The organism is Streptomyces sp. NPDC059166, assembly GCF_042755185.1.
Classification (GTDB): domain Bacteria; phylum Actinomycetota; class Actinomycetes; order Streptomycetales; family Streptomycetaceae; genus Streptomyces.
The window spans coordinates 56418-112569 of sequence record NZ_JBHZCI010000005.1 but is presented as its reverse complement, the minus strand read 5'-3'; the positions used below and the strand labels follow the sequence as shown (position 1 = coordinate 112569).

54 protein-coding genes and 1 pseudogene (2 of these 55 only partly in view) are annotated in these 56152 nt (G+C 71.4%); 31 read left to right on the top strand and 24 right to left on the bottom strand.

Going from position 1 to position 56152, the window contains the following annotated elements:
- The 5 genes from ACFXOA_RS05665 to ACFXOA_RS05645 form a co-directional block, all read right to left on the bottom strand.
- A protein-coding gene (locus tag ACFXOA_RS05665; RefSeq protein WP_385022955.1) for a succinate dehydrogenase iron-sulfur subunit crosses the window boundary here: on the bottom strand, positions 1 to 19 show its 5' portion. Its footprint begins 749 nt before the window's first position; the window shows 19 of its 768 coding nt (coding positions 1–19); the start codon lies at positions 17 to 19; the stop codon falls past the left edge of the window.
- Complete coding sequence (sdhA, locus tag ACFXOA_RS05660) at positions 19 to 1773, bottom strand: succinate dehydrogenase flavoprotein subunit (protein ID WP_385022953.1); 1755 nt, start codon at positions 1771 to 1773, stop codon at positions 19 to 21. Before sdhA ends, ACFXOA_RS05665 begins: the two co-directional genes overlap by 1 nt.
- A 29-nt stretch (positions 1774 to 1802) precedes the next feature.
- Entirely contained in the window at positions 1803 to 2285 is a 483-nt protein-coding gene (locus tag ACFXOA_RS05655) for a succinate dehydrogenase hydrophobic membrane anchor subunit (RefSeq protein WP_385022951.1), read from the bottom strand.
- 5 nt (positions 2286 to 2290) lie between these two features.
- Positions 2291 to 2671 (bottom strand): succinate dehydrogenase, cytochrome b556 subunit, encoded by a 381-nt coding sequence (gene sdhC / locus ACFXOA_RS05650; protein ID WP_385022949.1) that lies wholly within the window; start codon positions 2669 to 2671, stop codon positions 2291 to 2293.
- Positions 2672 to 2837: 166 nt separating this feature from the next.
- Positions 2838 to 3368 carry a 2-oxo-4-hydroxy-4-carboxy-5-ureidoimidazoline decarboxylase gene (locus ACFXOA_RS05645; RefSeq protein ID WP_385022947.1) on the bottom strand — a complete coding sequence of 177 codons (531 nt, stop codon included), beginning with the start codon at positions 3366 to 3368 and terminating at the stop codon, positions 2838 to 2840.
- Positions 3369 to 3766: 398 nt separating this feature from the next.
- Here ACFXOA_RS05645 and ACFXOA_RS05640 point away from each other — a divergent pair, with 398 nt between their 5' ends.
- The 3 genes from ACFXOA_RS05640 (at position 3767) to ACFXOA_RS05630 (ending at position 6992) form a co-directional block, all read left to right on the top strand.
- A complete protein-coding gene (locus ACFXOA_RS05640) occupies positions 3767 to 5344 on the top strand; it encodes a family 20 glycosylhydrolase (protein ID WP_385022945.1) in 1578 nt (525 codons plus the stop codon).
- A gap of 383 nt (positions 5345 to 5727) precedes the next feature.
- A complete protein-coding gene (locus ACFXOA_RS05635; RefSeq protein WP_385022943.1) occupies positions 5728 to 6219 on the top strand; it encodes a hypothetical protein in 492 nt (163 codons plus the stop codon).
- A 143-nt stretch (positions 6220 to 6362) separates the two neighbouring features.
- Positions 6363 to 6992: a hypothetical protein gene (locus ACFXOA_RS05630; protein WP_385022941.1), complete on the top strand. Its 630-nt coding sequence runs from the start codon at positions 6363 to 6365 to the stop codon at positions 6990 to 6992.
- Positions 6993 to 7049: 57 nt separating this feature from the next.
- On the opposite strand, the gene ACFXOA_RS05625 is transcribed toward ACFXOA_RS05630, so the two are convergent.
- Both ACFXOA_RS05625 and ACFXOA_RS05620 read right to left on the bottom strand, forming a co-directional pair.
- Positions 7050 to 8054 (bottom strand): peptidoglycan-binding protein, encoded by a 1005-nt coding sequence (locus ACFXOA_RS05625; RefSeq protein WP_385022939.1) that lies wholly within the window; start codon positions 8052 to 8054, stop codon positions 7050 to 7052.
- A 304-nt stretch (positions 8055 to 8358) separates the two neighbouring features.
- Complete coding sequence (locus ACFXOA_RS05620; protein WP_385022937.1) at positions 8359 to 9369, bottom strand: Lrp/AsnC family transcriptional regulator; 1011 nt, start codon at positions 9367 to 9369, stop codon at positions 8359 to 8361.
- A 598-nt stretch (positions 9370 to 9967) separates the two neighbouring features.
- Here ACFXOA_RS05620 and ACFXOA_RS05615 point away from each other — a divergent pair.
- The 3 genes from ACFXOA_RS05615 to ACFXOA_RS05605 all read left to right on the top strand — a co-directional run bounded on the left by ACFXOA_RS05615 (position 9968) and on the right by ACFXOA_RS05605 (position 13643).
- A complete protein-coding gene (locus ACFXOA_RS05615; protein ID WP_385023140.1) occupies positions 9968 to 11518 on the top strand; it encodes an MFS transporter in 1551 nt (516 codons plus the stop codon).
- A 374-nt stretch (positions 11519 to 11892) separates the two neighbouring features.
- Positions 11893 to 12573, top strand: coding sequence for an RNA polymerase sigma factor (locus ACFXOA_RS05610; RefSeq protein ID WP_385022936.1), 681 nt, complete (start codon positions 11893 to 11895; stop codon positions 12571 to 12573).
- On the top strand, positions 12573 to 13643 hold the full coding sequence (locus ACFXOA_RS05605; RefSeq protein ID WP_385022934.1) for a hypothetical protein: 1071 nt from the start codon (positions 12573 to 12575) through the stop codon (positions 13641 to 13643). Before ACFXOA_RS05610 ends, ACFXOA_RS05605 begins: the two co-directional genes overlap by 1 nt.
- A 326-nt stretch (positions 13644 to 13969) precedes the next feature.
- Here ACFXOA_RS05605 and ACFXOA_RS05600 read toward each other — a convergent pair whose 3' ends face one another.
- Positions 13970 to 14857 carry a L,D-transpeptidase family protein gene (locus ACFXOA_RS05600; RefSeq protein ID WP_385022932.1) on the bottom strand — a complete coding sequence of 296 codons (888 nt, stop codon included), beginning with the start codon at positions 14855 to 14857 and terminating at the stop codon, positions 13970 to 13972.
- 263 nt (positions 14858 to 15120) lie between these two features.
- Here ACFXOA_RS05600 and ACFXOA_RS05595 point away from each other — a divergent pair, with 263 nt between their 5' ends.
- From ACFXOA_RS05595 to leuE, 3 genes and pseudogenes are all read left to right on the top strand, one after another.
- Positions 15121 to 16701: a methylmalonyl-CoA mutase gene (locus ACFXOA_RS05595; RefSeq protein WP_385022930.1), complete on the top strand. Its 1581-nt coding sequence runs from the start codon at positions 15121 to 15123 to the stop codon at positions 16699 to 16701.
- Positions 16680 to 16901: pseudogene (locus ACFXOA_RS05590) on the top strand (sortase domain-bontaining protein); the annotation flags it as partial. The gene ACFXOA_RS05595 and the pseudogene ACFXOA_RS05590, both read left to right, overlap by 22 nt.
- Before the next feature lie 57 nt (positions 16902 to 16958).
- Positions 16959 to 17627 (top strand): leucine efflux protein LeuE, encoded by a 669-nt coding sequence (gene leuE / locus ACFXOA_RS05585; RefSeq protein WP_385022928.1) that lies wholly within the window; start codon positions 16959 to 16961, stop codon positions 17625 to 17627.
- Between the two features lie 18 nt (positions 17628 to 17645).
- On the opposite strand, the gene ACFXOA_RS05580 is transcribed toward leuE, so the two are convergent.
- Both ACFXOA_RS05580 and ACFXOA_RS05575 read right to left on the bottom strand, forming a co-directional pair.
- Complete coding sequence (locus ACFXOA_RS05580; protein ID WP_385022926.1) at positions 17646 to 18104, bottom strand: MarR family winged helix-turn-helix transcriptional regulator; 459 nt, start codon at positions 18102 to 18104, stop codon at positions 17646 to 17648.
- A gap of 18 nt (positions 18105 to 18122) precedes the next feature.
- Complete coding sequence (locus tag ACFXOA_RS05575; RefSeq protein ID WP_385022924.1) at positions 18123 to 19550, bottom strand: FAD-dependent monooxygenase; 1428 nt, start codon at positions 19548 to 19550, stop codon at positions 18123 to 18125.
- A 38-nt stretch (positions 19551 to 19588) separates the two neighbouring features.
- On the opposite strand from ACFXOA_RS05575, the gene ACFXOA_RS05570 reads away from it, so the two are divergent.
- Complete coding sequence (locus tag ACFXOA_RS05570; protein ID WP_385022922.1) at positions 19589 to 20233, top strand: TetR/AcrR family transcriptional regulator C-terminal domain-containing protein; 645 nt, start codon at positions 19589 to 19591, stop codon at positions 20231 to 20233.
- Positions 20234 to 20291: 58 nt separating this feature from the next.
- Here the strand turns inward: ACFXOA_RS05570 and ACFXOA_RS05565 are convergent, their stop codons facing one another.
- From ACFXOA_RS05565 to ACFXOA_RS05550, 4 genes are all read right to left on the bottom strand, one after another.
- The gene (locus ACFXOA_RS05565; RefSeq protein ID WP_385022920.1) at positions 20292 to 20438 is read right to left on the bottom strand and encodes a hypothetical protein; all 147 of its coding nucleotides are present in this window, start codon (positions 20436 to 20438) and stop codon (positions 20292 to 20294) included.
- Between the two features lie 328 nt (positions 20439 to 20766).
- Positions 20767 to 21963 (bottom strand): acyltransferase family protein, encoded by a 1197-nt coding sequence (locus ACFXOA_RS05560; protein WP_385022918.1) that lies wholly within the window; start codon positions 21961 to 21963, stop codon positions 20767 to 20769.
- Between the two features lie 66 nt (positions 21964 to 22029).
- The gene (locus ACFXOA_RS05555; RefSeq protein ID WP_385022916.1) at positions 22030 to 23433 is read right to left on the bottom strand and encodes a polysialyltransferase family glycosyltransferase; all 1404 of its coding nucleotides are present in this window, start codon (positions 23431 to 23433) and stop codon (positions 22030 to 22032) included.
- Positions 23433 to 24434 carry a glycosyltransferase family 2 protein gene (locus ACFXOA_RS05550; protein WP_385022914.1) on the bottom strand — a complete coding sequence of 334 codons (1002 nt, stop codon included), beginning with the start codon at positions 24432 to 24434 and terminating at the stop codon, positions 23433 to 23435. Before ACFXOA_RS05550 ends, ACFXOA_RS05555 begins: the two co-directional genes overlap by 1 nt.
- A gap of 220 nt (positions 24435 to 24654) precedes the next feature.
- Here ACFXOA_RS05550 and ACFXOA_RS05545 point away from each other — a divergent pair, with 220 nt between their 5' ends.
- The 4 genes from ACFXOA_RS05545 to ACFXOA_RS05530 are packed head-to-tail and all read left to right on the top strand — an operon-like array spanning position 24655 to position 29287.
- Positions 24655 to 26028: a DUF6716 putative glycosyltransferase gene (locus tag ACFXOA_RS05545; RefSeq protein ID WP_385022912.1), complete on the top strand. Its 1374-nt coding sequence runs from the start codon at positions 24655 to 24657 to the stop codon at positions 26026 to 26028.
- Positions 26029 to 26048: 20 nt separating this feature from the next.
- Complete coding sequence (locus ACFXOA_RS05540) at positions 26049 to 27287, top strand: cytidylyltransferase domain-containing protein (protein WP_385022910.1); 1239 nt, start codon at positions 26049 to 26051, stop codon at positions 27285 to 27287.
- A gap of 12 nt (positions 27288 to 27299) precedes the next feature.
- Positions 27300 to 28235, top strand: a complete 936-nt coding sequence (locus tag ACFXOA_RS05535) for an N-acetylneuraminate synthase family protein (protein ID WP_385022908.1) — start codon at positions 27300 to 27302, stop codon at positions 28233 to 28235.
- Positions 28236 to 28246: 11 nt separating this feature from the next.
- Positions 28247 to 29287: a hypothetical protein gene (locus tag ACFXOA_RS05530; protein ID WP_385022906.1), complete on the top strand. Its 1041-nt coding sequence runs from the start codon at positions 28247 to 28249 to the stop codon at positions 29285 to 29287.
- Between the two features lie 335 nt (positions 29288 to 29622).
- Here the strand turns inward: ACFXOA_RS05530 and ACFXOA_RS05525 are convergent, their stop codons facing one another.
- On the bottom strand, positions 29623 to 30198 hold the full coding sequence (locus ACFXOA_RS05525) for a TetR/AcrR family transcriptional regulator (RefSeq protein ID WP_385022904.1): 576 nt from the start codon (positions 30196 to 30198) through the stop codon (positions 29623 to 29625).
- Positions 30199 to 30259: 61 nt separating this feature from the next.
- On the opposite strand from ACFXOA_RS05525, the gene ACFXOA_RS05520 reads away from it, so the two are divergent.
- Positions 30260 to 31117: an alpha/beta fold hydrolase gene (locus tag ACFXOA_RS05520; protein ID WP_385023138.1), complete on the top strand. Its 858-nt coding sequence runs from the start codon at positions 30260 to 30262 to the stop codon at positions 31115 to 31117.
- 234 nt (positions 31118 to 31351) lie between these two features.
- Here the strand turns inward: ACFXOA_RS05520 and ACFXOA_RS05515 are convergent, their stop codons facing one another.
- A complete protein-coding gene (locus tag ACFXOA_RS05515) occupies positions 31352 to 32032 on the bottom strand; it encodes a macro domain-containing protein (RefSeq protein ID WP_385022902.1) in 681 nt (226 codons plus the stop codon).
- A gap of 184 nt (positions 32033 to 32216) precedes the next feature.
- Here ACFXOA_RS05515 and ACFXOA_RS05510 point away from each other — a divergent pair, with 184 nt between their 5' ends.
- The 3 genes from ACFXOA_RS05510 (at position 32217) to ACFXOA_RS05500 (ending at position 35970) form a co-directional block, all read left to right on the top strand.
- On the top strand, positions 32217 to 32726 hold the full coding sequence (locus tag ACFXOA_RS05510) for a SigE family RNA polymerase sigma factor (protein ID WP_385022900.1): 510 nt from the start codon (positions 32217 to 32219) through the stop codon (positions 32724 to 32726).
- An 87-nt stretch (positions 32727 to 32813) separates the two neighbouring features.
- The gene (locus tag ACFXOA_RS05505; protein WP_385022898.1) at positions 32814 to 34067 is read left to right on the top strand and encodes a hypothetical protein; all 1254 of its coding nucleotides are present in this window, start codon (positions 32814 to 32816) and stop codon (positions 34065 to 34067) included.
- Positions 34068 to 34338: 271 nt separating this feature from the next.
- Positions 34339 to 35970, top strand: a complete 1632-nt coding sequence (locus ACFXOA_RS05500) for an ADP-ribosyltransferase domain-containing protein (protein WP_385022896.1) — start codon at positions 34339 to 34341, stop codon at positions 35968 to 35970.
- A 121-nt stretch (positions 35971 to 36091) separates the two neighbouring features.
- Here the strand turns inward: ACFXOA_RS05500 and ACFXOA_RS05495 are convergent, their stop codons facing one another.
- Positions 36092 to 36586 (bottom strand): hypothetical protein, encoded by a 495-nt coding sequence (locus ACFXOA_RS05495; RefSeq protein WP_385022894.1) that lies wholly within the window; start codon positions 36584 to 36586, stop codon positions 36092 to 36094.
- Here ACFXOA_RS05495 and ACFXOA_RS05490 point away from each other — a divergent pair.
- On the top strand, positions 36576 to 36833 hold the full coding sequence (locus ACFXOA_RS05490; protein WP_385022892.1) for a hypothetical protein: 258 nt from the start codon (positions 36576 to 36578) through the stop codon (positions 36831 to 36833). The genes ACFXOA_RS05495 and ACFXOA_RS05490 overlap by 11 nt on opposite strands.
- 429 nt (positions 36834 to 37262) lie before the next feature.
- Here ACFXOA_RS05490 and ACFXOA_RS05485 read toward each other — a convergent pair whose 3' ends face one another.
- On the bottom strand, positions 37263 to 37733 hold the full coding sequence (locus ACFXOA_RS05485) for a hypothetical protein (protein WP_385022890.1): 471 nt from the start codon (positions 37731 to 37733) through the stop codon (positions 37263 to 37265).
- Positions 37734 to 38012: 279 nt separating this feature from the next.
- Entirely contained in the window at positions 38013 to 38297 is a 285-nt protein-coding gene (locus tag ACFXOA_RS05480) for a cupin domain-containing protein (RefSeq protein ID WP_362665893.1), read from the bottom strand.
- Between the two features lie 539 nt (positions 38298 to 38836).
- Between ACFXOA_RS05480 and ACFXOA_RS05475 the strand changes: the two genes are divergently transcribed.
- The 10 genes from ACFXOA_RS05475 to ACFXOA_RS05430 all read left to right on the top strand — a co-directional run bounded on the left by ACFXOA_RS05475 (position 38837) and on the right by ACFXOA_RS05430 (position 49728).
- A complete protein-coding gene (locus tag ACFXOA_RS05475) occupies positions 38837 to 40045 on the top strand; it encodes a MarR family transcriptional regulator (RefSeq protein ID WP_385022888.1) in 1209 nt (402 codons plus the stop codon).
- Positions 40046 to 40205: 160 nt separating this feature from the next.
- Positions 40206 to 41429 (top strand): amidohydrolase, encoded by a 1224-nt coding sequence (locus tag ACFXOA_RS05470; protein ID WP_385022886.1) that lies wholly within the window; start codon positions 40206 to 40208, stop codon positions 41427 to 41429.
- Positions 41430 to 41567: 138 nt separating this feature from the next.
- A complete protein-coding gene (locus tag ACFXOA_RS05465) occupies positions 41568 to 42620 on the top strand; it encodes a BMP family ABC transporter substrate-binding protein (protein WP_362538780.1) in 1053 nt (350 codons plus the stop codon).
- A gap of 235 nt (positions 42621 to 42855) precedes the next feature.
- A complete protein-coding gene (locus ACFXOA_RS05460; protein WP_362539224.1) occupies positions 42856 to 44442 on the top strand; it encodes an ABC transporter ATP-binding protein in 1587 nt (528 codons plus the stop codon).
- Positions 44439 to 45557: an ABC transporter permease gene (locus ACFXOA_RS05455; RefSeq protein WP_385022884.1), complete on the top strand. Its 1119-nt coding sequence runs from the start codon at positions 44439 to 44441 to the stop codon at positions 45555 to 45557. Before ACFXOA_RS05460 ends, ACFXOA_RS05455 begins: the two co-directional genes overlap by 4 nt.
- Entirely contained in the window at positions 45554 to 46816 is a 1263-nt protein-coding gene (locus ACFXOA_RS05450; RefSeq protein ID WP_385022882.1) for an ABC transporter permease, read from the top strand. The genes ACFXOA_RS05455 and ACFXOA_RS05450 overlap by 4 nt, the downstream gene beginning before the upstream one ends.
- Positions 46813 to 47229, top strand: coding sequence for a cytidine deaminase (locus ACFXOA_RS05445; RefSeq protein ID WP_385022880.1), 417 nt, complete (start codon positions 46813 to 46815; stop codon positions 47227 to 47229). The genes ACFXOA_RS05450 and ACFXOA_RS05445 overlap by 4 nt, the downstream gene beginning before the upstream one ends.
- 135 nt (positions 47230 to 47364) lie before the next feature.
- The gene (locus ACFXOA_RS05440; protein WP_385022878.1) at positions 47365 to 48642 is read left to right on the top strand and encodes a thymidine phosphorylase; all 1278 of its coding nucleotides are present in this window, start codon (positions 47365 to 47367) and stop codon (positions 48640 to 48642) included.
- 102 nt (positions 48643 to 48744) lie between these two features.
- Complete coding sequence (locus ACFXOA_RS05435; protein ID WP_385022876.1) at positions 48745 to 49335, top strand: Uma2 family endonuclease; 591 nt, start codon at positions 48745 to 48747, stop codon at positions 49333 to 49335.
- 33 nt (positions 49336 to 49368) lie between these two features.
- On the top strand, positions 49369 to 49728 hold the full coding sequence (locus tag ACFXOA_RS05430) for an STAS domain-containing protein (RefSeq protein WP_385022874.1): 360 nt from the start codon (positions 49369 to 49371) through the stop codon (positions 49726 to 49728).
- 56 nt (positions 49729 to 49784) lie between these two features.
- On the opposite strand, the gene ACFXOA_RS05425 is transcribed toward ACFXOA_RS05430, so the two are convergent.
- The 4 genes from ACFXOA_RS05425 to ACFXOA_RS05410 all read right to left on the bottom strand — a co-directional run bounded on the left by ACFXOA_RS05425 (position 49785) and on the right by ACFXOA_RS05410 (position 53295).
- On the bottom strand, positions 49785 to 50099 hold the full coding sequence (locus ACFXOA_RS05425) for a hypothetical protein (RefSeq protein ID WP_385022872.1): 315 nt from the start codon (positions 50097 to 50099) through the stop codon (positions 49785 to 49787).
- Complete coding sequence (locus ACFXOA_RS05420; RefSeq protein WP_385022870.1) at positions 50096 to 51085, bottom strand: sigma-70 family RNA polymerase sigma factor; 990 nt, start codon at positions 51083 to 51085, stop codon at positions 50096 to 50098. Before ACFXOA_RS05420 ends, ACFXOA_RS05425 begins: the two co-directional genes overlap by 4 nt.
- Before the next feature lie 96 nt (positions 51086 to 51181).
- Positions 51182 to 51898 (bottom strand): L,D-transpeptidase family protein, encoded by a 717-nt coding sequence (locus ACFXOA_RS05415; protein WP_385022868.1) that lies wholly within the window; start codon positions 51896 to 51898, stop codon positions 51182 to 51184.
- Positions 51899 to 51987: 89 nt separating this feature from the next.
- Positions 51988 to 53295, bottom strand: a complete 1308-nt coding sequence (locus ACFXOA_RS05410; RefSeq protein WP_385022866.1) for an MFS transporter — start codon at positions 53293 to 53295, stop codon at positions 51988 to 51990.
- Positions 53296 to 53357: 62 nt separating this feature from the next.
- On the opposite strand from ACFXOA_RS05410, the gene ACFXOA_RS05405 reads away from it, so the two are divergent.
- Positions 53358 to 54311: a LysR family transcriptional regulator gene (locus ACFXOA_RS05405; RefSeq protein ID WP_385022864.1), complete on the top strand. Its 954-nt coding sequence runs from the start codon at positions 53358 to 53360 to the stop codon at positions 54309 to 54311.
- Positions 54312 to 54364: 53 nt separating this feature from the next.
- Here the strand turns inward: ACFXOA_RS05405 and ACFXOA_RS05400 are convergent, their stop codons facing one another.
- Positions 54365 to 55123: an alpha/beta hydrolase gene (locus ACFXOA_RS05400; RefSeq protein ID WP_385022862.1), complete on the bottom strand. Its 759-nt coding sequence runs from the start codon at positions 55121 to 55123 to the stop codon at positions 54365 to 54367.
- A 102-nt stretch (positions 55124 to 55225) separates the two neighbouring features.
- Between ACFXOA_RS05400 and ACFXOA_RS05395 the strand changes: the two genes are divergently transcribed.
- Positions 55226 to 56152: the 5' portion of an adenosine deaminase gene (locus ACFXOA_RS05395; protein ID WP_385022860.1), read on the top strand. 261 nt of this gene lie beyond the right edge of the window; 927 of the gene's 1188 nt are visible here — the first part of the coding sequence; the start codon lies at positions 55226 to 55228; the stop codon falls past the right edge of the window.

Genomic DNA, 56152 nt, shown 5'->3' with positions numbered 1-56152 from the left:
CCAGGGTCGGGGTAGCCATCAGTACTTACGCTCCATCGGCTGGTAGCGGGTCGTGACGACCGGCTTGTAGTCGAGCCGGATCGACTCGGTGCCGTCGTCCGCGACCTCGCGGTACGCCATGGTGTGGCGCATGAAGTTGACGTCGTCGCGGTTGGGGTAGTCCTCGCGGTAGTGACCGCCGCGGGACTCCTTGCGGGCCAGCGCGGAGGTCGCCATGACCTCGGCCAGGTCGAGCAGGTTGCCCAGCTCGATGGCCTCCAGCAGGTCGGTGTTGAACCGCTTGCCCTTGTCCTGGATGGACACGTTGAGGTAGCGGCCCCGCAGCTCGGCGATCTTCTCGACCGCCGTCTTGATGGTCTGCTCGGTGCGGAACACCATCACGTTGGCGTCCATGCACTCCTGCAGCTCCAGGCGCAGCGCGGCGACGCGCTCGGTGCCGGTCGAGTTGCGGAGCCGCTCGACCTGGTCCTGGACCAGCTGGGCCGGGTTCTCGGGAAGCTCGACGAAGTCGTGCTTCGCGGCATACTCGGCGGCGGCGATGCCCGAGCGGCGTCCGAAGACGTTGATGTCGAGCAGCGAGTTGGTGCCCAGGCGGTTGGCGCCGTGCACGGAGACACAGGCGACCTCGCCGGCGGCGTACAGGCCCGGGACGACGGTGGTGTTGTCGGCCAGCACCTCGCCCTCGACGTTGGTCGGGATGCCGCCCATGGCGTAGTGCGCGGTCGGCTGGATCGGGATCGGGTCCGTGTAGGGCTCGATGCCGAGGTACGTACGCGCGAACTCCGTGATGTCCGGGAGCTTGGCGTCCAGCTGCTCCGGCGGGAGGTGCGTGAGGTCGAGGTAGACGTGGTCGCCCTCGGGACCGCAGCCGCGGCCCTCACGGATCTCCGTGTAGATGGAGCGGGACACGACGTCACGGGACGCGAGGTCCTTCATGACCGGCGCGTACTTCTCCATGAAGCGCTCGCCGTCCTTGTTGCGGAGGATGCCGCCCTCACCGCGGGCGCCCTCCGTCAGCAGGATGCCCATGCGCCAGATGCCCGTCGGGTGGAACTGGAAGAACTCCATGTCCTCCAGCGGCAGGCCCCGGCGGTAGCAGGCGGCCTGGCCGTCACCGGTCAGGGTGTGCGCGTTCGACGTCACCTTGAAGAACTTGCCGGTGCCGCCCGAGGCGTAGATGACCGACTTCGCCTGGAAGACGTGGATCTCGCCGGTGGCCAGCTCGTAGGCGACGACGCCTGCGGACTTCTTGACGCCGTCCACCTCGACGACCAGCTGGTCCAGGACGTAGAACTCGTTGAAGAACTCCACGCCCTCCTTGACGCAGTTCTGGTACAGCGTCTGGAGGATCATGTGGCCGGTGCGGTCGCCCGAGTAGCAGGCGCGGCGCACGGGGGCCTCACCGTGGTTGCGGGAGTGACCGCCGAAACGGCGCTGGTCGATCTTGCCCTCGGGCGTGCGGCCGAACGGCAGGCCCATCTTCTCGAGGTCGAGGACGGCGTCGATGGCCTCCTTCGCGAGGATCTCGGCGGCGTCCTGGTCGACCAGGTAGTCGCCGCCCTTGATCGTGTCGAAGGTGTGCCACTCCCAGTTGTCCTCCTCCACGTTGGCCAGCGCGGCGGCCATGCCGCCCTGCGCGGCGCCCGTGTGGGAGCGGGTGGGGTAGAGCTTCGTCAGCACGGCGGTGCGGCTGCGCTTGGTCGACTCGATGGCCGCGCGCATGCCGGCGCCGCCGGCGCCGACGATGACGGTGTCGTACTTGTGGATCTGCATGGTTTCCTCTGGTCCCTCTGTCCCGGCGCCTAGCGGATGTTCGGGTCGAAGGTGAAGATCACCAGCGTGCCCAGCAGGACGGTGAACACCGTGGCGGTGTACAGGAGCATCTTCAGCCAGAAGCGGGTGTTGTCCCGTTCGGCGTAGTCGTTGATGACCGTACGGAGGCCGTTGGCGCCGTGGAGCATGGCCAGCCACAGCATCGCCAGGTCCCAGACCTGCCAGAACGGCGAGGCCCAGCGGCCGGCGACGAAGGCGAAGCCGATCTTGGACACGCCGCCGTCGAGCACCAGCTGGATGAGCAGGTGGCCGATGACCAGGACGACCAGCACGATGCCCGACAGGCGCATGAAGAGCCAGGCGTACATCTCGAAGTTGGTGCGCGAGCCCTTGGGGGTCTTGGCCGTGCGCTGACGCGGGGGCTCGATGACGGGCGCCGGGTTGTCGGCGTCGAAGAGGCTCACGGCCTCGACGTCACCGATGGCCGACGACGAAGGAGTCTCGGTGGACATTGGCCTCAGCTCCCGAAGACTTCACGTACGGCGTGGCCGAGGACGGGGTACAGCGCCCCGGCCATCAGCACGATCCAGATGCCGAGGACGGTCCACAGCATCTGCTTCTGATAGCGCGCGCCCTTGGCCCAGAAGTCCACGGCGACGATACGGAGACCGTTCAGCGCGTGGAAGAGGATCGCGGCCACCAGGCCGTACTCGAGCAGAGCGACGATCGGGGTCTTGTAGGTGGCCACGACGTCGTCGTACGCCTCGGGGGAGACACGCACGAGAGCGGTGTCCAGGACGTGTACGAACAGGAAGAAGAAAATGAGGACACCGGTGACTCGATGAGCCACCCAGGACCACATGCCTTCCCGGCCGCGGTACAGCGTTCCAGCCGGCACGGAAGAACCCTCCGGGAGCGGGGATTGGGGTCGGCCGGCTTGACTGTCGGTCTGACCCGGCCGGGTACGGTCCACCGGCCCTGGCCATCGTAGCGACGCTTTGTCGGTTCCATCGCGGCGGGGCCTGCGGTGTGATCAAAGCGGCAGTCAAACAGGCACGGACGGGCTACCGGGGGTCATATGCCGCAGAGCGGCGCTGCCCGGCGACCCGGCCCGCCCGGGCGACCAGGTCGACGATGCGGCCGCGGGCGAGGCGTCGCATCTCCTCCGCGGTCAGTGAACGCTCCTCGTCCGGCTCGTGCGCCAGCCGGGTGCGGATGGCGGCCAGCACCTGGTCCACGTGCTGCGAGGGGCGCAGGCCGTCCAGGCAGATCACGAAGGCGTGACCGAAACGGCTCTCGTACGCGGCGTGCGCGGCGCGAAGCGCGAGGTGGGCGGCGCGGGGCGCGTCGTGGTGAAGGCAGGGCGCACTCTCCGCGGCGAGAGCCTCGGAGAGATCGGCGTGCCCGAGGTCGTACCCCGCCTCGTCGGCGGCCGCGAGCAGGGTCTCCAGGTCGGGAAAGGGGCGGTGTGCCGCCATCCGCTGCGCCCAGCGCACGCTGCCGCAGCACTCCAGGAGGGCGGCCTCCGCCGCCTCCCGCGGCCAGCCGTTGAAGGCGCCGAGGCCGTTCGAGTGGGCACCGGGGCCGGTCCTCACGGAGACTGGTTCCGGAACGGGGCCCTCCGCGAGGGCCTCCCGGAGGGCCGGGGCGGTGCTCCGGTTCTGGACGGGAACGGTCGTCGGGCCGACCTGCTGCGGTTTCGGCAGGCCGGCACGGGATTCGCTGGACCTGGACAGCGGGACTCCTCGGACGAATGACTTCTGTGCCCCTGGAGAGGGGTCTGGGAGCGGCGAGGTTGCCTGTGCGGCTGAGGAGGACGTTTCCTCCGTGCCGCCACGGTAACGAGACCCGGCGTCCAGCAGTCGACGGATGCGAGAAGTTCACCCGGACGAGAGGATTTCGGAACGGTTGCTGGACGAATTCGGCGGGGGAATTGCCCGACTTTCCCATCTTCTCTGAACTGTTTCACCCCCGATCCGGAGGTTTCTGACCGATGTCGTCCTCACGTGCGCCTCTGATGGCAGGCTCGGCCCTGGTGGCCGCGGCGGTCACCCTCACCGTCGCCTGCTCCGGACCCGACACCGGGAACGGCGCGTCGGCCTCCCGCGCGACCGCCGCACCCTCACCCTCCCGGAGCTACCCGCTCTCCTCGGACCCGCGGACCATACCCGCGGTGCGCGAACACACCCCGGCGCGCGGACCGGGCTGGAAGCCGGGCGAGGACAGCGGGGTCGTCGCGGCGGACCCGGAGCTCGCCGACGAGGCGAAGCTGCTCGCGAAGGAACTCGGGATCGACTACCGGGGTGAGACGTCACCGCGGTCCGGCGACGTCCAGCTGGCGATGGCGGACTCGGACAAGGGCGGTCAGGAGTCCTACACCCTGAGGACCACGGGGAACCGGGTCACGATCAGCGGCCCGGGCGAGGCCGGCGTCTTCTACGGGACCCGGACGCTCAAGCAGTCGCTCGCCGCGGACGGCACCATGCCCGAGGGCGTCGTACGCGACACCCCGGACCGGCCGCAGCGCGGGTTCAACCTCGACATCGCCCGCAAGTTCTACAGCGTGGAGTGGATCGAGGACAGGCTCCGTGAGATGGCCGACCTCAAGCTCAACCAGCTGGGTCTGCACTTCTCCGACGACCAGGCCTTCCGGATCGAGTCCGACACCCATCCCGAGGTGGTGTCCGAGCAGCACCTCACCAAGGCGGAGGTCCGCCGGATCCTGAAGCTCGCCCGGAGCCTGCACATCACGGTCGTCGGCGAGATCGACTCCCCGGGACACCTGGGCGCCGTGCTGAAGGCCCATCCCGACCTCCAGCTGCGCGACACGCAGGGCGTGGCGCGGCAGGGCGCGGTCGACATCTCGAAGGCGGAGTCCGCGAAGATCGTCGACGATCTGCTCGGCGAGTACGCCGAACTCTTCCCCGGCAAGTGGTTCCACGTGGGCGCGGACGAGTACCAGGCGCTCACCGTGAGCGACCCGGCGGCCTCGTTTCCGCAGCTGGCCTCCGCAGCCCGCGAGAAGTACGGCGACGACGCCACCATCGAGGACCTGTCGGAGGGCTGGCTGAACGACCGCGCCGCGGTGATCCGGAAGGCGGAGAAGACCCCCAAGGCGTGGAACGACGGCTTCTTCAGCGGCGGCCAGGTCACCGCGCACAAGGGCATCGAGGTCGAGTACTGGACGGGCAAGGAGATCGGCGCCCGGCCGCCCCAGGAGTACCTGGCCGAGGGCCGCAAGGTGATCAACCTCAACGACGAGTTCCTCTACTACGTGCTCGGCGAGCCCAACGACTTCACCTACCCGACCGGGGAGCGGATCTACGAGCAGTGGACCCCGTTCGTGCTGCGTGGCACCGAGCCGGTCCCCGAGCGCTACTCGAAGCAGATCCTCGGCGGGCGCTTCGCCGTCTGGGGCGACCTGCCGAACGCGCAGACCCAGGCACAGGTGGCCGAGGGCATCCGGATGCCGCTCAACGCGGTCTCCCAGAAGCTGTGGGACCCGGGTGAGCCGGAACTGAGCTGGACCGAGTTCAAGTCGCTGGCCGACAAGATCGACTCCTCCGGCTGACCGTTGCCCCGGTGAGCCGGAGCGGGTCCCGGCGACCAGGAGGACGTGCCCGTTGCGGTGACTCCCGATCCGCCGGACCGGGTTGCCGGCGCTGACCCGCGCGTGCCTCGTCCGACGGCGGCACGCCGCGGACCGTGCCGCTCACGAGGTCGCGGACGCGGAAGAGGGATTGGCCCGGTGGGCGACGAGCCCGGCGCGCGGCGGAGGCCGACCGGGCCGGAGTGGCCGTAGTGCTGCGCCGGGCAGCTCAGCGGCCCGGAGCCGCCCGTCGAGAGGCCGGACGCGGCCCGGCCGCCGTATCCGGCGCGGGTGCGGAAGTTCGCGCCCCGCTTCCCGCCGTGTCACGGGCAGAATGGTGGACCGGACCGCGGGGGGAGCAGGGCGTGGGTTTCTGGGGGCTTTACGTGGTGGGCCGCAGCGATGAGCCGCTCAAGGAGCATCCGGCGCTGCGTGACGCGCGGGAGCGGCTGACGCTGCGGGAGCACCGCGCAGGCGGCTGGCAGGTCTGGTCCCACCCCGTCGAGCCACCGCCCGGGAGCATGACCGCGCTCGCCGACGCGGCAGGTTCCCCTTTTCTCCTAGGCTCCGTCATGGACGGCTCCTGCGTCGCGGTCGAGGCGGCCGCGCCCCATGGCGGAACCTGGTACGCCTGCCTCGGCCGGGAGCCGATGTCTGAGCTGCTCGGCAGGGACGGCGCGACGCCGGAGGACCTCTTCCTGCCCCCCGAGGACGCGGCGGCGAGGGCGGTCGGCTGGGCGGCGGAATCCGGCCATGGAGTCCTCGAAGGGCCACTGCTCGAACTGCTCCGGGTCGAGCGGCCCGAGCAGTCCGCGGAGGAGCTTTTCTTCGCTTTCCTGGAACGTCTGGGCATCTAGACCCCGCTCCCCGGATCGCCGGGTGACCTGTCGTGTCCGCTGAGTGACGCTTTTCAGCCATTCGGCGCTGTACGCGGTAACGGGAAGGGGGCCTTCCCGTGGGCTTGCCTGTCCGGGGCCCGGGGACGGATGTGGAGGCGACGATGAGTCTGATGGAACTGCTCGCCCGTGCGGACGCGCGAGGTCTGGCCATGAGCGGGCTCGCCTGCCTGGACCGCTGCCTGCCCTCGCCGGAGCCAGGCGAACCGGAGCCGTTGCGCACGCTCCGGGCCGGATGCGCCGATCCGGCGGAGCGGGCCGACGGGGTGGCGTGGGCCGGCGGCGCGGACTGGGGCGCCCGCCTCGACGGCGCCCATGCCGCGCTGGCGGCTGCCGCGGGCGCCGACGACGCGGCGGCCCGGGTGCGCGCGCTGCTCGCCGACGCGCCCCGGGACCTCGCCGAGGGGCCGCTGCGCGGGTGGGCGGACGCCTGCTCGCTCCTCGCCCTGGACATCCACCGTGAGTACGACGCCCCCGGGGCCGCGGAGGCCTACGAGCGCTGCCGGGCGGAGGACGGCGTGGGGTGCGGCCCGCTCGTCACGGGCGAACTCCGCCGCCAGGCCGAGATCCTGGAGATCCTCGCGGAGTCCGCCGGGACCGCCGGGACGCCGGGCGCGGGGACCGGGGCGCGCCGGGTGGCCGACCTGACGACCGAGGGCCGGAGGGTGCTGCGCGCGGTGATGTCCCGCCGCGCACGTGGCCGTGCGCGGTCCGGTGACCTCTCCCCGGGGTGACGCCACCAGACCCGGCCCGTCGACGGCTCCGCGCGCCGCGCGCGGAGCCGCGTACCGTCAGCTGCCGACGAGGGCCTTCCAGGTGATGGGACCCACCGAGCCGTCCACCTCGAGTCCCTCGGACCTCTGGAAGCCGCGGGTCGCGCTGTCGGTCGCGGTGCCGAAGGAGCCGTCGACCACGAGGCCCGAGCCATGGGCGTTGAGCTGGGTCTGGGCGGCGCGCACCGCGTCGCCGGTGGCCCCCAGGTGGACCGTCCTGATCAGTGCGGACCAAGTGAGGGGGCCGATGACTCCGTCCACCTCCAGGCCGGCCGCGCTCTGGAAGGACCTGACCTTCGCGTAGGTGTCGCTCCCGAACGAGCCGTCCACGTCCAGGCCGTAGCCGCGGCCGCGCAGCAGGTACTGCGCGGTCCTCACGTCCGTGCCCGTCGCGCCCTGCTTCAGCACCGGCCAGGTCCCGGTGGACGGCGGGGGCGTCGGAGTGCTGCCGTCGGCGATGTTCACGGCCCGGTACGGCTTGTACTCGCTGCCCGAGTTCAGCCCGTAGGTGAGCGTGCGGTGGGTGGTGCCGTACGTGCCGCGCTGCTCGTAGGCCCAGTAGGAGCTGTGCGAGGAGTCGGTCCACTTCTCGAAGATCACGACATGACGGGTGGTGTTGCTGCCGGACGCGTCGATGAGCAGATCACCGGGCTTCAGGCCGCCCACGGTGATCGGTGTGGTCAGACTCCGGTTGCCCGCCAGCTCGACGGTGTTGGGGCCGGACTTCCACAGGCCGAGGGTCATCGAGACGTAGCCCGAGCAGTCCTGCCGGTAGCCGTCGCGCCAGACCGAGGTCTGGCTGTACGGCACCGGGCCGCCGTTGTTCGCGGTGAGCCAGGTCGCCGCGCGGCGCAGGACCTCCGCGCGGGAGACCTCCGGGTACGCCGCGGCGCTGAGCTGCTGCGTTGCGACGGCCTGGCCCGGTGCGGCGCTCGCGGGCTGGGTGCCGAGGAGGCCGGCGGCCGCGAAGGCCATGGCCACGCCGACGACGGCCGAGCGTGTGGTGCGGGAACTTCGTGCCACTGGTCCTCCTGCTGGGTGGTGGCCGGTGGCGGGCTCCCGGCCACGGTCATGGTCCGTGCGTGGGCGGTCCGTGCGTGCGGGGCCTGTGCGAGCGGGGCCTGCGCGTGCGCGGTCCGGCGGTGCGCGGTCTGTTCACGGGCGTTCTGTTCATGCGCGGTCGGTTCATGCGCGGTCGGTTCATGCGCGGTCTGTTCATGACATCCAGGCGTTCGGATCGTCCACGACGGTTGCGGGACGCGCTGATCCTTCACGGGTTCCGACCTTGTGGAGGACGGGACTCCGTGAGGGCCGCGCGGCCGCTTCGTCACCCGCCGGGCCAGTGCACCAGCCGCCCCTGGGTGATGAGCGAGGCCGCCTGCTTCAACTGCCGTACGCGGATGCTGACGGTGTAACCGTCGATGCCGGGGGTCGCGGCGAGGCCCGTCGTCAGGAAGCGGTAGAAGTCCTGCACATCGGTGCAGATCACGATGGCCATGAGGTTGTGCTCGCCGGCGAGGGCTCCGGCGAAGGCGACCTCCGGGTGGCGGACCAGGGCGGTGCCGGCCGGGTGGAGGCTCGCGGGCGCGGTACGCATCCACAGCGTGGCCTGGAGGTTCCAGCCGAGCCGCTCGGAGAGCAGGTCCACGTCGAAGTAGAGGGTCCCGGACTCCTCCAGGGTTTCGAGCCGGCGTGCGACCCGGTTGGCCGACCAGCCGGTGAGCTGGGCGAGCCGGGCGAGGCTCGCACGGCCGTCCTCCGCGAGGGCGGCCAGCAGGGGCGCGTCCTCCTCCTTCGGCGGTACCGGCGCCGAAGTGGGCCGGGGACCCATGCCGGAGGGTGTGCGGTGCGAGGTCAGCAGCGCCACCGCCTCCTCGCTCAGCGGTGGGCCGAAGCCGGTCCAGTGGGCCCAGGGCGCGGAGAAGGAGTGCAGCATGAGAGCCATGTCCACGCCGAGGACGCCTGACGAGCGCTGCAGGCGGCGCGGCAGCAGGTCGAGGCCGTGATCCTCGGCGATCGGCGCGTTGATGGTGCAGATGATCTCCGCGCCGCCGGAGGCCAGGTGCGCGTACGACACGTCGGGACGCCGGGTCAGGGCCTCCGCCACCGCGTCGATCCGGTCCGGGCGGCAGGTGATCCGCGCGATCCAGGCCGCCCGCCCGTGCACCTCCGGGTTCACCAGTCCCATGACGCGCACGACGCCGCGGCGCCGCAGCGCCTGGAAACGACGCGCCACCGTCTGCTCGGACACCCCGGCGACCTCGCCGATCAGGCGGAACGGCGCCCTGGGGGCGACCTGAAGGGAATGGAGGATCTGCGAGTCGACGGCGTCAATCATGGAGTGAATATCTCCTGATGCGGTTCCATGTGCCAGTTTCTACCGCCGCGACCGGCTGGAGTGGGCGGATCGCGGCGCCCTGACCGAGACTGTTCGGCGGAATCAGTCGCGGCCGGCCGTCGCGCGGAACGGCCAGGGCGAGGGAGCCCCGGAGCGGGCCCGGGTCGGAGGGTACGGACCCTGCGCCGCACGGCGTCGGAAGTGCCCTGCCGGGCGCTCGCCGTACGCCGTACCCGACTCGCAGCACGCGGCTCCGCCGCGGCAGCCGGGGCGGAGCGCGGCACCCCGCCCGCGCGTCCTGCTGACGGCGGGCCGACGCCGGGCTGATTCCGATCGGACGGACCATCGCACGCGCCCGTGAGGGCCGCGCGCGGTGAGGCCGTCGGGCCCGTGCCCGCGGACTTCCCGCGGGCGGGTGCCCCGGCGGTCCGGCTCGGCGTGCAGAAGTCGCCGGGCGGCCGGCCACGCAGCCTCATGCTCAGAAGGAGCTGTCCCCGTGCCCCACAACAGTCCGGCCACCGTGCCCGGCCAGGCCACCCCGCCCGGCGGCCCGGTGCCCGTGCGGCCGCCGTCCCCCCACCGGCGGGCCACCATCCTCATGGCCTGCATCGGGGTCTTCGTCGCCTATCTGCCGGTGACGACGGTGTCGGTGAGCCTCCCCGCCGTCCAGCAGGCGCTGGGCGCCTCGACCTCCGAACTGTCCTGGGTGTCGGACGCGTTCGTCCTGCCCATGGCCGCGTTCATCCTGACCGCGGGCGTGTTCGGTGACGTCCACGGACGCAAGAAGGTCTTCCTCGCGGGGCTGCTGCTGACGGCGGCCGGCGCGGCCACCTCGCTCGGCGCGGGCACCGTGCAGGCCGTGTGGATCGGGCAGGCGCTCTCCGGCCTCGGAGCCGCCGCCCTGCTGCCCACCACGCTCGCCCTCATCAGCCACGCCGTCCCGGACTTCAGGGAACGCGGCAAGTACATCGGCATCTGGGCGATGTGCCTGCTCGGAGCTCTCGCCTGCGGCGGACTCCTGGCCGGAACCGTGCTCTCCCACACCGAGTGGCGCTGGATCTTCGTCGCCCCCATCCCGGTGGCGCTGATCGCGTTCGCGATCGCCGTACGCCTCCTGGAGGACTCCCGGGCCCCGCACGGGCGGCGCCTCGACTGGCCGGGCCAGATCACCGCCGCACTCGCCATCACCGCGCTCGTCTACGGAGTCATCGAGGGCGGGGCCGGCTCCTTCGGTGAGACCGAGGTCCTGCTGGCGCTCGGCGTGGCCGTGATCAGCGGTCTCCTCTTCGCGCTCGTCGAACGACGCTCCGCGAGCCCCATGCTGGACCTGTCGCTCTTCCGCAGCCCGGGCTTCGCCGCGACCACGCTCGTCGCGATGGTGACGTTCATGGCGCTGATCGGCTTCTTCTTCGTCCTCAGCCTGTACTTCGGGATGGTCCAGCACCTCGACACGCTCGACGCCGCCTGGCGGATGCTGCTGGTGACCGGGGCGTCCCTCGTCGTCAGCGGCCCGGCCGGCCGGCTCATGCACCGGATCCCGGCACGGTTCATGATCACCACGGGGCTGCTGATGGTGACGGCGTCACTGCTGTTCCTGCTGGGCGCGGAGGCCGACACCTCCTTCGGGGCGCTGTCCTGGCGGCTGGTCCTGCTCGGTATCGGCATGGGCCTGGTCACCGCGCCGATGACCGCGACCGCCGTCAGTTCCGTCCCGCACCGGCTCGCCGGTATGGCGGCCGCGGGCAACAACGCGTTCCGGCAGGTGGGCGGAGCCCTCGGCCCCGCCGTCCTCGGCGCGCTGCTCACGAGCCGCGCCGTGAGCGCGCTGCCCGGTCACCTCGTCGAGGCCGGGGTGTCCGACGCCACCGGCGCCCGGGTCGAGGCGGCCGTGGAGGCCGGCGGAATCGGGGGCGCGGGCAGCGTCCCCATGGGTGCCGAGGCCGGACGGGTGTGGGCCGCCGTCGGGGATTCCTTCCTCGACGGCATGCACCTCTGCCTGGTCGTCGCCGCGGCGCTGACCTTCCTGGCCGCCGTGCTGGCCTTCTTCCTGCTGCGGGCCCCGCGCGGGGCCGCGGCCTCCGGCACGGTCGTGCGGGAGGGCGGAGCCGCCGAGGCCCAGTCCGGCCAGGTGACGCCCGCCGTCGGCTGACGCCGTTCCGGGGGCTCAGCCGCCGTCAGGGAGGCCGCTCCTCCTCGCGCACTCGCGAGGGGTGGCGGCCTCCGGCATGTCCGCGCCCGCGTACGGCGGTTCGGGCCGAGCCGGTGAGAGAGGGGAACGACGACCGGGGCCGCCACCCCCCACAGGAGAGGCCCCGGCCGTCTTCCACAGGGTCGCGAGCGACCCCGTACTCATCTCAGCGTCATGACCGCGCTTTCTGTCACACCGCACAGGGCCGAGTGGAAGTTGCAGGTTGGACAAGTCATGGACGAGGTACCACCCGAGCACGTAGCGTGCTGAGTCGCGCAGGGTGGCGCAGTAGCGGTGACCAGCTACGATTCGGATCAGCAGGGCGGGTTGAGGGAGTGCTGGGGGACGACGCGGAGCTGACCGCCGCGGTGCTCGCGGCGCAGGCGGGGGACGAGGACGCCTTCCGCACTGTGTACCGCGCCGTGCACCCACGGCTGCTGGGTTACATACGGACGCTGGTCGGTGACGCGGACGCCGAGGACGTGGCGTCCGAGTCCTGGCTGCAGATCGCGCGCGACCTCGGCCGGTTCAGCGGGGACGCCGACCGGTTCCGCGGGTGGGCGGCCCGGATAGCGCGCAACCGCTCGCTCGACCACATACGGATGAGGGGCAGGCGTCCGGCGATCGGCGGCGACGAGAGCGAGCTGGCGGGCGAGCCCGCCGAGTCCGACACGGCGGGCGAGGCCCTGGAGTCGCTTGCCACGGGGCGCGCCATGTCCCTGATCGCTCAACTGCCCCAGGACCAGGCCGAGGCGGTCGTACTGCGCGTGGTGGTCGGCCTCGACGCGAAGAGCGCGGCCAGGACCCTCGGGAAGCGTCCGGGCGCCGTCCGGACAGCGGCTCACCGAGGGCTGAAGCGGCTCGCCGAGATGGTCGGCGCCGATCATGGTACGGAGGAGGGGACTCCGGCGGCCCCGGAGCTGGGGGCGGTTCCCCAGCAACGCCCCGGCCGACAGGGCGCGGTGGCGCCCGCCGGTGTGACGCATTCGCGTCCGTGGACGCAGAAGGACATGTGATGGCCGACGAGCAACAGGCGTGGCTCGACGCGGAATTGGCGGAAAGGCTGCTCCGTGGCGAGTCCGTGGAGGCTGTCGACGACCACGCCGGCCAGGAGATCCGGCGCCTGGAGGCGGCGCTGCGGGTGCTGCGCACCCCCGGACCCGCAGGTGGTGAACTGCCGGGTGAGGCAGCGGTCATGGCCGCGTTCCGGGAGGCCCCCCGAGGCGCCCGGCGGCCGGATGCGGCGGTCTCGGAGACCGGTACCGGGCAGCCGGAAGCCCTGCACACCGTGCGGATCGGGGTGGCGCCCACGGCCCCGGTCAGGCGGCGGTCCCGATGGACCCGTCCGGTGCGGTACGGGCTCGCCGTGTCGATCGCGGGGTGCGCGCTCGGCGGGGTGGCGGTCGCCGCCGGTACGGGCATGCTCCCCGCGCCCTTCGGCGGTCACGGCTCGCCCGCTCCCGCCACGTCGGTGTCGGCGGCGGCGTCCCCCGAGGAACTCGGCGTCGAGGTCCCGGACCCCGTGGCCCCGTCGCCGCCGCCCTCCGCCCCCTCCGGAGCGCCCGACTCCTCCAGGGCCCCCGGGCGCGGGGCCGACGGGGCCGGGGGCGGCGCGCCGACAGGGCCGGGGCCGGGCGACGACACGGCGACCGGCCGCCAGGACCCCGGCCGTGGCGCGGCCCCTGAGGGCGCGCCGGACACCGGCACGAAGCCGGGGGGCGCCGCCGAGGCGTACCGGAGGTCACTGGCCGCCTGCCGCGCCTATCGTGCGGACACCCTGAGCCGGGAGGAGGAGCGCCGGCTCCTCGTGTTGGCCGGGGGCAGGCGGAACCTGGACCGCTTCTGCGACCGCATGCTGGGGCCCGGCGACGGGGACGGCGAGGGCGGCCGGGACGACGGGAAGGGCAACGGCGGCGACGACGGGGAGAACGGCGGGAAGGACGGCGGGGAGGGCGGGGGCGCACTGCCCTCGATCACCTTCAGCACGCCGTCCCCCGGGAGTCCGCAGGACGCGTCGGGTCAGGACGGAGACGTCCCCGAGCCGGCGGCTGGGCACATGCCCGCACTCGTGTCAGTAACGCCCTGACCTGGGCAGACGCGGTTCCTGTAACGCTATCGCGCGATCCGGCGCAGTACTGAGTGCCGACTGGTCATCGGCCGCGCAACGAGCCGGGGTTCCCCCCGTACCTTCGGCTCGGCGCAACCCGGCGCGGGTGGGACACGTTCCCCCGGTCCCGCCCGCGCCCCTTTCCCGTCCGGCCCCGGTGGACGAGCGGACGACTCGTGGACGCCCCGCCCGGACGACTGCTCGGCTGACGACCAGGGGCCGGCTCGGCGGGCGCCCGGACGACTGCCCGGCTGACGCCCGGGCGACGATCCGGTGGGCGGCTCGGCTGACGCCCGGGGGACGGCTCAGTGGACGACCACCTTGTCGCCCTCGCGCACCTGGGCGTAGAGCGAGGCGATCTTCCCCTCGTCGCGGACGTTCACGCAGCCGTGCGAGGCACCGGTGTAGCCGCGGGCCGCGAAGTCGGAGGAGTAGTGCACCGCCTGACCGCCGCTGAAGAACATGGCGTACGGCATGGGGGAGTCGTACAGGGTCGAGACGTGGTGCCGGGACTTCCAGTACACCGAGAAGGCACCCTCACGGGTCGGCGTGTACTGCGAGCCGAACCGCACGTCCATCGACATCAGGACCCGCCCGTCGACCATCCAGGACAGGGTGCGGCTGTTCTTGCTGATGCACATCACCCGGCCCGTGAGGCAGCGCGGGTCCGGCTTCGCCACCGGCAGGGTGGTCGGCGGGTCGAGCTCCATCGCCGTCGGCTCCCGTGTCATCGCGAGCAGCCGGTCCCAGGTGACGGCGTCGGTCCTGCCCGTCCTGTCCAGGCCCCGCTTGCCCTGGAAGGAGCGCACGGAGGCTTCGGTGACCGTGCCGTAGTAACCCGTCGGGCTGCGGTCGAAGTGCCCGATCTGGCGCAGTCTCGCCTGGAGTTCCCGGACCTGTCCGCCCCGGTCGCCGGGTGACATCAGCGTGCGGGCCTCCGGATCAGGCCGCACGCTCGGTGCGGGCGAGGGGGCGGCGGTGGGACCGGTCCCGTCCCCGCCGGCCTTGGCGTCGTCCGCGGGGCGGGTCACCGGCTTCGCGGTGGCGGCTCCCGTACCCGTCCCGGGTCCGGCGGTTCCCGTCGTCTCCACCTTGCACCCCGCGGTGAGTGTGGCGAGCGCGAGCACACCGAGGGCGGCGGCCGCCACCGGACGCATCCCGCGCGAACGCCCGTTCTTCCGTACGCGTCCCATCCACTGCCCCCTGGATCCGCCTCACCGGCGTCCGGCCGCGCCGGTCGTCCCCGCGCGGCCCGGACATCTCATCCGGACACCTCATGGGACGGATTCCCGCTCCGCCCGGTTGCCGAATCCCCGCACGGGAAGGAGCCTCCGCGTCCGTGCGCGCCCCGCTGTGAGGAACCTCCCAGCACGGGTCCCCCGCAGGGGCGCGCGCCCCGGCTAGAGTCCGGCGCGAGGGTGTTACCGCGAAGTAGCCTGTACGGGAGGCACAGCACATGACGCGTGAGTCCGAGTCGGGACTGCCCATCGAGCCGGTGTACGGACCGGAGGCGCTCGACGGCTGGCGGGCCGAGGAGAAACTCGGGGCACCGGGCTCGTTCCCCTTCACCCGCGGGGTCTACCCCTCGATGTACACGGGCAGGCCGTGGACGATGCGCCAGTACGCGGGATTCGGCACCGCCACCGAGTCCAACGCCCGCTACAAGCAGCTGATCGCCAACGGCACGGCCGGACTGTCCGTCGCCTTCGACCTGCCCACCCAGATGGGACACGACTCCGACGCGCCCATCGCCTCCGGCGAGGTCGGCAAGGTGGGTGTGGCCATCGACTCGATCGACGACATGCGGATCCTCTTCGGCGGCATCCCGCTGGACGAGGTCTCCACCTCGATGACCATCAACGCTCCCGCCGCGCTGCTGCTCCTGCTCTACCAACTCGTCGCCGAGGAGCAGGGGGTCGCCGCCGACCGGCTGACGGGCACCATCCAGAACGACGTGCTCAAGGAGTACATCGCGCGCGGCACCTACATCTTCCCGCCGAAGCCCTCGCTGCGGCTGATCGCCGACATCTTCAAGTACTGCAGGGCCGAGATCCCGAAGTGGAACACCATCTCGATCTCCGGCTACCACATGGCCGAGGCCGGCGCCTCGCCCGCGCAGGAGATCGCGTTCACCCTGGCCGACGGCATCGAGTACGTCCGTACCGCCGTGGCGGCGGGCATGGACGTGGACGACTTCGCGCCGCGGCTCTCCTTCTTCTTCGTCGCGCGGACGACCATCCTCGAGGAGGTCGCCAAGTTCCGTGCCGCGCGCAGGATCTGGGCCAGGGTCATGCGGGACGAGTTCGGGGCGAAGAACCCCAAGTCCCTGATGCTGCGCTTCCACACCCAGACGGCCGGGGTCCAGCTCACCGCCCAGCAGCCCGAGGTCAACCTGGTCCGGGTCGCCGTGCAGGGCCTCGGCGCGGTCCTCGGGGGCACGCAGTCGCTGCACACCAACTCCTTCGACGAGGCGATCGCCCTGCCGACAGACAAGTCCGCCCGCCTCGCCCTGCGCACCCAGCAGGTACTGGCGTACGAGACGGACGTGACGGCCACCGTCGACCCCTTCGCGGGGAGCTACGTCGTCGAGAGGATGACGGACGACGTCGAGGCGGCGGCTCTCGAACTGATGCAGCGGGTCGAGGACATGGGCGGCGCGGTCGACGCCATCGAGCAGGGCTTCCAGAAGGGCGAGATCGAGCGCAGCGCGTACCGCATCGCCCAGGAGACGGACAGCGGCGAGCGCGTCGTCGTCGGCGTCAACCGCTTCCGCCTCGACGAGGAGGAGCCCTACGAACCGCTCCGTGTCGACCCGGCGATCGAGGCCCAGCAGGCCGCCCGCCTCGCGAAGCTCCGTGCCGAGCGCGACCAGGGGGCCGTCGACGCCGCGCTCTCGGAGCTGAAGAAGGCGGCGGAGGGCACGGACAACGTGCTGTACCCGATGAAGGACGCCCTCAAGGCGCGGGCCACGGTGGGCGAGGTCTGCGACGCGCTGCGGGAGGTCTGGGGGGCGTACGTCCCGACGGACGCGTTCTGAGGAACCGGGCGGTGTTCGCCGTAAGGGAGCTGGAGCAGGTCGACAAGGACACGTTCCCGACCGGCAAGGTCTACGGGGACACCGCCGGACCCGAGCTGCGCCTCATCACCTGTGGCGGTGAACTGGAGGACGGCCACCGGCCGGACAACATCATCGTGTACGCCGGCCTCGTGGGGCAGTCGGCCGCGGCCGCTTCCTGATTTCCGCCATGTGAACCACCTGGACGGAGTGTCGTAGCCGCGTGCGACACTCCGTTCATGCTAGGTGTCACCGATCTTCCGACCTATCTCGCCGGCCTGGTGCTGATCATCCTGCTCCCGGGGCCCAACTCGCTCTACGTGCTCTCCGTCGCCGCCCGGCGAGGGGTGCGTACCGGCTATGTGGCCGCGGCCGGGGTGTGGACCGGCGACACGGTGCTGATGACGCTGTCGGCGCTGGGCGCCGCCTCCCTCCTGCAGACGACGCCGCTGCTCTTCGCGATCGTCAAGTACGCCGGTGCGGGCTATCTGACCTGGATGGCGATCGGCATGATGCGGGCAGCCGTGTCGATGTGGCGCGAGCGGCACCAGCGGGTGGCCGAGCTGGCGGACGCCCCGGAGGACGCCGCCGCCCGCCCGGGCGGGAAGGAGCACCCCTACCGGCGGGCGCTGGTGGTCAGCATCTTCAACCCGAAGGCGATCCTGTTCCTGATCTCCTTCTTCGTGCAGTTCGTCGATCCGGACTACGCCTACCCGGCGCTGTCCTTCCTGGTGCTGGGCACGCTGCTGCAGATCGGGAGCTTCCTCTACCTCTCGACGCTGATATTCAGCGGTACGCGCCTGGCCACGGCCTTCCGGCGCCGCAAGCGGCTGTCGGCGGGGGCGACCTCGCTGGCCGGTGTGCTGTTCCTGGGGTTCGCGGCCAAGCTGTCGGTCAGCGGGGTCTGAGCCTTCCGGCGGTGGCGCTCAGTGGTGCCACGCGGTGCCCCCCACGTTGTGGATCATCCGCTGGAGGACCTTGAGCGCGGCGACGTACTCCTCGTCCGTGATGCCCGCGTGGATGTCGGCGATCGCGCGGCCGACCCGTTCGGCCGCCTCGGCCCGCAGGGCGTGCCCCTCGGCGGTGAGCCGCAGGCGGGTGTCCGGGGTCTCGGTGACCAGGCCGCGGGCCGCCAGGGTGTCGATCTCGGGTTCCAGTGCGTCTCCGACGTCCAGGTAGCCGCGGAGTGTCGCCACCACCTCGGCGCGGGGGCGGCCCCGTTCGTCCGCGTCGACGAGCTGGTTGAGGACCCACCAGGGGGGCTGGGTCAGGCCGAGTCCGGCCAGCGCGGTCCTGATGTGGGTCACGGCCGCCTTGTGGGCCGCCCAGCTCCAGTAGCCGATCGGCTGGCGTGCGAGTCCCGCGTCGTCGTGTGAGTAGTCCATGCCCTGGACCGTAGGACCTCAAGCAAAGTCGAGGTCAAGGCCCAGTCCTGCCGCGTACTCCGCGAGCCCCGATGTGTCCTCGCCGGCCCAGCCGATGTAGCCGTCGGGCCGGACGAGGAAGAGGCCCCTGCCGTAGGCGTCGCCGGCCGTCTCCGTCCGCCAGGCACGCAGCAGGGGGCCGTCGTGCGAGGGGAGCGGGGTGTCCGTGCCCACCGCGAGCAGGGTGAAGTGCGGCCCCCGGAAGACGTCGAACAGGCGCCCGCCTTCGCCGCCCGGTCCGTCCGGTGCCCGGTCGCCGGCCTCCAGGAGCCCCGCCCTGCCGCACGCCAGCGGTCCTTCGCGGTAGCCGAGGCCCAGTTGCTGCGCCGCGGCGCCGCGTTCCTGCTCCCCGCGGTGGATGCGCGTCGACAGGCCCAGCATCTCGGCGGCGACCGGGCGGCGTTCCTGCTCGTAGGTGTCCAGCAGTGCGGCGGGCGCGCCGTGCCGCAGTACCTGGCCCAGCTTCCAGCCCAGGTTGTAGGCGTCCTGGACGCTGGTGTTGAGCCCCTGGCCGCCGGCCGGGGAATGGACGTGCGCGGCGTCGCCGACGAGGAAGACCCTGCCCTCGCGGAAGCGGTCGGCGAGCGCGGCGCGCGGCCTGAAATCCGACGACCAGCGGACCTCGGTGACGTCCTCCCCGCTCAGGTGGGTGCGGGCCGCGACGAGCGCCCTCACCCCCTCCGGTGTGGTGTCGGGCGTCCCCTCCTGGATCTGGGCCACCAACTGGAAGTCGGCGGTTCCGGGCAGCGGGCACAGGGTGAGCATGCCTTCCTCCGGCAGGAAGATGTGCCAGTTCAGCCTGTCGAGGGCGGCCTCGGCGATCCTGATGTCGGCCACCAGCGTGGACTTGGGGTCCACGGTCTCGCCCTCCATCGTGATGCCGAGTGCGCGGCGGACCGTGGAGCGTCCGCCGTCCGCCGCGACCAGGTACGAGGCGCGCACCTCTCCCGTGGCCAGCCGCGCGGTGACCCCGTCGCCGTCCTGTGTCAGGCCGGTGAGGCCGGCCGAGAAGTGGACGTCGCCGCCCAGTTCGCGCAGCCGCCCGAGCAGGATCTCCTGGGTCCGCCACTGCGGCATCGCCCAGGGCTCGCCGTAGGGCTCCGCCTCGGTGGGCGCCGCGCGCCGGAACATGTCGTACGAGCCCTCCCGCTCGCCGCCCTTCCAGATCATCCCCACGGGAGCCGGGCCGCCGTGCTTCCGTACGGCCTCACCGACCCCGAGGTCGTCCAGCACCTCCCGGGTGCGGGGCTGGATGCCCTTGCCGCGGGATCCCGGGAAGAGTCCGGAGGCCTGTTCGGCGACCAGGGCGCGGACACCGCGGCGCGCGAGGTCGCAGGCGAGGGCGAGCCCGCTGGGCCCGGCGCCGACGATCAGGACCTCAGTTTCCTTAACGCTGTTAAGTTCCATGGTTGGGAGTGTGTGCTTAACGCTGTTAAGTTGTCAAGGTGGGTACGACGAAGATCGACAGGGCGCGCGTCGCCGACGCGGGCCTCAAGCTGCTGAACGAGGTGGGCCTCGACGGCCTCACCCTGCGTGCCATCGCCCGTGAACTGGACGTGAAGGCGCCCGCCCTCTACTGGCACTTCAAGGACAAGCAGGCGCTGCTCGACGAGATGGCCACCGTCATGTACCGCCGGATGCTCGCGGAGGACCTGCCAGGTCCCGCGCCCCGCACCTGGCAGGAGCAGATGGCCGCCTACCAGGGTGCCCTGCGTCGCGCCCTGCTGCGCTACCGCGACGGGGCCAAGGTGTACAGCGGTGCTCGGTTCACCGGCACGGACCACGCCGACGGGCTGGAGACGCACCTGCGCACCATGGTCGACGCCGGGTTCGAGCTGTGGCAGGCGGTGCGCGCGGGTACGACGGTGAACGCCTACACGATGGGCTTCGTCACCGAGGAGCAGGGCGTGAAGCCCATGCCCGACGAGCGCCGCGAGGGATACGACGTCGAGGAGCGGGCCGAGCGGCTGCGGCGCTACCCGCTCGCGGCTGCGGCGGGCGCGGAGATCTTCACGAACTACGACGAACGCTTCGAGGACGGCCTGCGGATCGTCGTCGCGGGGATCGAGGCGCGGTACGGGGTGAGGTGACCGGGCCGGGGCGCGCGGTGACGGCGGGCCAGGCATGCCTCGCCGCCACCGCGCCGCCTCACATGCGGGCGTAGCCCGACGCCGTCACGGTCTCGAAGGGGAGCCGTGCGGTCGTCGCCGTCCCCGGGTCGGCGTTCCGGGTGCGCAGAGCCGTCAGTTCCTCCGTCGTCAGGGCGCGGCGCACCAGGGTGAACTCGTTGGCCACCCCCATGTTCTCGGCTGGCCGGCCAGGCCCTGGGCGATGAGTGTGTGAGCGCCGATGCCGGGTGTGGACGCAGCAGATCGCAAGCCCCGCCGAGACAGTCGGCGGGGCTTCCGATCACAGTGGCGTGATAGTCGAAAGAAGAGCTGCGGAGGCCGGAGAGCCGTCTCCATCAGCCCTTCTCGGGGCTTGTGCCCCTTCCTGGAGCGCGGTCCCGAAGCGCCCTGCTACGTCTTCCGGGGCGGTTTCGGTCCAGAGGTCCACCCGCGTTCCAACATCCCCGCCGTCCAACGGCGTCATGGACACGGTGGTGTGACAGGCGTGCCCCGGCTCAGCCCAGGCGCTCGCGGAACGGGATCTGGGCCGCCTGGGCCGCCATGGCCCGCTTCAGGCGGGGGCCGATCGGCTTCTCCACCAGGCGGTGGAGAAGGTAGGCCAGGAGCAGGATGGACGTCACCGAGGCGGCCAGCGTCACGTACGGCGGCAGGTGCAGCGCGCGGTTCATGACGCGGATCGCGAACCAGCCCAGGTGCTCGTGCAGCAGGTAGAACGGGTAGGTGAGCGCGCCCGCGACCGTCAGCCAGCGCCAGTTCGCCCAGTTCAGCCAGCCCAGGGCCACCGCGGCCACCGCGATGAACGCAAGGGTGACGATCGCCTGGATGACGTAGGGGGAGCGGGCGAAGTCCCCCTCCATGCCGGGGTGCCACAGCGCGGTGACCGAATAGCGCTGGCCCAGGAGCCAGCTGGTCAGCACGATCCCCCACAGCAGGAGATCACTGCCGTAGCGGTGGATCAGGTAGAAGGCGAGCCCCGCGATGAAGTACGGCGCGTGGTCCCGCATCACGAGGGCGTCGGTGAGCGGTGTCTGTGCGATCCGGGCGAAGACGCCGGCGAACGTCCATGCGACGCAGAAGACGACCACCCGGCGGTAGGTCACGCCCCGCCAGACCACGAAGACGGCGAACAGCAGGTAGAACCGCATCTCCACCCAGAGCGTCCAGCACACTCCCAGGACCCGGTCCACGCCCATCGGCTGCTGGAGCATGGTGAGGTTGACGAGGAGCTCGTCGGGCCGCAGCGGGTGGACCACCACGGGGAGCAGCACGGCGGCCGCGGTGATGATCACGATCGCCGCCCAGTAGGCGGGATAGAGCCTGGCGACCCTGGAACGGAAGAAGTCTCCCGGGCTGCGGCCCCAGCTGCTCATGCAGATCACGAAGCCGCTGATGATGAAGAAGAGCTGCACGCCGAGGCAGCCGTACGTCGCGGCCGCCGACAGGGTGGGGAACTTCAGGCCGGGCGACTGGCCCCACGACTCGGCGACCGTGCCGTTCTTCCCCGCGTAGTGGTAGAGGCAGACCATCAGGGCCGCCAGGATGCGCAGCCCGTCGAGGGCGCGCAGACGCCCTTTCGCCCTGGGTGCGGGGGTCCGCGGTGCGGAGGCGTCGGCGGTGGCCGCGTCGGCGGGCCGCGAGGCCCGGGTGCTGGGTACCGCCGCCTCGGCCGGCAGCGGTATCGCGCTCGTCACGTCGGGTGGTCCTTCCACGTCTTCCACGGTCTTCCCCCCGGGAAGACGTACGGTCACTGGTTGGCTTCAGCTGCCGTTGACCCGGCGGGCTCCCGGCATGCGGCGGCTCGCCGCGCGCTGCCAGGTGCGGGCCTGCCGTGCGAAACGGCGCACGGTGGGGTTGCGGGGGATGAAGTCGAGCTGGGAGGGCAGCGCCCCGGGCAGGGCGAGCGCGGTCAGCCGGCGCCGCCTGAAGTAGCGGTCCCGGACGGACGCGGGCTGCGCGGCGAGGAACACCTCGGCCGAGGGGCGCAGTTCCGGATAGATCTTCGGCTGCATGGCGAAGCCGACAGCCGTGACGAGCCCGGTGAGTTCCGCCTGGACCGTCGTCTCGTCCGGCATGCTCCACGCGGTGACCGCCGCGGTGTCGTCCAGGTCCGGCAACAGCGTGTCGACGATGGTGACCGGCACCCGGTTGCTGTTCTGGTACGGCACCAGGCCGCTGAGCAGGATGTCCGTGCCCAGCCGGGCCACGGGGAGGCCGTAGAAGGCGGCCGCGGTGAGCAGGGCGGTGGAGAACGCGCCGACGACGAGGGCCGGGTTCAGCCGCTGGTAGACCACCTCCGCGATCACCGGGGCGTCCAGCACGGTCAATTCGGCGCCCAGCCGCTCCGCCTCCTCCTCCAGGACGCGGGACCACCCCGCCGGGGCGGAGGGGTGCGGTTTGAAGACGATGTCCCGGTGGCCGAGGGCGACGGCGCCGCGCAGCATCCGGACATGGAGGTCCTCCTCCTCGGCGGGCGTGAGGACCTCGATCGCCGACAGGTACTGGCCGAGCAGCAGCGCGGGGGCCTCCTGGCCCCGGCCCGTGGCGAACTCCGGTGCCGAGTCCGCGAGGTCGGAGAGGACCTTGAGGAACTCGGCCGTCGGGACGACCTCCGCCTCGACGCCGAACTCGGAGAGCAGCAGCGGCCGCAGACCCGGGACGAGGTCCAGGTGCAGGAGCCGCTGCACCCGGGTGCCGATCAGCGGGTCGATCTTGCTCCGGGTCGGTCCGTAGCTCATCAGGCCGTCCGCGTACACGTGTACGGGGCTCTCGCCGAAGATCTTCGCCACCGCGTTCGAGGGGTTCGCCTGGATGGACTCGCAGGCGATCTCGACGGGGCCGTCGCCGATGTCCCAGGCGAGGCGCAGGTACCGCTCCCAGAGCAGGGTGTCCTGTTCACGGGGGAACCAGCCCGCCGGGTGGAAGGGGTGGATGAACTCGTTCCAGGAGAGCACGGTGTCGAACTCGGGTCGCAGGCACTCGAATCCGTCCATCCGGTCGAGCGGCGTTCCCACCTCCGGTGCGTACGAGGTGTCGCTGACGACCAGGATCCGGCGGTGCTCGTCGCGGGGGCCGAACTGGCCCGCCCTGATGGCCGCGGTGACGGTGGCGGCGGCGTACTGCGAGCAGGCGAAGAAGAGCTGGGTGGAACTGCGGCCGGACATCAGGCGGTTGCTCCTGTGGTGACGGAGGGAACGGTCCGCGCGGGGACCGTACGGCGACGGAGCCTGCGGAGCCGTGCCGCACGCTGGTCGCCGAGTGAGTCGAGGGTGTTGCTGAGGAGGTCCTGCGGCAGCCGCTGGAGGGCGGCCGCGCTCATGGAGCGCAGCTTGCGCGCCACGGGCGGCTCGAACCTCTCGATGGAGTCGAGGTGGTGTGCCATGACGGCCGCGTACGTCCGGATGGCCTTCGGCAGCAGTCTGTCCGCCTCGGGGTCCCGGGACGTCTCCTCGATGACCTGGTCGAAGGCCTTGATGAAGTCGAGTTGCCGCACGTCGCCGATCTGGGTCAGCGACGAGGCGACACCGCGCCGGTAGAAGACCCCGAGCAGTCCGACGGCGGCGAAGGACTCCGCCTCCCGGTGCAGCCTCCAGATCCAGGGCCGGTCCTCGGCCGTCCGAAGGCCGTCCGTGAAGTGCAGCAGCCCCCGGTCGGCGAGACGGCGGTGGTAGATGCCGGCCCAGGCGTACGGGTAGTCGACCGACGTGGTGCGGTCGGGCGGGAGGATCGCGGCGCGCGGGCTGAACGGGACGCCCCGCAGCCCGTGCGGAACCCGGTGCACGGTCCGTGCCCTGCCGGTGACCTGCACGTGGTCGGCGCGGACGAAGTCGCACCCCAGATCCTCCGCGGAGGCGAGCAGCCGCTCGTAGTAACCGGGGGCGAGCCAGTCGTCGCCGTCCAGGAAGGTGATGAACTCACCGCTCGCGGCGTCCAGACCGGTGTTCCGCGCGGTCGCGAGCCCGCCGTTCTTCTCGTGCCTGATGACGACCGCCCCTGGGATGTCGTCCCGCGCGCGGTTCAGGATGTCGGCCGTCCCGTCGGTGGAACAGTCGTCCACGAGGATGAACTCGAAATCCTTGCGGGCGTTCGCACGCAGGCTTCTGAGGGTGTCGGGCGCGTATGTCTGCACGTTGAAGAACGGCACGATGACGGAGAGCTTAACCACATCGATCACGCTAGGCGCGGGCCTGTCATGCGGCTTGTCCCCGGAAAGGACGGAAGATGAACGGACTGTGGCGGATCCGTAAACCGGCCTGAATCCCGCCCTCCGAGCCGAGGTGAAAACCCTGCGGAAAGGGCCGGATATTCAACCGTCGGTGGGCTGTTAACCATCTGTTGCCCCTGCGTTGGGTTCTCCATCGCAATGCCTTCCTAGCTTCTAGGACGTGCCTCCACGTTCCAGGAATTCGGCTGATCCGGCCGACAACGCAACAGCCGCCGCCCCGGCTCTCAGGGTCGCCGTCCTCGCCGACTCCGACACCCGGTGGAAGTGGGGCGCGCTGACCGCGCACCGCCTCACCGCGGGCGCTCAGGAGCGCCCCGCCGAGGTCACCGGACTGCTGCTGCGCGGACGGGCCACCCCGACACCCCGGCAGCTCGCCGAGGTGGGCGAGGTCGGTGTGGACACGGACCGGGTGCGTGAGGTGACGGCGGTCGAGTTCCTGCACACCGTGCGGGACGAGGGGTTCGACCTCGTGGTCCTCGCCCTCGTGGGCGGCGCCGTCCAGGCGATGCTGCACGGCCTGGCCGCGCTCGGCCTGCCCCGCAGGCCGGTCGTCGTCACGGGGTACGTCGGTGTCGTCTACGAGAAGCTCGCAGACGGGCTGCTGCTGCGCCACGGCGCCGATGTCGTCCTCGCCAACTCCCGTCACGACGCCGAGCGTTTCCGCGCCGTGTACGAAGGGGTCGGCGCCGACGCCTCCTCGGTCACCGAGGCCGCACTGCCGTTCCTGGGCGGTGAGCCGCACCGGCCCGAGGAAGGCCGCGACACCGTGGTGTTCGCCGCGCAACCGTCCGTGCCGGCCACCCGGGCCGAACGCACCTACCTCCTGCGCCGGCTCGTCGAGCACGCCCGGCTGCACCCGGGCCGCGAGGTACTGCTCAAGCTGCGCTCCAAGCCGGGCGAGCACACCACGCACATCGAGGAACTGCCCTACCAGCGCCTGGCGGAGCGGCTGCCCGGCGGCCTGCCGCCCAACTTCCGCCTGGTGTACGGGCACATGGGCGAGGTCCTGGACCGCACCGACCTGCTGGTCACGGTCTCCTCCACCGCCGCCCTCGAATCCCTGCACCGGCGCATCCCGACGGCGATCCTCTCCGACCTCGGGGTCCGCGAGGTGCTGGGCAACCACCACTTCATCGGCTCCGGGCTGATCACCTCCTGGGACCACCTCGACGGCGGCATGCGCCCGGAACCCGACGCCGAGTGGGTGGCGGGCCAGGGCGTCGCCGCCGACGGCACCTACGCCCGCGCCTACGACACCGCCCGTTCCCGCGTCGGCGAACTGCTCGCGGCCGACGCGCTCCCCCCGCTCATCCCCTACTACACACCGGCCACCGCGCCCGGGTACCTCCCCGGCATCCTCGCCCGCCACCACCTCGGCCCCGACGGGCGTCCGCTCCCCGGCGCCGTCACCCCCAGGGAGACCGGCAGGGTCCGGGGCGCGGTGCGCGAGACCGTACGCAACGCGGCGCGTGGCGCCTACCGCCACGGCGTCCAGCGGGTCGCCCCCGTGATCCGACGGATGGGCGAGCTGTGACCACTGATTCAGGAGCAACCATGACCCCGCCACCCACCGTGCTCGCCGTGATCCCCGCCCGCGGCGGATCGAAGGGAGTGCCGGCCAAGAACCTCGCCCGGGTCGGCGGCGTACCGCTCGTCGCCCGTGCCGTCCGGGCCTGCCTGGCCTCACCCGAGGTCACGGACGTCGTCGTGACGACCGACGACCCGGCGATCGCGGACGCGGCGAAGGCCGCCGGGGAGGCGCTGGGGGAGAGCGCCCGGCTGCACTGCGTCCAGCGCCCCGCGGCCATCGCCGGTGACACCGCGACGAGCGAGGCCGCTGTCCTGCACGCCCTGCACAGCTACGAGACGGCGGCTCACGGCCGGAAGGCCGACGTGGTGCTCCTCGTCCAGTGCACGAGCCCTTTCATCACGCGTGAGGACATCGACGGCGTCGCCGCAGCGGTGGCCCGCGAGGGTGCCGACACCGCGGTCACCGTCGCTCCCTTCCACGGCTTCGTGTGGCGGGACGGCAGCCCCGTCGAGGACGACACGTACGGCGTCAACCACGACAAGGCCGTACGCCCCCGCCGGCAGGACCGGCCCCAGGACTACCTGGAGACCGGGGCCGCCTACGCCATGGACGTCGAGGGGTTCCGCACCCACCGCCACCGCTTCTTCGGACACACCGCGCTCGTCCCCACCGACCCCGCGCGGGTCCTGGAGATCGACGACCCGCACGACCTGGCACGCGCCCGCGCCCTGGCGCCGCTCCTCGACCCCTCGCCGCTGCCCGCCCTGGCCGACATCGACGCGGTCGTCCTGGACTTCGACGGCACGCAGACCGACGACCGCGTCCTGATCGACTCCGACGGACGCGAGATCGTCGCCGTGCACCGGGGCGACGGCCTCGGGATCGCCGCCCTGCGCCGGGCAGGCGTACCGCTCCTGATCCTCTCCACGGAACAGAACCCGGTCGTCGCCGCCCGTGCCCGCAAGCTCCAGGTTCCCGTCCTGCACGGCATCGACCGCAAGGACCTGGCACTCAAGCAGTGGTGCGAGGAGCAGTCCTTCGCGCCCGACCGGGTGCTGTACGTCGGCAACGACGTCAACGACCTGGGCTGCTTCGGTCTGGCGGGCTGGCCCGTCGCCGTCGCGAACGCCCACGACTCGGTGCGCGCCGCAGCGCGTGCCGTGACCACCAACCCCGGCGGTTCCGGTGCCATCCGCGAGATCGCGGCCTGGCTGCTGGGACCCACCCTCTCGACCGAATCCGCCAACGCCCCCACCAAGTAAGGAAGCACCACCATGAGCAGCACCTCCCGCCTGCGCACCTTCGGCACCCGCACCGCCGGACCCGGCCACCCCGTCTACGTCACCGGCGAGATCGGCATCAACCACAACGGCGACCTCGAGAACGCCCTCGCCCTCATCGACGTGGCCGCCGAAGCCGGCTGCGACGCGGTGAAGTTCCAGAAGCGCACCCCGGAGATCTGCACCCCGCGCGACCAGTGGGACATCGAGCGCGACACCCCCTGGGGCCGCATGACGTACATCGACTACCGCCACCGCGTCGAGTTCGGCGAGGACGAGTACACCGCGATCGCCGAGCACTGCGCCAAGCGCGGCATCGACTGGTTCGCCTCCCCGTGGGACACCGAGGCCGTCGCCTTCCTCGAGAAGTTCGACGTCCCCGCGCACAAGGTGGCCTCCGCCTCCCTCACCGACGACGAGCTGCTCCGCGCGCTGCGCGCGACCGGCCGCACGGTCATCCTCTCCACCGGCATGTCGACGCCGAAGCAGATCCGGCACGCGGTCGAGGTCCTCGGCAGCGACAACATCCTGCTCTGCCACGCCACATCGACGTACCCGGCGAAGGCCGAGGAGCTCAACCTGCGGGTCATCAACACCCTCCAGCAGGAGTACCCCAACGTGCCGATCGGCTACAGCGGCCACGAGACCGGCCTGCAGACGACGCTCGCCGCCGTCGCGCTCGGCGCCACCTTCGTCGAGCGCCACATCACCCTGGACCGGGCCATGTGGGGCTCCGACCAGGCCGCGTCCGTCGAGCCGCAGGGCCTCACCCGCCTCGTCCGTGACATCCGCACCATCGAGGCGTCGCTCGGTGACGGCGTCAAGAAGGTCTACGAGTCGGAGCTCGGCCCGATGAAGAAGCTCCGCCGGGTCGCGGGCGTCGTCGCCGAGGGCGAGAACGCGTCGGCCGCCGAGCCGGTCGCGGTCTGACGGGCCGACCGGTGAACCTCGCCTTCGTCGAGAGCCCGGTCCAGCTCCTGAACGTCCTGGAGTGGACCCACGCCCGGGGAGGATCAGGCACCACGGTGGTGATCCTCCCCCCGGTCGACCCGATGTCGCGCGGACAGCTGCGCAGGATGGCGGAGCTGGCCCGCGACGAGGGCATCACCGTCCGCTGGCAGGAGGCGCGCGGGGAGAGGGGCGCGCCCTTCAAGGCCCTGCGCGCCCTGACGGGGCTGATCCGCAAGGCCGACCGGATAGTGATCGGGGACCCGTTCTCCCGGTACGTGCAGCTGCTCCTCTCCCTGGTCCGCACCCGCCGGATCACGGTCGTCGACGACGGCACCGCCACCATGGAGTTCGTCGCGCAACTGGCGCGCGGCGAACGCCTGGTGCGGTGGCACCGCAGGGGCAGCGGGGGGCCGCGCGAGTTGCTTCTCGCTCCGGTCACCTCCGCGGCCCGCCGCAGCTTCACCCCGTCCGCCTCCCGCCAGGTCGAGGTGTTCACCGCGATGCCGGTGGACGCCCCGGCGGGCATAGAGGTCACGGCGAACACCTTCGCCTGGACCCGGGAGCGCTTCGGCCCGCCCCTGATCACCAAGGGCGCGGACCTGGTGGGCACCTCCCTGGTGGAGACGGGGGTGATCGACCCGGCTCCCTACCAGGAGGCGGTCGGCTCGCTGGCCCGTACCCATGGCGCGACCCGCTACTTCGCCCACCGCCGGGAATCGGCCGAGAAGCTCCACGCCCTGGAGGCCGCCACCGGCCTGGAGATCGTCCGCCCGGACCTCCCTCTGGAACTCATCGCCCGCAGGGGCCCGATCGGCCACACGGTGCTCAGCTTCCCCTCCACCGTGGTCCACACCCTCCCGCTGGCACTGTCGGGCACGGGAGTGAAGGTCGCCGTGTGCGACATAGCGCCCGAGTGGCTCCGGGACACGGCCTCCCCGCGCGCCGAGGGCTTCCTGAGCGGGGTCACGGAGACGGCCAAGGACGTGCACCGGCTGGCACCTTGGCGGGTGACGGCCGTCCCCGAGGGCTGAGGTCACGCGCCTCGCGCAGGGCACCGCCGGAGGCTTCCGCCCCGCCCGGTGCCCCTTGCCGTGCCGGGTGTGTCCGGGCGGGCGGTCCCGTGTGCGGCTGGTGAACCGGCATGGCCTGACGGCCCCGCTCACGCACCCCGCGAGTCCCACGAGTGCGACGAGTCAAACCCACGGCCGGCCGTGCCCGTCGGGACGGCCGTCAGGGACACCGTCCGCATCGTCATCACCGCCTCGTCACCGCCCCCCCCGGGAACGCGTCACCCCGCAGGGCGGGCGCCGGTGGATGCCGGTGCGCTGCGGCCGGCAGGGTGACCGGGTACCTCAGTCGATGTACCTCAGTCGATTGCCGCGCGGAGCAACGTGGCCATCGACCGGCCGGCCGCCCGCAGCGGTTCCGGGTCACGGGAGGCCCGGCTGAGCATGAAGGCGCCCTCCAGCATCATGACCATCGAGCAGGCGAGGGACCTCGCGGTCGTCGGGTCGGCGACCCACCGGCCGAACCAGTGTGCCGCCGCGCCCACCCACTCCTCGAAGACCTCTGCCGTGGCGGTCCTCAGCACCTCGTCGCTGCTGGCGACTTCGAGGGCCACCGTCCCGATCGGGCACGCGTCGGCGTAGTCGGCCGCCGCGAGGTCGTCCGCGGCCGCTCCGAACGCGTGGACGAGGGATTCCGCCGGATCCGGCACGCCGTCCAGGAGGGCGAGGACCATTCGGCCGTACTCGCCTCCGGACGTGCGGATCATGTCCTCGGCCAGTTGCCGCTTGCCGCCGGGGAAGAAGTGGTAGATCGAGCCGAACGGCGCGTCCGCCTCCGCCGCGATCCGTTTGAGGCCGGTGGCCGAGTAGCCGTGCCGGCGGAACAGCATCGCGGCGGCACCCTGGATTCTGGCCCGTGTGTCCGAATGTCCCATTGCCTTCCACCTCTTCCCGCTCCAAGATAGCAGTAGAACGATCTATCAAATGGAGGTCGAGATGCCGAGGATCGCGTTGTCATCCGGACCGATCGACTACGAGGACACCGGTGGCGAGGGACCTGTGCTGGTGTTCGGCCACGGCCTCCCGATGAACGAGACCCAGTGGCGGAAGGTGATTCCTCTGCTGGACGGATACCGCTGTGTGCTGCCCACGCTGCCTCTGGGCGGCCACCGGCTTCCCATGAACCGGGATGCCGACCTGTCGCAGCGCGGTGTCGCCCTGCTCCTGGGGGAGTTCATCGAGAAGCTCGGACTGGGGCCCGTGACGCTCGTGCTCAACGACTGGGGCGGGGGCCAGTTCCTGGTGTCGGAGGGGCGCGACCATCAGATCGAGCGTCTGGTGCTGGTGGCGTGCGAGGCCTTCGACAACTTCCCACCGGGGCCGGCGAAGGCCATGGCGCACGTGTGCAGGGTCCCCGGTGGCGTCTGGCTCCTCACGCGCCTCATGCGCGTCCCCGCCTTCCGCCACGCCCGGGGAGGCTATGGCGGGATGAGTTTGCGTGGGATCCCCGACGACGTCATGGACGACTGGTTCGCTCCCGCCACCCGCAGCAGGGCCATCCGCAGGGACTTCGCCAAGATGGCCACAGGGGCCCCTGGGCGCAGGACCTTGCTCGCCTGGAGCGAGCGACTGCGCGACTTCGACCGTCCTGTCCTGGTCGTCTGGGCGACCGAGGACAGGCTGATGCCGCGTGAGCACGGTCCCCGCCTGGCAGGGCTGTATCCACAGGGCCGGCTGGTCGAGATCGCCGACTCGTCCACCCTGATCCCGGAGGACCAGCCCGAACGGCTCGCCCGGGCGCTCAGGGACTTCCTGGCCGAGACCGGGGCCGAGCCCGAACAGCGCCTCTCCTGAGCGCGGCGTCCTCCCAGGCCGCCCCGAGACGATCCGGGCACGGGCGCCGGAGTACCCCGGACACCAGGTGCTCCTGCCCGGCCCGGCCCAGGCGGGCGTGCCCGGGACGCCATGCCGGGCTCCCCCTCTCAGGCCGTGCGGACGGCAGGCCGGCCTCCCGCCCAGCCCTGTCCCCGTGGCCTCCTCTCTCCGCGTGTCCGCCCTCGCTCCGCGACCGGCCCGGATCCGGGCCGGTCAGCGGCGGGCGCCCGTACGCCTGGCCGGGTCCACCCGGACGCGTTCCGTCTCCGGTGCGGCGGTCAGGTCGTCGAGCTGGGCCGTGATCGTGGCGCGCAGATCGTCGTAGTCGGTGAAGGCGTGCTCGTCGAAGAGCGTCCAGCCCGTCCACATCAGGTTGGCGCAGACGCGGGCCGGCACCCGGCCGGTCCTCGCTCCCATCCCGACGAGTGCGACCGAGGTGATGCTGCCGGGTGCCTCGGCGTTCTGCCGGTGGATCGCCTGGAAGGCTGCCGCGCAGGCCAGCGCCACGTTGAGCGTCTCGCTGACATTCTCCGACGACCCCTCCATCGTCGGTGTGGATATCAGGAACCTCGGGTGGACCGCTCCCGTAGGCACGCAGACGGCGCTGCCCACCGGCAGGCTTCCGCCGAAGCCGTCCCGGATCGCCCGCTGCACCCGCAGCTGAATCCCGGCGCCGAGGTACCGCTTGACGGCCGCGTCGGTGCCACCGTCCATCCGGCCGCGGGAGTTGGTGGGGCTGACCCAGGCGTCCGCCTTCGTGTCGAGGATCGACCCCTTACGGATCTCGATCCCGGGGGTGTCCGCGAACGCGGCGCGCCAGGCCGCCACCACGGAGGCGCTCACATCGGTCAGGACCACACTGACGGCAGACGTCTGCGCACGGTTCAGGGCCATCGACCACTCCGATCAAGAGGCTGTCTCCACTGATCACGACGCTACGTGCCCCCACTGACAATCAGCCCCGCCGAGGCTCGCCGCCCGTCCCGGAACGGCCGGCGGGAAAAATAATCGCCGGCGGACGAAACATTTCCCGGTGCCCACCGCATCTGAGAGGTGTGAAGAAGAGAGGGGGCAACGGATGAGGCCGTCCAAGGAAGCCGCCTTCCGCGAGTTCGCCGAAGCTCGCATGGGGCACCTGTTCCGGTCCGCGTGCCTGCTGACCAGCGGGGACACGCATCTGGCCGAGGATCTCGTGCAGGACACACTCGGCCGGATGTACACGGTCTGGGGGCGTGCCTCACGCGTCGAGAACCCGGCGGCCTACGCACAGACCGTTCTCGTGCGGTGCTATCTCCGCCACCGGCGCAGACGGTCCGCGGACGAGCGCCCGACCGGGCAACTCCCGGACATGGCGGGGGCGTCCGCCGGAGACGTCTCACTCCGGGTGGCGCTGCTCGACGCGCTGCGCGGGCTGGCGCCGAAGGACCGGGCCGTGATCGTGCTGCGCTACTGGGAGGACCGGTCGGTCGCCGAGACCGCCGACGCCCTCCACGTCAGCTCCGCGGCCGTACGCACCCGCAGCACCCGAGCACTCGCAAGGCTGCGCGGACAACTCGGCAGCGGGATCGGTGAACTGGCCCTGCACTGAGCGGTCCCGGGCCTGACGGCCCTTCGGACCGGTACCCATTCCCATTTCTCTGCTACAGGTCTTCTACGGCCAGGACGGTGTGGACGCATGTCCGGAAACAGCACGGAGGAGGACCGGGGCGCCCTCGAGGGCGGGCTCGGTGCGGTGATCAAGCAGACCGGAGAAGGGTTCTCCGTGGCGGGAGGACCGCTGGTCGACGGAGCGGTGGCACGCGGCAGGCGCCGCGCGGTGGGCCGCCGTGCGGCGATGGTGACGGGAAGCGTGACCGCCCTCGCGGCGATCGCCCTCGGCGGGTCGTACGTGACCGGTGGGATCGGAGGGAGCGACACGACTGACGCCTCGGTGGGCTCGGCGTCGGCGAGGACCGGCTACACCGCCGAACAGATGATCAGTACGCTCAAGAGCCTCATGCCGAAGGGCGATTTCAGCGAGGCGTCCGGCCGGGGCACCGTGCTGAAGGACGACAGGCACCCCCTTCCGCCCTCCGCGTCCGTCGTGTACGACGACGGGAAGGGGGCGGCCGCAGTGTCGCTGCGGCTGAGCCTCCAGGACCCGGGGCAGGACCCGGGCGAATCCATGGCCTGCCCGGACAAGAACCTGGTCGCCTTCGAGACCTGCTCGTCGACCGAACTGGACGACGGGTCCCGCCTGACCCTCTACAAGGGATGGGAGTCCGCGGACCACAAGGAGGGCACCAGGTACTGGTACGCGAACCTGCTGACACCCGAGGGCCGTCTGGTCTCGCTGTCCCAGTGGAACGCCCCCGCGGAGAAGGGCGCCCCGGTCAGCCGCCCCGCCCCGCCGCTCTCCCCGGACCGGATGAAGGCGCTGGTGCGCGCGGAGGAGTGGAAGCCGATCCTCGCCGCCATCCCCCAGCCCGCGGACCAGGCGGGCTCCGGGCAGCCGTCGGCCCCGAAGGGCGTGAGCGGTGAGGTGATCATCGAGAAGCTGACCGGACTGCTCCCGCACCGTCTCGCGGTGAAGGCGTCGGGGAAGCAGGACACCGAGTACGCCTACCTCGTGGTGGACGACGGGAAGGGCCGGAGCTTCGTCCAGATCAACGTCCAGCCCGACATGTCGGACGTCGCGGGCGATCTCGTGGGTGCCGGCACCAGGACCCTGAAGGACGGCACGAGGGTCACCACGCACCGGGGGAGCGGTGACAAGGGGATCGAGGGCGTGAAGATGTGGACCGTCGACACGATCCGGCCCGACGGCTTCCGTGTGGTGGTCTCCGCCCTCAACGCGCCCGACCAGAACAAGGGGGCGAGCCGGGAGAACCCCGCACTCACCCTCGCCGAGCTGGAGAAGATCGCGACGAGCCCGGTGTGGCTGCGCTGATCACCACCCGTCACGAGGCGGCCCGGACACCTGGTGGTGTCCGGGCGGCCCGGCCATGAGTCCGATCGCCGTGGCGGCGGGCCACACCTCGGGGCGGCCCTGGAGTCACGGGTGACGGAAGGGTGGTGGCCGGGGCAGCCTGCGCACCGGTGAGTGTCAGTGGGCCGGTCTATAACTGGAAGTCACATGCGGGGCGCACAGGTGAGATCCGTGTCCGCCCCCCGGTCCCCGTGCCCTGAGGCGCGGCTCGACTCCGCGGAGCACCCTCACCATGAACGACGCCGGCACGCCCGCCCAGCCCGACCCGAACGACCCCCTGGAACTGGCCGGACTCTTCGCCGGCGGCGGTGAGCCGTGGCTGCCGCTGCTGAAGCGTCGGATCGAACTGAGCAGATCGGCAGCGGAGTTCATCGGCCCCGGCCGAGGTCCGGGGGTGGTGCCCGCGCGGGAGCTGATCTTCCAGGCGCTGAAGCCGAACCCGCCGCACAAGTGGAAGGTGGTCGCCTTCGGCCAGAACCCGTACCCGAGGCCGGAGAGTGCCACCGGCATCGCCATGTTCGACAACGCCTTCCACGACTGGAAGGACAGTCAGTTCGGCCGGGTCGTCAGCATGCGCTGCATCATCAAGGCGGCGGCGATGTGGAAGTACGGCATACCGAAGAAGACCCCGATAGCCGACCTCCGCAAGCTGCTCGAGGAACAGGACACCGTCCAGCCGCCGGAGTGGTTCCAGGCGATGCTGACCCAGGGCGTCCTGCTGCTGAACACGGCGCTCACCGCCAGCAGCGACGGGGCGATGACGACCGGGGAGCACACGAAGTTCTGGCGTCCGCTCGTGACACAGATCGTCGAGGAGATATTCAAGGCCAAGTCGCAGGCCGCCGAGGAGGACCGGCACGTCGTCTTCGCCTGGTGGGGCGCACACGCGCGTGGCCTCAAGCAGACCGTCGAATGGATCCAGCGCAGGTATCCGGAGGTCGAGGTCCGCCACATCGACCACGCCAACCCGGCCGCGCAGGGCGACATCTTCTGCGACGGCGAGCACTTCGGGACGGTGAACGCGGCCCTCGCCTCCATGGGTGCCGACGAGATCGACTGGCTGCCGAGCAAGGGGTGGGACGCGGCTGCCGGCGGACCCGGCGAGGACGGTGGGGAGGAGGGGCGCGGCGCCGTGGCGGACCGGATGGGCGCGTTCATCAACTCGACCATGGAGCTGCACCAGCTGTATCTGGAGCGGCTGGCGAGCGTCAAGGACGAGGGCCTCGTCCTGCCCGCCGTCACCGGGGTGTTCGACACCCCGCTGATGGACTTCCAGGATGCCGTCGGCCCGGTCGTGTCCCTGCTCCCCGGTATCGGCGGGCATGTCGAGCGGTCGCACTCCTTCGCGAAGACATGCGCCGACCAGCAGGCGGACGGGCTCTCCGCGGAGGCCATCGCCGCGCTCCACCTCTACACCTGCGAGTCCGCGTTCTACCGGAACATCAACTCGGTGCTCCGGTCACCGGACCGCGCGCGGCTCGCCCCGTACCTCCCGTATCTGCGCCTGCTGTTCTCCGCGGTGTCGGAGCTCCCCGCCCGCACCGAGCCGCTCTGGCGCGGAGTCGCGCTCGACCTGCGCGCGCAGTACCCGCTGGGCCGGACGGTCACCTGGTGGGGTGTGTCCTCGTGCACCTCCGACCCTCATGTGGCACGGGCGTTCCTGGGCGGCCGCGGCAGACGCACCCTGTTCGAGGTGACACCGGTCCGCGCGGTGGGCATCCGCCGGTTCTCCGCCTTCACCGGCGAGGAGGAGTTCATCCTCGCCCCCGGGACCCAGTTGGAGGTCACGGAGGTGAAGGCGGAGCGGGGTGGTCTCTGCACCGTGAGGCTGCGGGAGTTGGAGGAGCAGACACTGGTGTCCTGAGAGCCGTGCGCCGCCGGCGCGCCGCCGCCTGGGCCGGACGCGGCCGACACCGGGCAGGGTGCCCCGCGAGGCGTACACCGCATCGGGGCCTGCCGGTGTTCCGTAGCCTTCGGACTCCCGGTCAGCTGCCCCCACCCGGAGCGGACAGGGTCCACGCCTGGCCGCTCGCGGCGGGGCGCCAGTGGTCGGTGTACTCGTCGTCGTCGACCGCGCCCGACACATGGAACACGTGGCGTGGGGACTCCGGGTCCTCGTTCACCTGGAGGGAGTGCTTCTTGCCCTTGTCGTCGATGTAGTCCAGCCGCAGGTGGTATTCGACGTACTCCCTGTCGGTCAGCTTCGACTCCACAGCCATGACGAAGCTCTCACCGGGCTTCAGCACCTGTGTCGTGTAGTCGAAGTAGGACTTCCCGTTCTCGGTGAACACGGGGTTCCGGTCGTTCAGGTCCAGCTCCGTGGGGATCGTGTCGTCCGCCTCCCCACCCAGTGGCTCGATCAGCGTGGTGTCGATGGCGGCCGTGCGCTTGGTGATCACCGGCACGATGTCGACCACCCTGACGGTCGAGGCCGACGCGTTGGTCACCGACAGTTTGTACGCCGTCGCGTTGAGGGACACGACGTCGATCCTGCGCAAGAGCTGTTCCAGCCTCACCGGATCGTTCGGACCCGTCAGCACTGCACGGTCCTCGGGGCTGACCCGCTGCCCCGACACCAGCCAGCTGCCGCTCTCCCCGGGCAGCACCGCCACGGCCACCGAGTCCGCCGTACCCGCCGCCGGTGGGGCGGTCCTCGGATCCGGCGCGGCCGGGCCCGAGGCGGGTGGTGCGGGATTCGGTGAGGCCGAGGCCGCCGGTTCGTCCTAGCCGAAGAGGGTGTCGGTGACCAGCCCTTGCAACGAGGCCCCCAGGCCGGTGATGAGGCTGACGACCACGGCGGACACCCCGGTCAGGATCGCGGCCATGAGCACCCTCCGCGGCGAGGCGCCGGAAGCACCGGCGTCGTCGGGACCGTCCTCGGGCTCCGGGCTCGTCCGACGCCGCTCCGACACCCGCCGCAGATGTTCCCGCCCGCCGGTCCGCCTCACCATTGCTTCCCCCGATCGCCATGGCATGCGGGCGGTCGTCTGTCAGAGAGTCGATCACCCGCGTGGAGGCGACGAGCCTAACGCTGACGGCATTTGACGGGCCATAGGGTTCTCATCGGCACGTCCCGGCGCGGGAGCCCGCTGTGGTGCTGACCTCTGGGTGTACCCGGTCATACCCGAAACGGCGAACGCCCCGACTGAACCGGCCCTACACGTCCCGAAGGTCCGAAGGGCGCAGTCCCCAGACCACGTCGCGGACGCGGGCGGCGCCCGGCGGCGGATCCTCGTCGTCCTGGTGCCGGTCGACGACGACGCGCCCGCACTGCACGTAACCCGTACCGCTGCGGGACCGCAGCGCCACCACGAGGCGGGTGTCCCGCAGCGCCGCCGGCACGCCCGATTCCTCGTACAGCCGGGCGGACATGTCGTCGTCGACCGTGTGCAGTTCGAGGCCCTCGTAGCGCCGGACCAGGCGCATGACGTCGACCGCCTCGAAGTGAAGGTCCAGCCGGGGTCTGTCGGCTCCCTCCTTCCGGGAGCGCAGCAGCAGACGGGAGTGGCCAACGCCGTAGCTCCAGACCCTGAAGGTCCGGTCGAGGCGGAGCAGCAGGGTGTCCGGTGCGCGCAAGGAGTGCGGCGCCGGGAGCGCCGCCGGCCCGCCGCCGTCGAGGGACTTCACAAATGACTCCGGGGTGTGTCCAGGGCCTCAACCGGCCGCCCCTGGGATCCGTCAGTGCCGTCTGGAACATCCCGCACTGTACGACGCCCCGGGAACGGGGAGCTGCCACCGCAGATGCTGAGGCTGTCGGCGTCCGTGCCGTGTGCCCTGACTCTGCTCGTCGCGGCCCTCGCCGCGGTGGCCGCCGTGGCCGCGGTGCGCGAGGCGGGATGTCGGCGGCCCTGGCAGGACTGAGCGACGGCGCGGGTCCTCAGCGGGCGTCACCGGCTTCGGTGCCGGTCACTTCAGCTCGATCTCGACGAAGGCCAGCGGGGCCGAGCCGGCGTTGACGACCTCGTGCTCGCCGCCCGCGGGACGGGCGTAGGACTCGCCCGCCCGCAGCTCGGAGGGGGTGACGGTGCCGTCCGGGGTGATCACGTCGGTCCGCCCGTCGGTGACGGGGACGACGACGTAGTCGTACTCGTGGACGTGGCGGCCGGTGGACTCCTGAGGCAGGAAGTCCCAGCGGGTGACCCGTACCCGGTCGTCCTCGTGCTGCAGGGTGGCGCGGGCGGTGGTCGTCATGGCCGGTTCTCCTCGTCGTGATCGCCGCTCCGGAGGGGCGGAGCGGTGTCGGCATTCCTGCTCCGCAGCGTATCCACCGCAGGTCAGGGCGTTGGGGCGGGGAAGGGGGCGGGTCGGTGCGTCCGGGTTCGGAGGGGGCTACCCGCCCTCATCGCCTACGTGGCCGCTCCCGGCGCTCGGGTCTCGGGGCTCGAAACCCGGGGCTCGAAGCTCGAAGCTCGGGTTCCGAGTTCCGGAGCCTCGCATCACTCCTCCGAGGGACACCGAAGGGGGCGAGGGCCCGAAGCTCGGGTCTCGGGTTCCGGGTGTCGGGTTTCGAGGGCCGAGATCCGAGACCTGTACCCATCCGGGGGTCAAAAGAAGGAAAGAGAAAGAACCTCCCCACCTCCCGTACCCGTCACGAACAGCAAGTATGACTAATCGTGACCGACTTGCGGCGCAGAGTCGCGACTGCTTACGGTGCCCACAACTGAACGACCCCGACGCGGTGTTGGTCGCACCTGGCCGGGGTCTCGCCGCAAGATCGAAAGAGCGATCCCGTGGGTACCCAGCACATTAGCCCCGCCCCGTCCGCACCCGCAGCCTCCCGCCCCTACGCGCGCGCCAGTCCTGGATACGGCAAGCGGTCCGCTCCGGACCAACGCCCCGCGCGTCCCGGCGACTTCGCCCTCCTCCCGGAGCGTGAGCGGTACGTCGCCGGTTACGTCGACCGGCTGCCCGAGGGTGCCGCGATGGACATCAAGTCCCTGGCCAAGAGCCTCCCGCTGTACGGCCAGATGGCCGTCGGCAGCGCGCTGCGGGCCCTGGGGGTCGCCGGTCACCTCAGGCATGTACGGTCGCCCGCCGACGCGGGTGGCGGGCAGATCCGGTGGATCACCCGCACCTACTGGTCCCGTACGGCCCGCGACAACGAGTGGTGGACCGCGTTCGTCGACAGTGCGGGCGTTGCGGCCGGAGCGCACACCCCTCCGGCCGCACCCGACCCGGCCCCCGCGCACGACGCGCCCGCCGTGTCCATGCCCCCGCACGCAGTACCCGTCGCGCCCGCCTCCGAGTGCGAAGCGCCCGCCCCCGCCGCCGCTCTCCCCGGCCAGGCCCAGGCGTGCGGGCCGGTGGTACCCCAGCAGCGCGCCCAAGGCCCCGGGGACCCGCAGGTGCGCCCCGGAGGCCCCGTCGGGGTCACCGACCCCGCCGAGGCCGCCGAACCCGCACCCGCGCCCGCCCCCGTGGCGGCGCTCCCCTCGCCCGCCTATCTCGCGCTCGCCCGCCTCGGCAGGACGGACGCCAGGGTGTCCCTCTCCGCCGCCGACTGCGCCGCGCTGGAGGGGCTGGCCGCCGCCTGGCTCGCGCGGGGTGTGAGCGAGGACCACATGATCCGCACGCTCTCCGCCGGGCTGCCGCCCACCGTGGACTCCCCGGTCGGCTTCGTCCGGCGGCGGCTCCGCGACAAGATCCCGCCCGAGGTGCCGTGCGGGACGCGGTCCGGGGCCGTACCGGGAGCGACTGACGCGCCAGGGGCCCGGACTCCACGTCCGATGGTCGAGTGCGCCGAGTGCGGCGTCCCCGGCCGCCCCGAGGCCCTGCCCGACGGCCTCTGCCGCTCCTGCCGGGTGCCCGCGCAGGAGCCGGCCGTTCCCGGGCCCGCCGCGGAGACGGCCGGTGAGCCCGTACCCACCGCGGCCCCGTCCGCGTCGGCCGAGGTGGCCGCCTACGTCGGCACGCTCCGGGAGTTGCTCCGGCTCCCCTGAGCGGAGCGTGCGGTTCCCCTCACCGTGGTCGAAAATGGGTGGAGTTTACCCATCAGAACCACTCGGTACACGCCGCAGCGCCGCCTTTTGTTCCCCTGTGCGGCTGAACTTTTGTTGATCTGTGGCCAGTTGCGGGGGGTCTGGGCCTACCCTTGACTGGGTGAACCAGTTGAAGCTCCGTGCGCCCCTCGCTGAGACAGTCATGCCCGGCACCCTGCCCGACGACCTCCGTGCCGAGCTGATCGCGTTCCGGCGGGATCTGCACATGCACCCGGAGCTCGGCAACCAGGAGTTCCGCACCACCGCGGCGATCAAGGCGCGTCTGGAGAAGGCGGGGCTCCAGCCCGAGGTGCTGCCAGGGGGCACGGGACTCGTGTGCGACGTCGGGGAGTGGGACGGCGTGACGCCGATGCTGGCGTTGCGCGGTGACATCGACGCGCTGCCGATCCCCGACACCAAGGTGGGCGTCTCCTATCGCTCCACCGTCCCCGACCGGGCGCACGCCTGCGGGCACGACGTCCACACCGTCTGCGTCCTCGGTGCCGGGCTCGTCCTCAGCGAGCTCGACCGGCAGGGCCTGCTGCCCCGCCCGGTGCGGCTGATCTTCCAGCCCGCCGAGGAGGTGCTGCCCGGCGGCGCGGCGGACGCGGTCGCCGCCGGGGTGCTCGACGGCGTCGGGCGGATCATCGCGGTGCACTGCGACCCCAAGGTGGACGTCGGGAAGATCGGGCTGCGGATCGGCCCCATCACCTCCGCCTGCGACCGCGTCGAGGTCTCCCTCGACGGCCCCGGTGGTCACACCGCCAGGCCGCACCTCACCACCGACCTGGTGACCGCGGCGGCCCGGGTCGCCACCGACGTCCCCGCGCTGATCTCACGCAGGGTCGACGCCCGCGCCGGGATGGCCGTGACCTGGGGCCGGCTCCAGACGGGCCACGCGCCCAACGTCATCCCGCAGCACGCCGAACTGTCGGGCACGGTCCGCTGCCTCGACCTGGACAGCTGGCGGCAGGCGCCCGACCTGGTGCAGTCGGCCATCGACGAGGTGGCCGCCATGCACGGGGCGAAAGCGGTGATCGACTACGTCCGGGGCGTGCCGCCGGTGGTGAACGAGGCCGAGACGATCGGTCTGCTCGACGCCGCGATGACCATCCGGCGCGGATCGTATTCGATCGAGGACACCGAACAGAGCCTGGGCGGGGAGGACTTCTCCTGGTATCTGGAGAAGATCCCCGGCGCCATGGCCAGGCTCGGCGTGAGGGCCCCGGGCGACACCCGCGGGCTCGACCTGCACCGGGGCAACTTCGACGTCGACGAGGAGGCCATCACGGTCGGGGTCGAGCTCTACACCGCCGCCGCGTTGCTCGACGGAAACACCCAGTAGCCGGAGAGGACACCTTCTGTTCGCGACGATCCGATAACGGCTTCCGTACAGGTCCTTATCTGACATCTACGCGCGTTACGATCGCCGCGAAACCAGCGCCGGAAGAGGCGCTTCGGTCAGGTCTGAAGGAGCCTTCCCTTGCGCCGGATCACCAGGATTGCCACCGTGGGCGTCATGTCCGCGGCACTCGCGCTGAGCGTCAGCGCGTGTGGCGACTCTTCGTCGGAGAGCAGCTCGTCCTCCGACTCCAAGGCCGACAAGACGGCCATCGCCTACGACATCGGTGGCCGTGGCGACCAGTCGTTCAACGACGCCGCCTACGCCGGTCTGGCCAAGGCCGAGAAGGACCTCGGCGTCAAGGGCACCGAGGCCGAGCCCTCCGAGGGTGAGTCGGACGCCGACAAGGTCCAGCGCCTCACCTCGCTGGCTCGCGCCGGCAACAACCCGGTGATCGGCGTCGGCTTCGCCTACGCGCCCGCCATCAAGAAGGTCGCGCCGAAGTTCCCGAAGATCACCTTCGGCATCATCGATGACGCCTCGGTGACCGGCGACAACATCGCCAACATCGTCTTCAACGAGGAGCAGGGCTCCTACCTCGCGGGTGTCGCCGCCGCCAAGGTCTCCAAGACCAAGACGGTCGGCTTCATCGGCGGTGTCGAGACCCCGCTGATCAAGAAGTTCGAGGCCGGCTTCATCCAGGGCGTCACGGACACCGACTCCTCGGTCAAGGTCGTCCCGCAGTACCTGACGCAGCCGCCGAACTTCGACGGCTTCTCCAAGCCCGACCTCGGCAAGGCCGCTGCCCAGGGCCAGCTCGACAAGGGCGCCGACGTGGTCTACTCGGCGGCCGGTCTGGCCGGCTCCGGTGCCATCGAGGCCGTCTCCAAGGCCGGCAAGTGGAACATCGGCGTCGACTCCGACCAGTACAAGCAGGAAGGCCTCGCGGCCTACAAGGAGTCGATCCTCACCTCCGTCACCAAGGACGTCGAGGACTCCGTCTTCAACCTGATCAAGTCCGTCCAGGACGGCAAGCCGCAGTCCGGCGAGATCCGCTACGGCCTCGACAAGGACGGCGTCGGCCTGGCCATGTCCAACCCGGCCTTCACCAAGATGACCGAGGTCATCGCGGCCGTGGACAAGGCGAAGCAGGAGATCATCGACGGCAAGATCACCGTCAAGACCACCCCGTAACGACTCCGGTCGCCGTGCTGGTTTCCCGTGGGCCCGGAGCGCGCATCCCCGTCGCTCCGGGCCCGTGGGGTGTCCATCGAAGAGGTTGTGCCCCTCGCGGTCACCCGCACCTGGCTCCGGAACCGGAGCCTCGTACGTATCGGTGTCCGCGCCTTACGATTCGGCAGCGCTACGCGCATAGACCGCTCTCCGGCGCGATAACTTCACCCCGCCCCTGCCCTCTGTGCCCCCGCTCCTGTCCGGCCAAGGAGAGTGCGTCATCAACGCGTCCAGCAGTCCCCCTGCCGTAGAACTGCACGGCATCACCAAGCGTTTCCCCGGTGTCGTGGCCAACCACGACATCGGCATCACCGTACGCAAGGGAACGGTCCACGCCCTCGTAGGTGAGAACGGCGCCGGAAAGTCCACCCTGATGAAGATCCTCTACGGCATGCAGAAGCCGGACGAAGGCACCATCGCCGTGGACGGCGAGCAGGTCTCCTTCGGCAACCCCGGTGACGCCATCGCGCGTGGCATCGGCATGGTCCACCAGCACTTCATGCTGGCCGACAACTTCACCGTCCTGGAGAACGTCGTCCTCGGCGGCGAGAAGCTGCACGGCATCGGATCGGCCGCACGCAGGAAGATCAAGGAGATCTCCGACGCCTACGGACTCGGCGTCCGTCCCGACGCCCTCGTCGAGGACCTCGGGGTCGCCGACCGTCAGCGCGTGGAGATCCTCAAGGTCCTCTACCGCGGCGCCCGCATCCTCATCCTCGACGAGCCGACCGCCGTGCTCGTACCGCAGGAGGTCGACGCGCTCTTCGCGAACCTCCGCGAGCTCAAGGCCGAGGGCCTCACCGTCATCTTCATCTCCCACAAGCTCGGCGAGGTCCTCTCCGTCGCCGACGAGATCACGGTGATCAGGCGCGGCACGACCGTGGGCACCGCCGACCCGGCGACCACCACGACCAAGCAGCTCGCCGAGCTCATGGTCGGCAGCGAGCTGCCCTCGCCGGAGACCCGCGAGTCCACGGTGACCGACGTACCGATGCTGAAGGTCGAAGGACTCTCCCTCGGTGTGACCGACCCGGACGGGGTCGTGCGCGACGTGCTGTCCGACATCGGCTTCACCATCCACAAGGGCGAGGTCCTCGGTATCGCGGGTGTCGAGGGCAACGGGCAGACCGAGCTCATCGAGGCACTCGTCGGCATGCGGAGCCCGGACAGCGGAGTCATCACCCTGGACTCCGCCGACATCTCCTCCGCCCCCACCCGCAAGCGGCGTGAGGACGGCATCGGCTACATCCCCGAGGACCGCCACCGCCACGGTGTCCTGCTGGACGCCCCGCTGTGGGAGAACCGCATCCTCGGCCACGTCACGGAGAAGCCCAACAGCAAGGGCTGGCTCCTCGACCCGAAGGCCGCGCGCAGCGACACCGAGCGGATCGTCCGCGAGTACGACGTCCGCACCCCGGGCATCGAGGTCACGGCCGGTTCCCTCTCGGGCGGCAACCAGCAGAAGCTGATCGTCGGCCGCGAGATGAGCCACAACCCCAAACTCCTGATCGCCGCGCACCCCACCCGAGGGGTGGACGTCGGCGCACAGGCGCAGATCTGGGACCAGATCCGCGAGGCGCGCCGCGAAGGGCTCGCCGTCCTGCTCATCTCGGCGGACCTGGACGAGCTCATCGGGCTCTCCGACACCCTGCGCGTCATGTACCGGGGGCAGCTGGTCGCGGACGCCGACCCTGCCACCATCACACCCGAGGAACTGGGCTCGGCCATGACCGGCGCCGCCGCCGGTCACCTCGAAGCGGCACCGGAGGACGAGGCCCGATGAAGAAATTCGACAAGGACCGGATCGTCCTGGGCTTCGCCGGCCCGGTGCTCGCCCTGGTCGTCGCCTTCGTACTGAGCACGCTGGTGCTGCTCATCTCGAACCGCGACCCGTTCGAGCTCTACCGGCTGCTCTTCGAGCAGGTGTCGTACAGCGACGTACAGGTCCTGATCATCAACCAGGCCGGGACGTACTACCTCGCCGCGCTCGCGGTGGCCGTCGGCTTCCGGATGAACCTCTTCAACATCGGCGTGGACGGCCAGTACCGCCTCGCCGCGATGGTCGCCGCCCTCGTCGGCGCGAGCGTCTCCCTGCCCGGACCGCTCCAGATCGCCCTGGTCGTCGTCGTGGCGATGCTGGTCGGTGCCTTCTGGTCCGGCATCGCGGGAGTCCTCAAGACCACGCGGGGGGTGAGCGAGGTCGTCTCGACGATCATGCTCAACTCCATCTCGACCTCGCTGATCGCCTGGCTGATCCTGCCGAAGAACTTCGGTGAGCAGGCGGCCGGATCCAACAACCTGACCACCGGGGAGATCCCCGAGTCGGGCTGGTTCCCGGGGCTGTCCCTCAGCCCGGAGGCCGGGGAGATCTACGGTTTCACCTTCGTCGCCGCCGGCTGCGGCCTGGTCTACTGGTTCGTCCTGAACCGCACCCGCTTCGGCTTCGACCTGCGTGCCACCGGCGCCAGCGAGAGCGCGGCCCAGGCCTCCGGTGTGGACGCCAAGAAGATGATCCTCACCTCCATGCTGATCTCCGGCGGTATCGCCGGGCTCGTCGGCATGCCGACGCTGCTGGGTGACACGCACACCTACAGCCTCGACTTCCCGGTGGGCCTCGGCTTCACCGGCATCACCATCGCGCTGCTGGGCCGTAACCACCCGGTGGGCATCGCCCTCAGCGCGCTGCTGATCGCCTTCCTGGACAAGGCATCCTCGCCGCTCGACCAGTTCGGCTTCGAGAAGGAGATCGCCACGATCATGCAGGGGCTGATCGTCATCTCCGTCGTCGTCAGCTACGAGCTCGTCCGGCGCTACGGGACCCGCCGTCAGCAGCAGAAGGTCGGCGAGGAACTCGCCGCCGGCCACGCCCTCACCACCGAGAAGGAGGCGGCCCTGTGAGCACCGCAGTCCGCGCCGCACGCGGCGCCGCTCCCAAGAGCGGCGGCCGGCGCAAGCTCTCCCTGCCCGTCGTCCTCCTGATCATCGCGGGCGCCCTCGCGCTCGTCTCCCTCGTACGCGTCATCAGCGGCGCGGACGACGTGACCTCCGTCGGCCAGGTGCGCGGCGCCCTCGAACTCGCCGTCCCGATCGGGCTCGCGGGCCTCGGCGGGCTCTGGGCCGAACGCGCCGGCGTGGTCAACATCGGTCTCGAAGGCATGATGATCCTCGGCACCTGGTTCGGTGCCTGGGCCGGCTTCCAGTGGGGCCCCTGGGTGGGCGTCCTCTTCGGCATCATCGGCGGCGCCCTCGGCGGGCTGCTGCACGCGGTCATCACCGTGACCTTCGGGGTGAACCACATCGTCTCCGGTGTGGCGATCAACATCCTCGCCGTCGGCGTCACCCGCTACCTGTCGAACTTCACCTTCGCCGAGGAGCCCGGAGGTTCCTCCAAGCAGTCCCCGCGCCTGGAGGAGATCGACAAGATCACCATCCCCGGCCTGTCCGACTGGATGCAGGACCTCCAGGCGCACCACTGGTTCTTCGTCTCCGACCTCGCCGGCATCATCGGCGGCCTGGTCACCGGACTCTCGCTGCTGACCGTGGTCGCCCTGCTCCTCATCCCGGCCACCTGGTGGATCCTGTGGCGCACCCCCTTCGGGCTGCGGCTCCGCTCCTGCGGTGAGAGCCCCGTGGCCGCCGAGACCCTCGGCGTCAACGTCTACAAGTACAAGTACATCGCCGTGACGATCTCGGGCGGCCTGGCCGGGCTCGGCGGCGCCTTCCTGGCGATCGTCGCGACCAGCATCTACCAGGAGGGCCAGACGGGAGGCCGCGGCTACATCGGTCTCGCCGCGATGATCTTCGGCAACTGGATGCCAGGCGGCATGGCACTGGGCGCGGGGCTCTTCGGCTTCACCGACAGCCTCAAGCTTCGCGGCGGCGCCGAGAACGTCCACGCGATGCTGCTCCTCCTCGCGATCCTGCTGGTGATCGTCGTGTTCTGGCAGCTGTACCGGAAGAAGTACCTCAGCGCGCTGATCTCGGCGGTCATCTCCGCCGGCCTGTTCGCCTGGTACGGCCTGACGGACGAGGTCCCGAGCCAGTTCGTCGACGCGGCGCCGTACGTCACGACGCTGCTGGTCCTCGCCCTGTCCGCGCAGCGGCTGCGGATGCCCAAGGCGGACGGCGTGCCGTACCGCAAGGGCGAGGGCAAGTGACGGCCCCTTCCGGAGGGGCGGCCCAGCCGCCCGTCGACTGGGCCGCCCTGCGCGAGGCCGCCCGGGACGCCATGTCCCGGGCGTACGCCCCGTACTCGGGCTTCCCGGTCGGGGCGGCGGCCCTCGTCGACGACGGCCGGGTCATCACCGGCTGCAACGTCGAGAACGCCTCCTACGGCATCAGCCTGTGCGCCGAGTGCGGGCTCGTGTCGCAGCTCGCCGCCACCGGCGGGGGCAGGCTGACCCACTTCACCTGTGTCGACGGCACGGGCTCCGTCCTCGTGCCGTGCGGCCGGTGCCGGCAGCTGCTGTACGAGTTCGGCGGGCCGGAGCTCGTCCTGGAGACGCCGGACGGCCTCCGCACGCTGGACGAGATGCTGCCGCAGTCGTTCGGCCCGCAGCACCTGGGGTAGTCCCCCTGCCGTGGCGCCTTGTTCCGGCGGGCCCGACGGGCCCGCCGGACGGCGTGGCGGAACGTTCACTCTCTATGCGCGTAGAGTCAACGGGACTCTCTCGCCCACCCATCCGGCCGGAAGGACTCCCCTCCCATGGACGCCATCTCCGTCATCCGTACCAAGCGGGACCGGGGCGAGCTCAGCCCCGAACAGATCGACTGGGTCATCGACGCGTACACCCGCGGCGAGGTCGCCGACGAGCAGATGTCCGCGCTGGCCATGGCGATCCTGCTGAACGGTATGAACCGTACCGAGATCGCCCGATGGACCGCCGCGATGATCGCCTCCGGCGAGCGGATGGACTTCGGCGCCCTCTCCCGCCCCACCACGGACAAGCACTCCACCGGCGGCGTCGGCGACAAGATCACCCTGCCGCTCGCCCCGCTCGTCGCCGCCTGCGGCGCCGCCGTGCCGCAGCTCAGCGGCCGGGGCCTCGGGCACACCGGCGGCACCCTCGACAAGCTGGAGTCCATCCCCGGCTGGCGCGCTCACCTCTCCAACGCTGAGATGCTCGACGTCCTCGGCACCACGGGCGCCGTGATCTGCGCGGCGGGCGACGGTCTCGCCCCCGCCGACAAGAAGCTCTACGCACTGCGCGACGTCACCGGCACCGTCGAGGCGATCCCGCTCATCGCCAGCTCGATCATGTCCAAGAAGATCGCCGAGGGCACCGGCGCGCTCGTCCTGGACGTCAAGGTCGGCTCCGGCGCCTTCATGAAGACCGTCGAGGACGCCCGCGAACTGGCCTCCACCATGGTCGCGCTGGGCACCGACAGCGGTGTGCGCACCGTCGCGCTGCTCACCGACATGGCGACCCCGCTCGGCCTGACCGCGGGCAACGCCCTTGAGGTCCGCGAGTCCGTCGAGGTCCTCGCCGGCGGCGGCCCGAAGGACGTCATCGACCTGACCCTGGCGCTCGCCCGCGAGATGCTCGACGCCGCCGGGCTGAAGGACGCCGACCCGGAGAAGGCCCTGGCCGACGGCTCGGCCATGGACGTCTGGCGCCGCATGATCTCCGCCCAGGGCGGCGACCCGGACGCCGCACTCCCCGTCGCCCGCGAGCAGCACGTGGTCAGCGCCCCCTCCTCGGGCGTGCTGACCCGGCTCGACGCCTACGACATCGGCGTCGCCGCCTGGCGCCTCGGCGCGGGCCGGGCGCGCAAGGAGGACCCGGTGCAGGCGGGCGCGGGCATCGAACTGCACGCCAAGCCCGGCGACACCGTGACCGAGGGGCAGCCGCTGCTGACCCTGCACACGGACACCCCCGAGAAGTTCGACTACGCCCTGAAGGCCCTGCCTGCCGCGTACGACATCGCCCCGTCCGGCACCCCCTTCACCGCCACCCCGGTGGTGCGGGAACGTATCGCCTGACCTGCGGCTTCCTCGTACGGGTGAACGGGACCGGTGGACCACCGCCGGTCCCGTTCGGCATGCTGGGATCGGTGACGCATCAGGTGATCGAGGGAGACCGCCATGAGCGCATTCAGCGTCGATCCCGTGCCGGGCCACGGCCAGGAATGGGACGACCTGGTCCGTATCTGGGAGGAGACGGACGCACCCGAGGGCTGCAAGGTGGAGATCATCGAGGGGATCGTCACCGTGTCGCCACCGCGGTCCAAGGACCACAACACCACGGCCGAGCTTCTGCAGCGCAGGCTCTACACGGTCATCCCGGAGGACTGGGGGATCTACCAGACCCTCGGCGTCTCGGTCCCAGGCCGGGCCGGCCTGTACATCCCCGACCTGGTCGTCGTACCGCGCGCGGTGGCCACCGGACCCGGCAACTGGGTCCCCGCCGAGGAGGCACGGCTCGTCGTCGAGATCACCTCCCAGGCCAACGCCAACCACGACCGCATCGGCAAGGCGCGCGGATACGCGAAGGCGGGCGTCGAACTGTTCCTGCTCCTCGACCCGTGGCAGAGCGGCCGCCCGACGGCGACCCTGTACGGAGAGCCGAGCGACGGCACCTACCGGCTCCTGGAAGCCGTCGAGTACGGCGAGACGCTGACCCTGCCGAAGCCGTTCGGCCTGGATCTGGACACAGGGATCCTCCCGGCCGGCTGAGGTCTCGGCTCCGGAGGTGAAAACCGCCCGCCGATGAGTTCCGGCCGCCCGGCCGGTCTGCCTGATGTGGATGCCACAGCTCCGTACGCCCTCGTCGTCACCGGCCTGATCACCCGCGCCGATGTGCCGGCGCTCTGCGCCGAGCTGGAGGCCGTCCTCGCAGGCGGCACCGAGGCGCCCGACGGCGCGGTCGTCGACTGCGACCTGGCCGGCGTGGTGCGCCCTGACCTCGCCGTGGTGGAAGCGGTGGCGCGCCTCTCCGTGATCGCCCGCAGGGCGGGCGGCCGGACACTGCGGCTGCGCCGTGCGCCCCCGGAACTCGCCGCACTGCTGGACCTGGTGGGGCTGGCCGATGTGGTCGCCATGGCGGAGCAGCCGTCTGCCCCCAAGTGAGGCGCCGACGCGCCCGGGGCTTCCTCTGCCGCCCCACGTGGCGCCTGGCGGGCCCCTCAGCGTGCCGTCGCGCCGTCCCGTGCGGTGACGGTGACGCAGTACCTCTGCGCCATGCGGCCGTTCTCGCCGATCCCCCCGGGCACCTTCACGGACAGCACCGGGTCGGTGCTCCCGGACGGTGAGGGTGCCGGGCCCGGTGATTCGCATCCGCCCTCCGGCTGCGGGCCGGGCTCCGGGTTTCCGACCTGGCCGCCGCCCGGGGCACGCCCCGGCCCCGCGGTGGCGGCCGGCTCGCCCAGCCAGAGCGTCGCCGCCCAGCCGCCCGCCGCGACCAGTGCCCAGCCGATCAGCAGCGGCCTCGGTATCCTCACGCGGCGTCCGCCTCCAGGTGGTCCGGCAGGCCGAAGAGCGGGAACCAGCGCGGGGTGTCCAGGAAGCAGTGCATCCCCGTGATGGCACCGTCCGAGATGTCGATGACCTGCACCGCCCAGGGCACGAAGCCCGGCCCCTCCGGGTTCGGCTTGTAGTGGGCGAAGGCGGGGGAGCCGTTGGCCTCGGTCGCCACCAGCCGCGAACCCTCGCAGCTCGCCCCGATGGTGAGCATGAAGCCCGTGATGTCGTCGTGCCCCTGGAGCCAGAGGTCGAACGGCGGCATCGTCATCACCGCGTCCTCGTGGAGCAGAGCCGTCAGCGCCGCCATGTCGTACCCCTCGAACGCCGCCACGTAGCGGTCCAGCAGCTTGCGCTGCTCGTCGTCGAGCGGGTTCGAGGTGTCGGGCGCCGAGGACTCCGTGTCCGAAAGCGTCGCCCGGGCCCGCTGGAGGGCGCTGTTGACCGAGGCGACCGAGGTGTCCAGCAGCTCGGCGACCTCACTCGCCTTCCACGCCAGGACCTCCCGCAGGATCAGCACCGCGCGCTGCTTCGGCGGCAGGTGCTGGAGAGCGGCGACGAAAGCCAGACGCACCGACTCCTTCGCCACCGCCGCCTCCGCCGGATCCGCCACCGACGGCAGGATCCGGCCGTCCGGCATCGGCTCCAGCCAGGTGTTCTCGGGGAGGGGGTTCAACGCGGCCTGGGCCAGCGGGGTCGGCCCGGTGAGATCGACGGGCCTCGCCCGCTTGTTGCCCGCGTTCAGCATGTCCAGGCAGACGTTGGTCGCGATGCGGTACAGCCAGGAACGCAGCGAGGAACGGCCCTCGAACTTGTCGAAGCTGCGCCAGGCGCGGACCAGGGTGTCCTGGACCGCGTCCTCCGCCTCGAAGGCCGAGCCGAGCATCCGGTAGCAGAAGCCGGTCAGCTCGACCCGGTGTCCCTCCAGACGGCTGTCGATGTCCGCTGTCGCTGTCCGATCACTCATCGCTCCACCCCTGTCGCGCTGTGACACCGCTCACTCGGCACTGTGGAAGCTACAGCAGAGCACTGACAACAGGGGCCGGAACGAGGAAGCCGCTGCTCAGGTGCCGGGCTTGCGGCCGTAGACGTAGACGTCGTCGCCGTTCTTCAGCAGACTCCAGTATGACTTCGCGTCCGACGGACGCATGTTGACGCAGCCCGCGGACCCGGGGTTGTTGTACATGGACTTGGTGACCGAGTGGAACGCCTGGCCGCCGTCGAAGAACTGGGCGTAGGGCATGCTCACGTCGTAGAGCGTCGACCAGTGGTTGATGTTGCGCCAGTAGATCTTCTTGGAACCCGTCCGCGTCTCGTCGCCGTTGCGGCCGGTCCGCACGGGCACCGGACCGAACTTCAGCTTGGAGCCGTCCTGGATCCAGCTCAGCTGCCTGGTCAGGTCGACGCAGGCGATGCGCCCCTTGTTGGTGGGGCACTTCTTCGCGGCGTTCGGGTTCTTCCCCGCCGCCTTCTGCGCGCTGATCGTCTTCATCGTGCGCCAGGTGACCGGACCGGCGTAGCCGATGGCGGGGGTGATCCCCTTCGCCACCTGGAACGAGCGGATCGCCGAGCAGTCCGCCGACGACTGGCGGCCGTCGGCCGTCCGCCCCAGCCACTTCTCGACCTGCTTCTGGTACGGCCCCTTCGAAGCCGTGCAGGACGCCGCCTGGGCGGACGTCCCGGTGGTCAGCACCAGCGCGGGCGCCGCCACCAGCCCGGCCACGGACAGCGCGGCTGCGCGCCGCGCCCGCCGGGCGGGTATCTTCCCCATGATCGTCATGTACGCCTGCTCCCCTTCGCGGTCGTCCGCGGATCGTGACTCCGCTTGTTGGACGCGCTCGGGGGAGCAGCGGTTGTGCCCAGAAGGTCTCAGTTGTGCAGCGGTTGCGGCGCACCCGCGCGCAGCCGCTCGGAGCGGGCGGCCCGGGTCCCGAAGAGGGTGATCGTCAGGACGCCGAGGACCGCGAGGACGCCCATGCCGACGGTGCCGGCCCAGCCTCCCGCGTGGAAGGCGACGGCGCCGAGCGTGCCGCCCGCGCTGGACCCCAGGTAGTACGCGGACTGGTAGAGCGCCGACGCCTGGGCCCGGCCGGACGTCGCCGTGCGGCTCACCGAGGACGAGGCGACGGCGTGCCCGGCGAAGAAGCCTGCCGTGATCAGGACCAGACCGGCCAGGACCGCCACCAGCTGGTCGGCCAGGGAGAGCAGCAGACCGGCGGCCGTCGTCGAGACCGCGAGGTAGAGCGCGCCCCTGCGGCCCAGCCGGGCGACCAGCCGGCCCGCGGCCGCGGAGGAGACCGTGCCGACGAGGTAGACCAGGAAGATCGAGCCGACGACGCCCTGCGGGAGGGAGAAGGGCTCCTCGACGAGCCGGTAGCCGATCACGGTGTAGACGCCGCCGAACACCGTCATGAACAGCGCGCCGATCGCGTACAGCCGGCGCAGCAGCGGGTTGGAGAGGTGACCGGTGACGGTCCTCGCGAGCGCCTTCGGGTTGAGCGAGGCGGGGCTGAAGTGCCGGGCCCTCGGGATCAGCAGGTGGAAGGTGACCGCACAGGCCACGGCCAGCAGCCCGATCGCTCCGAGCGCCACCCGCCAGCCCCACAGCTGGGCGACCCAGCCGGCGAGGATACGGCCGCTCATGCCGCCGATGCTGTTGCCCGCCACGAACAGTCCGATCGCGGCCACCAGGGCCTTGGGGCGGACCTCCTCCGCCAGGTACGCCATCGCGGACGCCGGCAGGCCGGCCAGCGCCGCGCCCTGGACCGCGCGCAGCGCGATCAGCCAGCCGAGCGAGGGGGCGAACGGGACCAGCAGGCCGATCACCACGGCGACCGCGAGGGAGGCCGTCATCATCTGGCGCCGGCCGAAGCGCTCGGAGAGTGCGCTCAGCGGCAGTACGCACAGGGCGAGCGCCCCGGTCGCCGCGGACACCGTCCAGCTCGCCTGCCCGGCCGTCGCGCCGAAGGAGGCGGAGACGGAGGGCAGCAGGGCCTGGGTGGAGTAGAGGAGCGCGAAGGTCGCGACCCCCGCCGAGAAGAGCGCGAAGCTCATCCTGCGGTAGCCGGGGCCGCCGGGGGTGAGGCGGTCCTGGACGGTCGGCGCGGAGGTGGCGGAGGAAGACGGAACGGCGGCGTCCAGCGTGATGGTGGACGCCCCGGTACTGGCAGGAGGCATACCGCGAACGTAGACCGAGAGGTTTCATGCGTCCAATGCATGAAACCGTCATAATCGTTCCCATGGTGCATCAGTACAGCTCACGGCCTCGGCTGTCACCGAGCAGTTACGAAGAAGACATCCGTGCAGTGCTCGCACCCCGTCTCGCGTACTTCGAGGCGGTGGCCCGTCACGAGCACGTCACCCGGGCCGCGCAGGAGCTCGGAGTGCCGCAGTCCACGCTGTCGCGCGCCATGGTGCGGCTCGAACAGGACCTGGGGGTGGCCCTGTTCGCCCGCAGGGGCCGCACCGTCTCCTTGACCCCGGCGGGCCGGACCTTCCTCGGATCGGCCGAACGCGCACTGGCCGAGGTCGAGAAGGCGGCGGAATCGGTACGCGCCGACGCCGACCCCACGGCCGGCAAGGTCGCCTTCGGCTTCCTGCACACCATGGGTTCCGAGACGGTGCCCGCCTTGATCCGGGCCTTCCGCGCCGACCACCCCCGGGTCCGCTTCCAGCTCGTGCAGAACTACGGCGAGGCGATGATCGAGCGCCTGCGGGCGGGTGAGCTCGACCTCTGCCTCACCTCCCCCGTCCCCGACGCGCCCGACCTCGTCGCCATGCGCCTCGACGAGCAGCGGCTGCGCCTCGTCGTGCCCGACGAGCACCGGCTGGCGGGCCGGCGGCGGGTACGCCTCGCGGAGGCCGCCGACGAAACCTTCGTCACCCTCGAACCCGGTTACGGGCTGCGGCGGATCACGGACGACCTGTGCGCCGAGGCCGGGTTCACCCCTCGGGTCGCCTTCGAGGGCGAGGAGGCGGAGACCCTGCGCGGCCTGGTCGCCGCCGGGCTGGGGGTGGCGCTGCTGCCGCCGCCCGCCGTCGCCAGGCCCGGGGTGGTCGAGCTGGCGGTGACCGCGCCGCGTGCGGCGCGAGAGATCGGCGTCGCCTGGCTGGACGGACACCCCGACACCCCGCCCGTGGCCGCCTTCAAGCGTTTCCTGCTGTCGCGCCGGGGGAGTCTGCTCCCGGACTGAGGCGGCGCCCTGCCCCGCGTCCGTCCGGCCCCGGTCGTCCCGGCGGCCGCGCCTCAGTGCTTCAGCGACCGACCGAACCCCGCCGCCAGCGGCATCCGCAGGCCGAGGGGCGGGGGAGCGGCGAACGCGTCGGCGACCGGGCGGGCGTAGGGCCTGGCGAAGAGCGAGCCCGCGATGAAGTCCGAGGCCAGCGCCAGGACTTCGGTGCGGTGCTGGCGCAGCGCGTGTCCGTCCGAGTGGACCTCGAAACGGCAGGTGTCCCGGTTCGCCTTCTTCGCGCGTTCCGCCAGCCGGTAGGAGAGCTCGGGGTCGGTCCGCGCGTCGTTGGTGCCGTGCACGATCAGCACCCTCCGGCCGGCGAGCTGTTTCACCGGCTCCGGCTCCGGACCGGAGTCCTCCGGCAGCCAGGGTGCCAGCGCCAGCACCGAGCTGACCGCGTCGTGCCCGGCTCCGCGCAGTGCGGCGCGGCCGCCCATGCCGTGCCCGGCCAGGCAAACGGGGATGTCGCCGTAGAGGCGCTGGACCTCGTCCGCCGCCCACTGGGCGTCGGACGCCGGGTCGGCGCCGGAGTTCCAGCCCCGGCTGCGGTAGCGCACCACGTGCACCGCGAGCCCGTCGCCCTGGCCGGCGCGGGCCAGGGTCCGGGCGAGCGGCAGTTGCGCCGCGTACGAAAGGGCGGAGGGACGGCGACGCGAGTCGGTCTCGCCGTCCGGGAGCAGCAGGACCACGCCGCTGACCTCGGGTGCAGCTCCGGCCGTGAGAACGGCCCGTCCCAGCCTGGCGGCAGGCAGGGGAAGTGTGCGCTGTGCCATGGCAGAACAGTGTCAGAAGGGCAGGTGTACTCCACCCGGCTTCGCGGTCACTGTTACGTATCGGCACCGGCGCTCTACGCGCGTAGGCGCTAGAGTGCCCTGATGACGAGCCAGACCCTGAACGTCCCCGGCCCCGACCAGATCCGCCGCGCCCCCAAGGTGCTCCTCCACGATCACCTCGACGGCGGCCTGCGCCCCGGCACGATCATCGAACTCGCCGCCGCCCGGAGCGCCCACGGCCTCGAGGGCGTGGGAGGCAGCCCCGTCGTGGCCCTGCCGGAGACCGAGCCCGACAAGCTCGGCATCTGGTTCCGGGAGGCCGCCGACTCGGGTTCGCTGGAGCGGTACCTCGAGACCTTCGCCCACACCTGTGCCGTCATGCAGACCCGTGACGCGCTCTTCCGGGTGGCCGCCGAGTGCGCCGAGGACCTCGCCGAGGACGGCGTCGTGTACGCGGAGGTGCGGTACGCGCCGGAGCAGCACCTCGACGGCGGGCTTTCACTCGAAGAGGTCGTCGAAGCGGTCAACGAGGGTTTCCGCGAGGGTGAGCGCCGCGCCCGTGCCAACGGCCACCGCATCCGGGTCGGCGCCCTCCTCACGGCCATGCGGCACGCCGCCCGCGCGCTGGAGATCGCCGAACTCGCCAACCGCTACCGCGACCTGGGGGTCGTGGGCTTCGACATCGCGGGTGCCGAGGCCGGCTACCCGCCCACCCGGCACCTGGACGCCTTCGAGTACCTCAAGCGCGAGAACAACCACTTCACGATCCACGCGGGTGAGGCCTTCGGCCTGCCGTCGATCTGGCAGGCGCTCCAGTGGTGCGGCGCCGACCGGCTGGGCCACGGGGTCCGCATCATCGACGACATCGAGGTCGCCGACGACGGCACCGTGACCCTGGGCCGCCTCGCCTCGTACGTGCGCGACAAGCGGATCCCGCTGGAGCTGTGCCCGACGTCCAACCTCCAGACCGGCGCAGCGGCCTCCTACGCGGAGCACCCCATCGGGCTGCTCCGGAAACTGCATTTCCGC

Bases quoted from the DNA above. Each gene is read 5' to 3' on its own strand.
- sdhA (WP_385022953.1), bottom strand. From the start codon at position 1,773: ATGCAGATCCACAAGTACGACACCGTCATCGTCGGCGCCGGCGGCGCC.
- ACFXOA_RS05655 (WP_385022951.1), bottom strand. From the start codon at position 2,285: ATGTCCACCGAGACTCCTTCGTCGTCGGCCATCGGTGACGTCGAGGCC.
- ACFXOA_RS05640 (WP_385022945.1), top strand. From the start codon at position 3,767: ATGTCGTCCTCACGTGCGCCTCTGATGGCAGGCTCGGCCCTGGTGGCC.
- ACFXOA_RS05630 (WP_385022941.1), top strand. From the start codon at position 6,363: ATGAGTCTGATGGAACTGCTCGCCCGTGCGGACGCGCGAGGTCTGGCC.
- ACFXOA_RS05620 (WP_385022937.1), bottom strand. From the start codon at position 9,369: ATGATTGACGCCGTCGACTCGCAGATCCTCCATTCCCTTCAGGTCGCC.
- ACFXOA_RS05615 (WP_385023140.1), top strand. From the start codon at position 9,968: ATGGCCTGCATCGGGGTCTTCGTCGCCTATCTGCCGGTGACGACGGTG.
- ACFXOA_RS05605 (WP_385022934.1), top strand. From the start codon at position 12,573: ATGGCCGACGAGCAACAGGCGTGGCTCGACGCGGAATTGGCGGAAAGG.
- ACFXOA_RS05600 (WP_385022932.1), bottom strand. From the start codon at position 14,857: ATGGGACGCGTACGGAAGAACGGGCGTTCGCGCGGGATGCGTCCGGTG.
- ACFXOA_RS05595 (WP_385022930.1), top strand. From the start codon at position 15,121: ATGACGCGTGAGTCCGAGTCGGGACTGCCCATCGAGCCGGTGTACGGA.
- leuE (WP_385022928.1), top strand. From the start codon at position 16,959: ATGCTAGGTGTCACCGATCTTCCGACCTATCTCGCCGGCCTGGTGCTG.
- ACFXOA_RS05580 (WP_385022926.1), bottom strand. From the start codon at position 18,104: ATGGACTACTCACACGACGACGCGGGACTCGCACGCCAGCCGATCGGC.
- ACFXOA_RS05575 (WP_385022924.1), bottom strand. From the start codon at position 19,550: ATGGAACTTAACAGCGTTAAGGAAACTGAGGTCCTGATCGTCGGCGCC.
- ACFXOA_RS05555 (WP_385022916.1), bottom strand. From the start codon at position 23,433: ATGTCCGGCCGCAGTTCCACCCAGCTCTTCTTCGCCTGCTCGCAGTAC.
- ACFXOA_RS05540 (WP_385022910.1), top strand. From the start codon at position 26,049: ATGACCCCGCCACCCACCGTGCTCGCCGTGATCCCCGCCCGCGGCGGA.
- ACFXOA_RS05535 (WP_385022908.1), top strand. From the start codon at position 27,300: ATGAGCAGCACCTCCCGCCTGCGCACCTTCGGCACCCGCACCGCCGGA.
- ACFXOA_RS05525 (WP_385022904.1), bottom strand. From the start codon at position 30,198: ATGGGACATTCGGACACACGGGCCAGAATCCAGGGTGCCGCCGCGATG.
- ACFXOA_RS05520 (WP_385023138.1), top strand. From the start codon at position 30,260: ATGCCGAGGATCGCGTTGTCATCCGGACCGATCGACTACGAGGACACC.
- ACFXOA_RS05515 (WP_385022902.1), bottom strand. From the start codon at position 32,032: ATGGCCCTGAACCGTGCGCAGACGTCTGCCGTCAGTGTGGTCCTGACC.
- ACFXOA_RS05510 (WP_385022900.1), top strand. From the start codon at position 32,217: ATGAGGCCGTCCAAGGAAGCCGCCTTCCGCGAGTTCGCCGAAGCTCGC.
- ACFXOA_RS05505 (WP_385022898.1), top strand. From the start codon at position 32,814: ATGTCCGGAAACAGCACGGAGGAGGACCGGGGCGCCCTCGAGGGCGGG.
- ACFXOA_RS05500 (WP_385022896.1), top strand. From the start codon at position 34,339: ATGAACGACGCCGGCACGCCCGCCCAGCCCGACCCGAACGACCCCCTG.
- ACFXOA_RS05480 (WP_362665893.1), bottom strand. From the start codon at position 38,297: ATGACGACCACCGCCCGCGCCACCCTGCAGCACGAGGACGACCGGGTA.
- ACFXOA_RS05455 (WP_385022884.1), top strand. From the start codon at position 44,439: ATGAAGAAATTCGACAAGGACCGGATCGTCCTGGGCTTCGCCGGCCCG.
- ACFXOA_RS05440 (WP_385022878.1), top strand. From the start codon at position 47,365: ATGGACGCCATCTCCGTCATCCGTACCAAGCGGGACCGGGGCGAGCTC.
- ACFXOA_RS05435 (WP_385022876.1), top strand. From the start codon at position 48,745: ATGAGCGCATTCAGCGTCGATCCCGTGCCGGGCCACGGCCAGGAATGG.
- ACFXOA_RS05430 (WP_385022874.1), top strand. From the start codon at position 49,369: ATGAGTTCCGGCCGCCCGGCCGGTCTGCCTGATGTGGATGCCACAGCT.
- ACFXOA_RS05420 (WP_385022870.1), bottom strand. From the start codon at position 51,085: ATGAGTGATCGGACAGCGACAGCGGACATCGACAGCCGTCTGGAGGGA.
- ACFXOA_RS05415 (WP_385022868.1), bottom strand. From the start codon at position 51,898: ATGACGATCATGGGGAAGATACCCGCCCGGCGGGCGCGGCGCGCAGCC.
- ACFXOA_RS05410 (WP_385022866.1), bottom strand. From the start codon at position 53,295: ATGCCTCCTGCCAGTACCGGGGCGTCCACCATCACGCTGGACGCCGCC.
- ACFXOA_RS05405 (WP_385022864.1), top strand. From the start codon at position 53,358: ATGGTGCATCAGTACAGCTCACGGCCTCGGCTGTCACCGAGCAGTTAC.
- ACFXOA_RS05400 (WP_385022862.1), bottom strand. From the start codon at position 55,123: ATGGCACAGCGCACACTTCCCCTGCCTGCCGCCAGGCTGGGACGGGCC.